Here is a 56,898-nt window from a genome sequence, read left to right as displayed (position 1 = left end):
GTCCCTTGTGCGGCACCATCATCACATCCCGAGAAGCCCGTTCTGCTCCACATGCTTCTGGCCGGGTGGTAGAACCTGCACGGTATCTGCCTTGGCGTCGAAGTGAACCCACGCCTTCTTGTGAAGCTTCTTCAGGACGTCCTTGCGCATCCGTGAACCGTTCGAGTACTTGGACCACCGCAGCAGATCGGCAACGGCAACGGGGCCGGGCTCCGCATACGTCAAGATGAGCACCTTCTCATCCGCCGATTTGCTGAGGTCCAGCACGCGGCGTGTATCGCCGGAGTGCCAGACGATCGGCATGGTGCGCGCCGTTACTGCCTCGACCAGCGCGCGGGATTCATCGACCGGTTTGTTCGAGAAGTAACGAATGAACTCGGCCATGACCCACTTCATGCCCCGAAGGAAGAACTCGGCGTCCACATGGTTCGGGTCAATCTCGCTGCTGACATGGCCGATGGCACGGTTGTTTCGAAGCTCATAAAGCCCGATCAGCACGCGCGGGACTTGGATGCAAGTCGACCGCCCCTTTGTCTTATTGTGCTGTTCGAGTTTCTGGCAGTCGTGAAACATGCTCTTGGGCTTGCTGGGCGCGGAGGCGAAAGTTCCCGTCGCGTGGCCCTCGCATATAGAATAGGCGATCTCGCAGAACTTTCCGGCCTTCATGCCGACTTTCTCCCAGTCTCCTGCGCGATACTCGGCTAGCCCTTCCTCGAACTGCGTGATCCTCTACAACACATACCTCGACAAATCCGCCGAGCGCATCAGCTCGCCGAGGTTCTCTTCGACGAAGGCCGCGTCGACCGTCACGGACTCGCCCGCGCGGTCGGGGGCGGTGAAGGAGAGTTCTTCGAACACCCGTTCCATCACCGTGTAGAGCCGCCGGGCGCCGATGTTCTCGACCGATTGGTTGACCTCCGCCGCGATGCGGGCCAGCGCCGCGATGCCGTCTTCGGTGAAGTCGACCGTCACCTCCTCGGTGCCCATGAGGGCGGTGTATTGGCGGGTGAGGGCGTTGTCGGTCTCGGTCAGGATGCGGACGAAATCGGCCTCGGTCAGGGCGCGCAGTTCGACCCGGATGGGCAGGCGGCCTTGCAGTTCGGGCAGCAGGTCTGACGGTTTGGCGATGTGGAAGGCGCCGGACGCGATGAAGAGGATATGGTCGGTCTTGACCGCGCCGTGCTTGGTGGAGACGGTGGTGCCCTCGATCAGCGGCAGCAGGTCGCGCTGCACGCCCTCGCGGGAGACATCGCCGCCGCGCGCGTCGGATTTGGCGCAGACCTTGTCGATCTCATCGAGAAAAACGATGCCGTTCTGTTCGACCGATTCGAGGGCGGTGCGGGTGACGGCCTCATCATCGAGAAGCTTGTCGGCCTCCTCGCTGACCAGCAGATCGTGGCTGTCGGCGACGGTGATGCGCTTGGTGGTGGTGCGGTTGCCCAAGGCCTTGCCGAAGATATCGCCGAGGTTCATCATCCCCATCTGGCTGCCGGGCTGGCCGGGAATGTCCATCATTCCGAGGGGGCTGGAGCTGTCGGAGACCTCGATCTCGATCTCGGTGTCGTCAAGGAGGCCGTCGCGAAGTTTCTTGCGGAACATCTCGCGGGTGCCCTCGCGGGCGTCTTCCCCGGCGATGGCGGTGATGACGCGTTCCTCGGCGGCGTGCTGGGCGCGGGCGTGCACGTCCTCGCGCATGTAGTCGCGGGTCTGGACGATGGCGCTGTCGACGAGATCGCGGATGATCTGCTCAACGTCGCGGCCGACATAGCCGACCTCGGTGAACTTGGTGGCCTCGACCTTGATGAAGGGGGCGCGGGCGAGTTTGGCGAGGCGGCGGGAGATCTCGGTCTTGCCGACGCCGGTGGGGCCGATCATGAGGATGTTCTTGGGGTAGACCTCGTCGCGCAGGTCATCCGTGAGCTGCTTGCGGCGCCAGCGGTTGCGCAGGGCGACGGCGGTGGCGCGCTTGGCGTCCTTCTGGCCGATGATGAAACGGTCAAGCTCGGAGACGATCTCGCGCGGGGTCAGGTCGGTCATTTTGTAATTTTCTCCACCGTCAGGTTGCCATTGGTGTAGACGCAGATATCGGCGGCGATGGACATGGCCTGGCGGGCGATGTCTTCGGCGGAAAGGTCGGTTTTCTCCGCGAGGCCGCGGGCCGCTGCGAGGGCGAAATTGCCACCGGAGCCGATGGCGGCGATGTCGTGCTCGGGTTCGAGCACGTCGCCTGCGCCCGTGATGACGTAAAGCTGATCGCCGTCGGTGACGATGAGCATGGCTTCGAGCTTTTGCAGGTATTTGTCGGTGCGCCAGTCCTTGGCGAGATCGACGCAGGCGCGCTGCAGCTGGCCAGGGGTGGCCTCGAGCTTGCTTTCGAGCCGTTCCAGCAGGGTGAAGGCATCCGCCGTCGACCCGGCAAACCCCGCCACCACGTCATAGCCGCCGGGGGAGAGCCGGCGCACCTTGCGGGCGCTGCCCTTGATCACGGTCTGGCCGAGGCTGACCTGCCCGTCGCCTGCGACGACGACCTCGCCGCCCCTGCGCACGCCGATGATGGTGGTGCCGTGCCAACCGGGAAAATCGCTCATGTTAAGGCCTCCGTTCTGGTCCGCCCTATATGGAAGGCGGCAGAGATGGGTGCAAGGGTGGGCTTACCCCAGCAGGTCGCGCGCCACGTGGTGAAAGATCTGCGCGCCGGTGGGGATGAGATCGTCGGGGAAGTCGTAATCGGGATTGTGGAGCGCGGCGTGATCGGTGCCCGCGCCAAGGAACAGCATGGCGGATTTTGCGCTGTGGCCGAAGCGGCCGAAATCCTCGGAGGCGCGCATCGGCAGGCCGCTGTCGTCATGCGTGATGCCGAGCGTATCGAGGGCGTTGCGCAGGATTTGGGTCGCATCCGGGTGGTTTTCGCAATGTGCGAAGATGTCGTGATAGGTGAGGGCGAATGTCAGGCCATGAGCGTTGGCCGCCTCCTGCACCGGCGTTTCTGCGGCCTCGCAGAGCGCGGCCATGCGATCATCGGTCAGCGTGCGCAGCGTGACGTAGAGCGTGGCCTCGCCCGGGGCGATGCCGAAGGCGGGCGCGCCCATTTGGGCATGAGTCACCGTGGCGAGGGTGAAATCCGTATCCTGCGGCGTGCCGTGGCTGAGCGCGGTCAGCTGCGGCATGAGGCTGCTGAGCGCCGCCATCGGCGAGGCACCGTTCTCCGGCTCCGAGGCGTGAGCGGATTTGCCGGTGAGGGTGACGGCCATGCCGCGCGAGGCGCAGTTGACCGGGCCGGGGATCAGGCCGACATGGCCAAGGGGCAGGCCGGGCATGTTATGCAGGGAAAAGGCATAATCGGGTGTGATAGTCTCGAATCCTGGGTCGGCCAGCACGGCGGCGGCCCCTGCCCCGGTTTCCTCGGCGGGCTGAAAGAGCAGCACGGCGCGGCCCCGTGCGGGTTGGCGGCGCGACAAGAGACGTGCGAGCCCCATCAGCACCGTCATATGCCCGTCATGGCCACAAAGATGGCCCTTGCCCGGGCGGGTCGAGCGATGTGGCAGATTGCCCAGCTCTTCGATGGGCAGCGCGTCGAGTTCGCAACGGAAAAGCACTGCCGGGCCGCTTTCGGCCCCGGCATAGACCGCCGCAACGCCATGCCCGCCGAGACCGGTCAGCAGGCGATCGGGCGGCGCGGCCTCAAGCGCCGTGGTGATGCGGCGCGCGGTCTCGTCTTCCTCACCCGAAATCTCGGGATGGCGGTGCAGGTCATGCCGCAGCGCGGTCAGCTCGGTGATATCGGAATTGGTCAGGGTCATGCGGCGATCATGCGTGTTTTGCGGGCAAAGAAAAGGGGCCGCGCGCTGCGCGACCCCAATCCACGAGGTGTTCTGAAGGGGTCAGATGCTGTCTTCGATCCAGCTTTGCAGCGCGGCCTTGGGGGCGGCGCCGGCGCGGTTCGAGATCACTTCACCATTCTTGAAGATGAAGAGCGCCGGAATGCCGCGCACGCCCATGGCGACGGCAGAATTCGGGTTGCTGTCGACATCGACCTTGGCGACCTTGATCTTGCCTTCCATCTCGGCCGCCAACTCTTCGAGAGCCGGGCCGATCTGCTTGCAGGGGCCGCACCATTCGGCCCAGAAATCCACCACAACGGGGATATCGGAATTCTTCACCTCGGCATCGAAGGTGTCGTCGGTTACGGCAACGGTGGCCATTTGCATGTCTCCTAGCGGTCAGGGTTTCGACGCTGAACCTATGGAGCCGGACGGGTCGCGTCAAGCGATCCCGGCGGAATCGAGGGCCGCGCTCACGCTCTCGTGCGGGAGGCGCATGAGGGTGGCGGTACGGGTCCAGAGGATCGCCGTCTTAATGCGCCGGTTGGGGTAGAGTTGGCCCAGGGCGTGAGCATAGGCGCCCATCTGCCGAAAGAGGCCGTCGGGACAGTCCGCCACGGTGTCGGGAACCATGGCGTTGGTCTTGAAATCCACGGCCAGGACATGATCGGGGGCGAGGATCAGCCGGTCGATGACGCCATGCAGGCGGGTGGTGCGAAGGTCGGCGGTGATCGCCACCTCGGTCAGGGCATCGGCGGCGAAAAGCGGGGCAAGGCTGGGTCTTGTCAGGACCTTTTCGGCCTCGGCCAAAAGGAGCGCAAGCTCTTCGCCCATTGCCGCATCGGGGCCGTTGGAGAGGAGGCGGGCCGCTGTCGCTGGCCAGTCGGGGGCGGGCACTTGCGGCAGGAATTCGAGCAAGCGGTGGACCTGACGACCCCGGCGCTTGGCGGCGTCCTCATCGAGGCCGCGTTCACCGGGCAGGGCCTTGTCGCCGCCGAGATCAGAGGGGCTGAGCGTCTTGATGCGGTCGGGCGCGGGCGGCGCGGGGCGTTCGAAAACAGGTGCGAGGGGTGGGATGCTGTGCGTTTGATCATCGCTCGATTGTGTCTCTATTCCAGCCCAAACCCCGTGTTGCAGGCGCAGGCCGTGCCCTTGCGCAAAGCTGTGGGCGGCGGCCCCTGCCGTCTGCATTCCGCGCGCGACCTTTTCATACCAGGTGTTGCCCTGCTGCCCCAGATCGCCATGCGCGACGACGATCAGCCATTTCTCGGCCCGGGTCATCGCGACATAGAGCAGGCGGTCGCGCTCGGCCTCTTGCGCGGCGCGGCGCTGATCGACGGCGTCGCGGATCACGCCGGGCATGTCGGGGGCAAGGCCGGTCCAGAGCGGCACGTCACCCGATGCGACGATCTGTGGCGTGGGCGAGGCGCGCCAGGCGCCGGTTTCGGGCAGGATGACCACCGGCGCCTCCAGCCCCTTGGCGCCGTGCACGGTCATCACGCGAATACGGTCGCTGGCGCTGTCCATCTGGCGTTTGATCTCCAGATCGTCGGTCTCCATCCAGACGAGGAAGCCGGTGAGGCTGTCGACGGCGCGCTGCTCATAGGCCATGGCCTGCGACAGGAGCGCGTTGATGCCGTCCTCGGCCTCGGCCCCGAGGCGGGCGAGGAGTTTGCGCCGCCCGTCATGGCGGGTGAGGATGCGCTCGATCAGCTCGTAGGGGCGGAGGAAATCGACGTGGTTCCGGAGATCGCGCAGGATGGCGATGACATCGGGAAATTCAGCTTCGCGCTCGTAGAGTTCGCGCCAGAGATAGCGCTGGGTGCGGCCTTGGGCGAGGCCGTATAACTGCGGCTCTGTCCAACTGAAAAGCGGCGATTTCAGCGCAGTGGCGAGGGACAGATCATCCTCGGGCGTCGAGAGAAAGGAGAGAAGCGCGGCGAGATCGCGGACCGCGAGTTCCGCACCGACCTTGAGGCGATCGGCTCCGGCGATGGGCAGGCCCTGTGCCTTGCACTCGCGGATGATCTCGTGAAAGAGCGTCGAGCGGCGGCGCACGAGGATCAGGAAATCGCCGGGGCGGAGGCGGCGAAAGCCGTCCTTGTCGGGGATCGTCTCGCCCCGGTCGAGCATGGCGCGCATTTCCGCCGCGACCTGCCGGGCCAGGATAATCGCGGGATGGTTGGTGGCCTGCACGTCCACTGGCATGTGCCAGGCGGGGGGCTCCTCGCGCTCAGGCTTTTCGACCAGGGGCCAGAGATCGACACGACCGGGGAGGGCCTCGAAGAATGCATTGTGACCCTCTTCCGGCGTAAAACCGCTATCTTCGCTCTGATCGAAGCAGCAATCGACGGTGGTCAGGATCGCGCGGGACGAGCGGAAGGAATAGGCCAGAACCCGCGATTGCAGCGGTGTGCCGGTGTTTTCCAGCCGCGCGCCGAAGTCGCGCTGCATCCGGTCGAATTCGCGAGGGTCGGCCCCCTGGAAGGAATAGATCGACTGTTTCTTGTCGCCCACGACAAAGATCGTGCGGCGGGTGTCGGGGCGGGCACCCTGCCCGCTGGTGAATTCCTGCGCCAGCCGTTCGATCACCTGCCATTGCACCGGGCTGGTATCCTGCGCCTCGTCGACAAGGATATGGTCGATGCCGCCGTCGAGCCGGTAGAGCACCCAGGCGGCGACGGCGGGATCGGTAAGCAGATCGCGGGCGCGCAGGATGAGGTCGTCGAAATCAAGCCAGCCGCGCAGTTGCTTGGCGTGTTCATAGGCGGGCAGAAAGGCATGGGCGAACGCATGCAATGCGCGGGTTTTCTGGAGCGCGAGGACGGCGAGGCGGGTCTGGCGGGTGTCCTCGACTCGCAGCATCCATTGCTCGATCTGGTCGATCACGGGACTTAGGGCTTCGCGCGTGGCCTTGGTCGGGAAAGAGCCTATCTTGGCGGAAAGCGGCGCTTTTGCGCCGGAACCGGTGAGGAATACATCCTCGAAGATCGGCAAGGCGCGGTGATCGAGCTTTGTGATCCGCGAGAGCTTTGCCGCGGCCTTGATGTCGTTGGTGGAGCCTGCCTGAAGCGCTGGGATGAGGTGATCGAGCAGGGTGGATTCATTGCCAAGGAAAACGCGCGCCTCGAAATCGGCCATGCTCAGCCCTTCGGGCAGATCGAAACTCTCTGCGAGATCAGCCTCGTGGATCGGGCGGGCGAAACCGCTGCGGTGGCGGGTGATCTCTGCGGTCAGATCATCGAGGGTTTCGCCGGAATAGTGCCGTGCAATGGCGTAGAGCGTGTCGGCCTGCGGGCCAGCGGCCAGATCCTCGACGATCTCGGCGCGGAGCAGGCGCGCGGTGCGGTCTTCCATCTCGGTGAACTGGGGTGAGACCCCGGCTTCGAGGGGGAAGCGGCGCAGGAGGGCGGCGCAGAAGGAGTGGATGGTCTGGATACGCAAGCCCCCGGGTGTCTCGATTGCCTGGGCAAAAAGGCGACGGGCGCGGCGCAGGGTCTCGTCGTCGATTGTGCCCTCGTGGCCCAATTCGCGCAGCGCGTCCGACAGATCGGCATTGCCCAGCATCGCCCATGCGCCAAGCCGCCGGAACAGGCGGTTCTGCATCTCGCTGGCGGCGGCCTTGGTATAGGTGAGGCAGAGGATATGCTGCGGATTGACCCCGTCGAGCAGGAGCCGCGCGACACGGTCGGTCAGCACGCGGGTCTTGCCCGATCCAGCATTGGCGGAGAGCCATGTGGAGAGGTCAGGGCGCGCGGCATCGACCTGCGCCTGTGTGGCGGCGTCGCGCGCGGTCATTGGCCCACCCCGCTTTCATCTGGGGGATCGGTCACGTCCCATTCGCCGAAGCGGGCGAGCTGATCGTAATCGCCGCGATCCTCGGAACTGTGCATGGCGCGGCGAGCGACATAACCCTTATGTGGCACTGAATAGGCCGAAATAAGCTCCTTGAACTCTGACCAGATCTGATCGGGTGGCTCTTCATCAAGGGGGGCCGCGACCTCTTTCGGGGAACTGCCCAGCCCGATGAAGGCGGCGCGCATGACCTTGACCGGGCCGATATCGCCAAAGCCGCCGCGTTCGGCCATCGCAGCCTCGAGCAGCAATTGCTTGTCAAAGCTCTTTTGCTCCTTGGCGGTGGGGGGCGTGCCGGTTTTGTAGTCGTAGATATACATCCGGCCATGCGCGTCGAGATCGAGCCGGTCGGCCGTTGCCGAGAGGGCGAAGCCGAGTTCCGGGATCTCGGTGCGGCCACCTTCCTCGAACCGCGCGGGCGTGGCGTGTGTGCGGCGCTCTGCCTCGGTTTCGATGAACCAGTCCGCGACCCGCTCCAGCCGTGCGAGCCAGAGCGCGCGCGCCTCGCCCCAGGGCACGTTTTGGGCCAGAACAGTGTCCGCAATTGCGAGCAACGCCTCGCGCGTGTTCTGGTCCGGGTGGTCGAGGGCTTGTTTGACGAACAACTCCAGAATCTCGTGCAGGACGGTGCCGCGCAGGAGCGCGTCGGGCAGCTTCATCAAGGGATCGAGCGGGCGCAGGCGCAGGACGTGGCGCGCATAGATTGCGTAGGGATCACGAATCAGGCGTTTGATTTCCGTCACGCTGAGGCGATCGGGGCGCGCGGCGACGGGGGGTGCCGGGGCCGGGCGTGGCGCGCGCGGCACCTCGCCGGGCGATTCCAGCGCGGTGACCTGATCGAGCCAGGCCTGCCCGCGGGCGCGCATGGCGGTGAGCGCCTCGGGGCCGCCCTGGGCGGGCAGGCCGGAGAGGAGGTTCTGCACGCGGTTGAGCCAGCGCGACACCACGGTTTCGGCATCGTCGGAACGCACGGAGCGGGTGAGCCAGACCTCTTTCGCGGCGACCGCCTGCTGGAAATCATGTGCCGAGAGGCCGATGCGGCGCTCGGGCAGCAAGAGCCCGGCCTGATGGCGCAGCGCGCGGTTGAGCCACGGGTCGGGCTTGGGGGCCTCGGGCCAGCTGCCTTCGTTGAGACCGGCGAGAATCAGCAGATCGGCGCCCTGCACCCGCGCCTCGAGCGTGCCCCAGATCAGGATATGGGGGTGCGGGTCGGTCGGGTCGCGGACCTCTTCGCCGGAGAGGATGCTGTGAAAGAGGCTGGCGTAGTCGGTGGCGTTGAGGGTGCCCGCGACGCCCGCCTCATCGCGCAGGGAATTGATGAGTTTGAGCGCGTCCTGTCCGGCTTCTTTCTGCCAGAGTGTGCCGGAGCCGTCCCCAACACAGCCCTGCGCGATGCGTTCGGCGAGCCTGACATGCGCCTCGACGCGGGTGCCGAGCGGCGCATCGTCGGGCTGCGCGCGGTCGGTGAAGCAATCGCAGAGCCAATTCACCCAATCGGCCAGGAACGGGTCGGACTTGCCTGCTGTCCATTCCGTCAGGCTATCGCGGGTCGGGTAGGGCGGCCCGTTGCGGCGCAGGTGCAGTTCCAGATCGCGGGTCAGGCGCAAATGGTCGTTGCGCGCGGCCCCCTGATGGGTGAGCGGGTGCTTGAGCAGGGTCAAGAGCGCCTCGGCGCTGAGTGGGTGGCGAAAGAGATCGGCCACATGCCGCAGGAGCCGCCCGGGCGGGGAGAGGTGCAGCGGCTGACCGGCGCTGTCGTCGGGCAGGATGTGCCAGCGGTCGAGCGCGGCGGTTACCTGACGGCTGAGCGTGCGGTCTGGCGTGATGAGGGCGGCGGTCTGGCCGTCCTCGGCGGCCTGCCGCAGGCGCATCGCGATGGCGAGCGCCTCGGTGCGGGTCGATTGCGCCTCGATCAGGGTGACATCGGCCATCGCGGGGGCGAGATCGCGCAGGTTTGGCCCGTCGCGCAGCCATTGATCGGTGACCGGGGCGGGGCGCAGGGCGAGCGAGACAAGCGCATTGCGCGCGGGGTCCGGGGGGGTGTCGTCGGACCATGGCGCGATGTCCTGCGGGGCGATGCCCGCGCCTTGGGCAAACCGGACAAAGCGGTATTGCGGGTGGTCCTCTGAGGTCATCGGGTCGGCGAGCGCGTCCCAGACATGGGCGGGCGCGTCAAAGTCAAACCCAGGCAGCACCACCGCGCCTTGCGGCAGGCGGGCCACCGCCTGCATCAGGAGTTGCGTGGCCCCGCGCGAGCCGGTGGAGCCTGCGACGATGATCGGCGATTGCGGCGGTTTTAGCGCCCAGAGATCGGCCAGCCGCTCGATCACCAGGCGTTGCCGGGTTTCCACGTCGGGGTTTTCGGGATCGGCCTCGAAATAGTGACGAACAATGCCCAAAAACGACTTTATCCGCGCCCAGTGGCCGGATTGATCGGTGACGTCGAGATCCTCGATCACCTGTGGCGGAACGCCTTCGCCGTGCATCTCGTCCATCAGACCGGCAAGGCTGTCGGACAGGTCGAAGATCGCGCTGCGCGGGGCGAGGTCGGGTTGAGTGTCGAGCAGGGTCGAGATCAGTTGCACCAGTTCGAGCCGTCGGCGCAGGCGCGGTACCGGGTCAGGGATATGCGCGAGATCCCACATTTCGCCGAGATCGGTGACCAGGCTGATGCGCGGCAGCAGGCAGGGCGGGCCCTGATCGAAGAGGTCGCGGATGCGGCGGGCCATGCGGCGGGTGTTGACGATGAGGGTAGCGCGGGCGAGCGTCTCGGGCGGCTGACCGGCATGGCGAGCGCGCAGCCCCTCGACCAGCGCGCGCGGGAAATCGACGCCGGGGGCGAGGCCGAAGACGCGGGGGGTGTCGGAGGGTTCAAACATTTCGGTGGCCCAGCATCGCCTCGGCCTGCGCGATGCCGTCGGGGTGGCCGACATCGCACCATTGGCCGGGATAGGGCAGGGCGCTGAGGCGGTTTTCGGCCAGCATGCGATCCCAGAGGAGGTTGAGTGAAAAAGCGGGGTCGTCGATCTCGTGCAGCAGGTCGGGTTTGATGATCTGCACACCGGAATAGATCAGGCCGGGGCCGCGCGTGGCGCCTCCGTCTTCGGCGATCAGGAAATCGCCGGTGCCGGAATGGCCGATGGCCTGAGCCTTGGGGATGCAGATGAGTAGCGCGTCCATCTGCTCAGGGTGCCATGCGTCGGCCAGTAGCGAAAGCGGGTTGGGGCCGTGCCAGACCGCGTCGGTGTTCATGGTAAAGACCGGCCCGGGGCCAAGGAGCGGCAGGGCGGCGCGCAAGCCGCCGCCGGTTTCGAGGATGTCGGGCGTCTCGTGGGAAAAGCGGATGTCACGCCCCGCCAGATGCGCGGTGATCTGATCGGGCAGGTAGTGCAGGTTGACCACCGTGCGGGGCGGTTCGTAGGCGGTGACCAGATCGAGCGCGTGGTCGATGAGCGGTTTGCCCGCCACTTCGATCAGCGGTTTGGGACGGTCCTGGGTCAAAGCCCCCATCCGTGTGCCGAACCCGGCGGCAAAGAGCATGACCGGCAGACTCATGTCGCGCGCTGCTCCTTGAGGCGGGTCAGGATCGCGGGTGTCGGGGCGGGGAGCGTGCTTTGCACCAGTGTGGCAAGCGGGGCGAGCGCCGGATGCGCGAGGTCGCGCTGCAAAAGGCCCCAGACGCGCGGGATGAGATCGATGTAATGCGCCTTGCCGTCGCGCAGGCAGAGCCGGGCGAAGACCCCGAGAATGCGCAGATTTCGCTGTGCGCCAAGCGTGTGATAGGCGATGGTGAACCTGTCGGGATCGGCGTCGGTGGCGGCGATGTAATGGGCAATCATCGCGGATTCGGTGGCGGGGCTGACGTCGCGGCGGGCGTCCTGCAGGACCGAGACCAGATCATAGGCGCGGTGGCCACGCATCGCGTCCTGAAAGTCGAGCAGGCCGACGCGGGCGGTGCCTGTCCGCTCTGGCAGCCAGAGCAGGTTTTCGGCGTGATAGTCGCGTTGGATGAGCACGTCCGTTTCCGGGGCGTGGAGCTGGAGCAGGTCGTGGACCGTGGTGTGGAACTTGGTGCGCGCGGGGCTGTCCTCGCCGGTGGCGCCCTTGAGGTACCAGTCGAAGCTGAGGGATGACATGTCGGCCATGACCTGCGGGGAATAGGGCGGCAGATCAGAGGGTGGGGCGTGGTGGTGCAGCGCGGCGAGGACGTCAGTTGCGGCGATATAGAGCCGCATTTCATCGTCTGGCGCGCGGTCCAGCACGCGGGCGAAGAGCGCATCGCCGAGGTCTTCGAGGATGAGAAAGCCGCGTGCCGTGTCCTCGGCCAGAATGTCGGGGGCGGAGAGGCCAATCCCTGTGAGATAGCGGGCGATGCGGGTGAAGGGACGCACATCCTCGCCCTTTTCCGGGGGGGCGTCCATCAGCACTGCGCGCGCGCCATCGGGGCGGTGCAGGCGCAGGTAGCGACGGTTCGAGGCGTCACCGGCAAGGGGGCGCGCGTCGGCGGCGTGCCAGTCGGTCGAGGCGAGAAAATCGGCCATCGCAGCGGTACGGTCAGTCATCGGTCAGCCCTTGAAGCTTTGCCGCCCAGCGCGGATCGGACCATGTGAGCGTGAGGTGGCGCGTGTCCTCGGCCTCAGCGGGTGTGAAATCGAGGGTGAGGGCACCGGGAGGGGCCAGATCGCCGAGCCGGTCGGGCCATTCCACGAGGGCGATGGCGGTCTCAAACGCCTCGGTGAAGCCGAGTTCGATCACCTCGGTGGGGTCACTGAGCCTGTAGAGATCGGCATGCCAGATCTCGCAAGGGGTGCCGGGATAGGTCTGCACCAGCGTGTAGGTAGGCGAGGGCACGTCTTCGGGTTCGCGCAGGAGCGCGCGGATCAGGCAGCGGGCGAAATGGGTCTTTCCCGCGCCGACCCCGCCGGAGAGGAGCAGGACATCCCCGGCGGACAGCCTATGTCCGAGCGCCTGCGCAAAGGCGCAGGTCGCATCGGGGCTTGCAAGGGTGAGGCTGCGGCGGGGTCCAGACATGGCCCGACACTACACGCGCCACGCCTGCCCGCAAGCCGGATCAGCCGGTGCGTTCTTGCATCAGGGCGGCGTCTTTTGCTGCGTGATGGCAGAGAGACAGCATGGTGTTTCCCCGGCCCAGCGGTATGTGCCGCAGATCGAGTTGCCCGGCCCCCTGCGCCAGTCTAATGCGTTCTGACAGCGGCGCGCCGGTTGCGATTTGACGCTCCAGAATCGGCCAGAGCGTGCTTTGCGGAAAGCGGGCCTGACAGGCGCTGACGATGTCGCGCAATCGCGTGTCGGCAAGGCTGCTGTCGGGGTCGATGCCCAGTAGCGTGCCGAAGCCCGCATTGCAGAACATCAGGCGGTGATCCGGGGACAGCACCGCAATCGCGGCGTCGAGATTGTCGATCACGGCCTGTCTCAGGTCCATTTCGCTGCGGTGATTGCGCGCCTCCGAGACTTCGAGGCTGATATCCTCGAACAGAAAGGCCACTGCCCCGTTGGGATGCGGCCGCCCGGTGATGCGATAGGTCTGCCCGGTCGCAAGGCTCCAGCAGTCTTGATAGAGGCCGCCGCGCGCGGCGCTGACCATATCGTTGATCTGGCTGCGCCAGTTGGCGTAATTCTTGGGCTCCGGCATGACCTGTGCGTCGCGCAGCATGTCGAAAAAGCTCATGACATTGGGACGGGCGCTGAGAAAGCCGGCCGGCAGGCCGGTGAGGTCAATCAGGGCCGGATTGAACAACGCCAGCGATTTTGCGCGATCGAACACCGCCAGCCCGGTCGGCAGATCGGCGAAGGTGCGCCCCAGGGTCTGCACGAAATCGCGCTGTGCGCTTTCGGCGCTGACGAGGGCGGTGACGTCGCAGGCGTAAAACGCGTGTCCCGCCTGCATGCGGGTGACGGTGAGATCGAACCAGCGATCGGGTGCGGTGCCGTCCGCATCGGGGAGGCTGATGCGCTGGGTTCGGGTGTCCGTCGGTTCGGGCAGGGGGCCGAGCGCGGCGCTCATCCGGGCGATGCTGTCGGAGGGGAACGCGCCGGCGGCGTCGTTCTGCCAGATCAGGTGGCCATCCTGGCCCAGAATCCAGACCGGTTGCGGTGCCGCGTGCAGCGCCGCCTTGGGCACATCCAGCACCATCAGGCGGCGTCGTCCCTCATGCAGATGTGCGGGGCAGGACGGCCCGCCCTCGTGCAAAGTGGCGCGCAGGCTACGGGCGCTGGCCTGCAGTTCGAGCCGCGCGGGATCATCTGGCAGTGTGCTGTCGAATGTCAGCGACTGACCGGCCGTGATGCCGTGCGGATCAACCGGCAGATCGCCGAACCGAAACCCGAGCCAGTTTCGAAAGCGCGACCAATCATCATCGGCGGCATCGCTTTCGTCGGGCCAGAGGGCACCGGCGTCATGGTCGATGAGGGTCGCGCCGCGAAACAGGAAATGGCATTGCGGCGCGGCGGGCCGGTCGGGCCGGGGCCGGGCCGGGTTGGGCAGCAGCCCCGCGAGCCAGATCACAGCGAGCGAGACCAACATCGCCCCAGCGAGGAGGGCCGCGATTTCCGTGATCGTCATCGTCGCCATCAGGCACCTCGTCGAGCCGTTTCCGACAAGGGTGGCGCAAACTGGTTAAGACCGTCTTAACGTCGATCCGTCAGCCGCGAATGGGCTGGTTTTCGCCCAGCGCGGGCGTATCGGGCACCTCGAAGGCCTTGCGCGGCCATGTCACCTCGACCAGTGCGCCGCTGCGGGCGGCATCGAGCGGCTCTGCCCCCGTCGCATCGGCCCCGTTGGCGAAGGTCAGGTCGGCGCCAGAGCGTTCCAGCAGGGTCTTGGCGATGAAAAGCCCGAGGCCCATGCCTTCGTATTCCGGGCGGCGCGGCTCGGTTGCGGGGGCGCGGCGGCGGATGAACGGATCGCCGATGCGTCCCAGCATGTCAGCGGGATAGCCACGCCCGTCATCCATGATGCGCAGGGTGATTGTGTCGTCCCCCCAGCGGGTTTCGACCCAGACATTGGCACGGGCGAAATCGACCGCGTTCTGGATGAGGTTGCGCAGCCCGTGGATCACTTCGGGGCGGCGCAGCACGGTGGGCTGGGTCATGATATCCGCGCCGCCCGCGGCATGATCGAAATGAATATGCTTGCCGCGGTCGACATGCGGCTCGGCGGCCTCTTCGACAAGTGCGGTGAGCGGGGTGCGGCGCAGGTGCAGGTCGTCCTTGCCCGCCCGCCCCATGGAGCGCAGGATATCGCGGCAGCGGTCGGCCTGCTCGCGAATGAGCAGGGCATCGTCGCGCAGGTCGGGATGATCTTCGAGTTCTTCGGCCAGTTCCGCGCTGGTGAGCTTGATCGTCGCCAGCGGCGTGCCCAGCTCATGTGCGGCGGCGGCGACGACGCCGCCGAGATCGGTCAGCTTCTGCTCGCGGGACAGGGCCATCTGCGTGGCCTGGAGCGCGTCGGACATGGCGCGCATTTCCTGCACGATCCAGCGGGAATAGACCCCGAGGAACAGCACCGCGATCACGATGGCCACCCAACTGCCGAAGCGGAACACGTCGGGCACGCGCAGCACGAACCCGTCCTCGGTGCGCAGCGGCAGGTAGAATTGCATCAGCAATGTCACGATCACGATGGCCATCATGCCGAGAAACGCGGTCGAGCGCCCGGACAGCGCCGAGGCGGAGACGGTGACGGGGCCGACGATCAGGATGGTGAAGGGATTGTGCATGCCGCCGGTGAGATAGAGCAGCAGCCCAAGCTGGAGCATGTCGAAGAGCACGACGAGGAAGGTGTCCTGCTCCGACAGGCGTTTGTTCTCGGCAAAGACGAAGGCGGCGACGAGGTTTGAGGCGACCGAGACGCCGATGACCAGAAAGCACAGGCCCATTTCGAGATCGAGGTGATAGACCCGGTCGGCGATGATCAGGGCGCTGGCCTGCCCGATGATCGCCCACCAGCGCAACAGCACGAGCGTGCGCAGGCGAATCCAGTTGCCCCTGTTGCGTAGTTTGAAAAGACCGGAGGAGGGATCGGTCATATCCGGGGGCATGTCCATTGCGTGCGGGGTCAGGGATGCTAGATAGAGGGAGGGTTGCACCCCGTCCACCGAAACGCAAGGAAATCCACATGACCCGCCTGATTGCCATTGCCGCCGCCGTTATTGTTGTCCTGGGTTTGGGCGCGACCTATTACATGGTGACCGCTGGGCGTGGTGACGCGGATCAGTTCGCGCAATGCCGGGCGTCGAACGTCGCGGGCGGGGCGGCGCAGATCGGCGGGCCGTTCGAATTGGTGAGCGAGACCGGCGAGACGGTCACTGACAAAGATGTGATCGACCAGCCGACGCTGATCTATTTCGGCTATACGTTCTGCCCGGATGTTTGCCCGATGGATGCCGCGCGCAATGCCGAAGCAGTGGATATCCTCGAAGAGCGGGGCGATATGGTGAAGCCGGTGTTCATTTCCATCGACCCCAAGCGCGACACGCCGGAGGTGATGGCGGAGTTCACCGATTATCTGCATCCGCGCATGCTGGGCCTCACGGGGAGCGAAGAGCAGGTGCGCGAGGCGTCCAAGGCGTACCGCACCTTCTTTCAGGCGCGTGACGAGGGTGATGACGAGTTTTACCTCGTCGATCATTCGACGATGACCTACCTGTCGCTGCCCGAACACGGCTTTGTCGAGTTCTTTCGCCGCGACGCCACGCCGGAGCAGATGGCAGACCGTGTGCAGTGTTTTATCGAAGCCAGCTAAGCGTTTGTTTTGACGGGGGGCTGGGCGCGGGCTAGAACATCTGGCAACGGCGCGTAAACAGGAGGAGCGGCATGGCCGAGGACATGCAGGATATCGGTGACGACAAGACGCTGCTTCTCGTGGACGATGACGAGGCGTTTCTGCGCCGTCTGGCCAAAGCCATGGAGAAACGCGGCTTCGAGGTCGAAATCGCCGGATCGGTGGCCGCGGGGCGCGCTATTGCCACGAACCGGCCCCCTGCCTATGCGGTGTGCGATCTGCGACTTGAGGATGGCAACGGGCTCGACGTGGTCGAGGTGATCCGCGAAAAGCGGCCCGACAGCCGGATCGTGGTGCTGACCGGATACGGCGCGATTGCCACCGCCGTCGCCGCCGTCAAGATCGGGGCGACGGATTACCTGTCGAAACCCGCCGATGCCACGGATATCACCAACGCGCTTTTGGCCAACGGGGCCGATCTGCCGCCGCCGCCGGAAAACCCGATGAGCGCCGACCGGGTGCGCTGGGAGCATATTCAGCGGGTCTATGAGCTGTGCGACCGTAATGTCAGCGAGACGGCGCGGCGGCTGAACATGCACCGGCGCACGCTGCAACGGATCCTGGCGAAACGCTCACCGCGCTGACCGTTGATTCCGGCAACGATTTCGGAATTTAATCGCGATTGTCCTCAAAAAGGTTGTATTAACAGCCGTTAGATAGTCTGTGGCGATCTAAAAAGACGAACGGAGGTCCAATCTCGTGGGGGCATGGCAATCATACCGGATGCGGCTGCGGCGCAAACGGGCCAAGGTGCGTGCCTTTCGCAAGCATTTCTCGATGCGGTCCGTTGTCGACCGCACAGACCGTATTCGTCCCGGTGATGTGCTGCTCTTTTCGACCATGCGGGACGAGCATGTCCGCCTGCCCTATTTCCTGCGCTATTACCGCGATCTGGGGATTTCGCATTTCCTGATCGTGGATAATGACAGCACCGATGGCGGTTCGGATTATCTGGCGCAGCAGGATGATGTGTCGCTGTGGTCCACCAAGGCGAGTTACAAGCGCGCGCGCTTTGGCATCGACTGGCTCAATTGGCTGCAATCGAAATACGGGCATGGGCATTGGACGCTGGTGGTCGATCCCGATGAGTTCTTTGTCTACCCGTTCTGTGACACCCGACCCATTCGGGCGCTGACCGATTGGCTGGATACCTCTCAGGTCAAATCCTTTGGCGCGATGCTGCTGGATATGTATCCCAAGGGGCGGATCGACGCCGTGCCCTACTGCGCCGGGCAGAACCCGCTGGAGATCGCGGCCTGGTTCGATCCCGGCAATTACATGATCGAGAAGAACAAGAAATTTGGCAATCTGTGGATTCAAGGGGGCCCGCGTGCGCGCGTGTTCTTTCCCGATAACCCGAAGAAGGCGCCCGCGCTCAACAAGACGCCGCTGATCAAATGGCATCGGCGCTATGCCTATGAAAGCTCGACCCATATGGTGCTGCCGCGTGGTTTGAACCTGACCTATGATGAGTGGGGTGGCGAAAAGGCGAGCGGTATCCTGCTCCATGCCAAGTTTCTGGATACCTTTACCGCCAAGGCCGCAGAGGAACTGACCCGCCGCCAGCACTATTCCGCGAGCGTCGAATACAAGGCCTATGCCGAGATCGTGCAGCACAATCCCGAACTTTGGTGCAAATGGTCGGAAAAATATATAAACTGGCGGCAACTAGAAATCCTCGGGCTGATGTCCAAGGGGAACTGGGCATGAGCAACAGGGCAGTACACGCATGAGCGTCGGGATTATCATGCTGGTCCACACCGCCTTTGGCCGGGCCGAACAGGTGGCGCGGCATTGGGCGGCGTCGGGCTGTCCGCTGGTGATCCATGTCGACAAGGCGGTGCCGCGCAAGACCTATAATGCCTTTGTAAAAGCCCTGTCGGATATCGAGGATGTCCGTTTTGCGCCCCGGCATCGCTGTGAATGGGGCACCTGGGGGCTGGTCGCGGCCACGCAGGGTGCCGCAGAGATCATGCTGCGCGAGTTCCAGACCGTGCGCCATGTCTATCTGGCCTCGGGGTCCTGCCTGCCGCTGCGCCCGGTGCAGGAGTTGATCGACTATCTTGCTGTGCGCCCGAATACCGATTTCATCGAGAGCGCGACGACGGCGGATGTGCCCTGGACCATCGGGGGTCTGGATCAGGAACGCTTTACCCTGCGGTTTCCGTTCTCATGGCGGAACCATCGCTATCTCTTTGACAAATACGTGGCACTGCAACGCCTTGTCGGGTTCAAGCGGCACATTCCCAACGGCATCGTGCCGCATATGGGCAGCCAGTGGTGGTGTCTGACGCGGCAGACGCTGTCGGCCATTCTCGATGATCCCTACCGGCGGGTCTATGACCGCTATTTCTCCAAGGTGTGGATCCCGGACGAGAGCTATTTCCAGACCCTCGCCCGGCAATATTCGCGCCAGATCGAAAGCCGGCCGCTGACGCTGTCGAAATTCGACTACCAGGGCAAGCCGCATATCTTTTACGACGATCACCTGCAGCTCTTGCGGCGCTCGGATTGTTTTGTGGCGCGCAAGATCTGGCCCTTTGCCGACCGTCTCTACGAGGCGTTTCTGACCGATCCGGCGGGGGCGATGAAGCGCACCGAGCCCAATCCCGGCAAGATCGACCGCATTTTCGCCAAGGCGGTGGAGCGGCGCACGCGCGGGCGGCCCGGTCTATACATGCAGAGCCGCTTTCCGGTGGAGACCCGCGAAAACGGGCTGACCTGCGCGCCCTATTCGGTGTTTCAGGGGTTCAGCGATCTCTTTGAGAATTTCGAGCCGTGGCTGGCGCGGATGACCGGGATGCGGGTACATGGCCATCTTTTCGCGCCGGAGCGAGCCGAGTTCTCGGACGGTCAGACGGTGATGAACGGGGCGCTTTCGGACAGTGCGGCGCTGCGCGATTACAATCCGCGTGCGTTTCTGGCCAGCCTGATCTGGAACACGCGCGGCGAGCGGCAGTGTTTCCAGTTCGGGCCGCGCGACATGATCGAGGATATCGAGTGGTATATCGCCAAGGACCCGAATGCGCAGGTCTCGGTGATTTCGGGGGCCTGGGCAGTGCCGCTCTTCAAGTCGAACGGCAATTTTGCCGATATTCGGCGCGAGGCGGCGCTTTTGCAGCAGGTCGAGAGCCAGCATCTCAAGGTGTTGCGGTCATCCTGGATCAAGGCGCGGGTGAGGATCTGGACCATTGCGGAATTCATCGAGGCCCCGATGGAGCCGTTGCAGACCATTATCGACGAGATCGGGCAACAGAACCTGCGCGGTCTGGCCGAGGTGCCGCGGATGTCCGATCTGACCGGGTTCGGGCAGTTCCTGCAGAACCTCAAGAATCAGGGGATGCATCCCTACCTGATGGGCGATTTCCCGGTCGAGCAGGGCACCCACAGCCCGCAGCAGGATGCGCGCAAACCCTATCTGGTGCGGTAAGAGTGAATGACAGGCCCGTTTGACTATTTCGTCGTGTTCGCGGAAATGCGCACCGGCTCCAATTTTCTGGAAAGCAATCTGAACGCGTTTGACGGGATCGAATGCCATGGCGAGGCGTTCAACCCGCATTTCATTGGCTATCCCAACAAGACCGAGTTGCTGGGGCTGACACAGGCCGAGCGAGACGAGGAACCGACGCGTCTCATTGGTGCGATCAAGGGGCAGTCGCAGGGCATCGGCGGCTTTCGGTTCTTTCACGACCATGATCCGCGCGTTCTGGATCATGCGCTAGACGATCCGCGCTGCGCCAAGATCATCCTGACGCGCAACCCAGTCGACAGCTACGTGTCGTGGAAGATCGCGCAGGCCACCGGGCAGTGGAAGCTGACCAATGTGAAACGCCGCCGCGATGCGCCGATTACCTTTGATCCAGGCGAGTTCGAGACGCATGTGGCGACGTTGCAGGCGTTTCAGGTGTTCCTGCTGAACCGGCTACAGGCAACCGGGCAGACGGCGTTCTATGTGGCCTACGAGGATTTGCAGAGCCTTGAGGTTATGAACGGTCTGGCGCGGTATCTGGGCTGTGAGGCGCGGCTGGAGGCGCTCGACGCCTCGCTCAAGCCGCAGAACCCGGAACCGCTGGAAAACAAGGTGTCGAACTTCAAGGAGATGGAGCACGCGCTGGCCGGGCGCGACCCCTACAACCTGACCCGCACCCCGAATTTCGAGCCGCGACGGGGGGCCGCCGTGCCCGGTTTCGTGAGCGCCGTGCGTGCACCGCTGATCTATATGCCGATCCGGTCGGGGCCGGAGCATGAGGTGCGCGCGTGGCTTGCCGCGCTCGATCAGGTGAGTGAGGAGACGCTGCCCACCAAGCTCAATCAAAAGGCGCTGCGCCAGTGGATGCGGCGCAAGCCGGGGCATCGGCGGTTCACCGTGCTGCGTCATCCGGTGGAGCGCGCGCACGCGGCATTCTGCGACAAGATCCTGATCAAGGGGCCGGGATGTTACCGCGATATCCGCCGCACCCTGCGCAATTTCCACAAGCTGCCGATCCCCGGCAACCTGCCCGACGAGGGTTATGATCTTGCGGCGCACAAGACGGCGTTTTTGGCGTTCCTGGAGTTTCTCAAGGCCAATCTGGCGGGTCAGACGGCGATCCGGGTCGATGCCCATTGGTGCACGCAAGCCGCAGCCGTCGAAGGGATGGCGCAGTTCGGTGCGCCCGACATGATTTTGCGTGAGGACGAGATGCCGGGCTATCTTGCCGCGCTCGCGCGGCAGGTGGGCTATGCGAAACCGCCCGCGCCGCCAGAGGGGGCACCACAAGCGCCGTTTGCCCTTGCCGATATCTATGACGATGGACTCGAGGAGTTGGCGCGGACCGTGTATCAGCGGGATTATGTGCTGTTCGGGTTCGGGGCCTGGCGGTAGGGGGGTCGGGATTGGTCTTTTGCTGTCGTTGCCGCCTCCCGCGCGAAACGCACCGAAGGTGCCGCGCGATCGCCGGGCCGTCCCGCGGCCTGGCGATATGATAGGGAGCGCAACGTGTTGAGTTCAGGATGACTTGGCTGGGATAAAGTGCGGGCAACAACGGTTGCATCGCCAGTCCCCGCCCTGCGATCAAGCAGCACCTTCTGACAAGGTGCGATATCCGCTCTAAGTCAAACGATCTACTTTGACCCGGCGGTGCTCACGCGGCCTGTGCCGCCTGCGCCTCGGTGACGATGGTATAGAGCGTCATCGGATCGGTGTTGGCCCGCAGCTTGGCGCAGAGCGAAGTGTCGCGCAGGGTGCGCGAGACGAGGGCAAGCGCCTTGAGATGCTCGACCCCCGCGTCAATGGGCGCGAAGAGCGCAAAGGCGAGGTCAACCGGCTGGCGATCCACCGCGTCGAAATCAATCGGCTTTTCCAGCAGTGTCAGCACGCCCACGACGTGATCGAGGCCGTCAATTCGGGCATGGGGCAGGGCGACGCCATTTCCCACCCCGGTGGGCCCCAGGCTCTCGCGTTCCAAGAGCGCCTCGACAGCGGTGCCATGCGGCACGCCGTAGGCCGATTCGACAATGAACCCAAGCTCTTGCATCAGGCGTTTCTTGCTGGTGGCACCGGACAGGAAGCGCACGGCCTCTGGCTTGAGGATCATAGGTAAGTCCATTTGTCGAGCCGCACTGACAGGCGCACTGCCGCCCGTCACCTTATATTACGGGTCAATCCAGCCGATATTGCCGTCTTCGCGGCGGTATACGACATTGACCGTCTCTTTTCCCTCTTTGCGGAAGACAAGAACCGGTGCCCCTGCAAGCTCCATCTGCATGACCGCCTCGCCGACCGAAAGAGAGGGGATTTGCGTTTCCATCTCGGCCACGATGATCGGTTGCAGGCTTTCAGGTTCCGATTCTACCTCCTCGCCGTTCGCCGCGAGGATATAAGAGGAAGCCCCGAAGAGTTCAACCGGCTCTGCACGCTCGCGATGGTGGTCTTTCAGGCGGCGCTTGTAACGTCGGAGTTGTTTTTCCATTTTCTCGCAGCAAGCGTCGAAGGCACCGTATATTTCATGCGCCTTGGCGCTGGCCTGCGCGGTCAATCCGGTGGAAAGATGCACGATCGCCTCGCAGGCGAATTCGCTCGCGTTCTTGGAAAAGATGACATGCGCGTCGGTCGGACGTTCGGCGTATTTGGCCACCGCCGCGCCCAGCTCGTCCTTGACATGCGTTTGAAGTGCCTCGCCGATATCGATCTGCTTTCCACTGATTTGATAACGCATCTTCTCTCCTTCACTTGACAGACCCGGTCCGGGCGCGGCGCGCCTGCGCCGCGAACTTTCCTAGCCTCGGATGCTGATAAACGACATGTGTTTCGATTGTCCCGAGACAGGCCCGCGACGCCGGGGCCATTCGGGGAACAGCGCGAGAATACAACATGTCATCCCCCAATTGACGCGCTTTCCCGGCGTCTTGTCAATCGCATTTGCGACAGGGCAGAGCGGATTTGCCGACGCGGGGCCGATCACGAAATGCGGAAGCTGTCACCGAGATAGACGCGGCGGACATTCTCGTTCTCGACCACGTCCCGAGGACTTCCCGACATCAGAACCTTGCCGTCATGCAGGATATAGGCACGGTCGACGATCTCGAGGGTCTCGCGCACGTTGTGGTCGGTGATCAGTACGCCGATGCCGCGTTTCTTGAGATCGGCCACAAGATGCCGGATATCGCCCACCGAAATCGGATCGACCCCGGCAAAGGGTTCGTCGAGAAGCAGGTATTTCGGATTCGCCGCAAGGCAGCGGGCGATTTCCACGCGCCGCCGCTCGCCGCCGGACAGGGCCATTGCTGGGGCACGGCGCAGATGTTCGATCGAGAATTCCGAGAGCAGCTGTTCCAGCCGCTCGCGCCGCCGCTGTCGTTTATTCTCGGCGATGTCGAGGATCGCCATGATGTTGTCCTCGACCGAGAGGCCCCGAAAGATCGACATTTCCTGTGGTAGATAGCCGATGCCCAGCTTGGCGCGGCGATACATCGGCAACGCGCTGACATCGCGCCCGTCGATATAGATATGGCCGCCCTCGGGATAGATCAGCCCGGCAATGGCGTAGAAGGTGGTGGTCTTGCCCGAGCCGTTGGGGCCCAGCAGCGCCACCACTTCGCCCTGGCCAAGCGAGAGCGACACATCGCGAATCACCACCCGTTTCTTGTAGCTCTTGCGCAGATGTTCGACCCGCAGGCCGCCACCATCGCTTTCATGCGCAAGGACAAGGTCGGGCTTGGTCATTGATCGTCATTGCCCGGTTGCAGCACGGTCTTGACCCGGCCCTGGACTCGCGCAGTGCCGGCCCCGGTATCGACCAGCATCGTCTCGCCGGTGATCGCGCTCTGGCCCTGCACGAGCAGGACATCTCCGCGCAATTCGATCATCCCGGTGGAGATGTTGTAATCCGCACGGGCGGCCTCGGCCGCATCCTCGCCGCTGACCAGCGTGACACCGCCGGTGGCCTCGAGCCGTTCGATCCCGGTCTGATCCGCGAGGTAGACCACGAGGACCCGAGGCGCCGCGAGACGCATTGCGCCCTGTGCGATGACCACGTTGCCGGTGAAAATCGCGGTGCTGTCGTTCTGGTTGACGTTCAGGTTGTCCGACGTCACCTCGACCGGAAGGCTGCGATCCTGCTGGGTGTTGCCGAAGGCCACCTGCGCGCCCTGCGCCAGAGCCAGGCCCGGCATGCAGCCCATCACGACCGCCGCGGCGAAAAGTTTGATCTTACCCACTGGCCTCAGTCCCCCACATCTGGCGGTTGGTATATCAGCTTCACCCCCTCGGTGAAAAGCAATTCCGCCGCCCCGTTCCCGTTCGCGTTTCGCAGCACCATCTGCCCCGCCGTCAGATCGCCCAGCGGTCCGGTCGCGGTGACGGTGTCGGGGGTCGTCGCGTCCAGCGCGTCGAGATTCATGTCGAGGCGGTCGGTGTCGATCACGTAGCCTGTCGAGGTGGTGATCTGCACATCGCCGCGCAGTTGCGTCTTCATCGCGCGCTGATCGAATTCGGCGGCGCGGGCGGTGATATCGACAGTGGTGCCCGCCGCGAGCCGGATTTGCGCGGTGACGGCATCTGCCGTGATCGGGCCGTCGACATCGCGGCCGGGCCGCGCGATACCGGCGCTGAAGAGGATTTCGTCGCCGGTATCGGTGACCCCGGCAAAGCTCGGGTTGGAGGCCCCCATGTCCTGCGCGCGTTTTTTCACGTCGGCCTGTGCCACCGGCACCGATTTCGAGGGATCGACGGTGCGCGAGATCAGGAACAGCGTCGATAACAGGCCCAGCGCGATCAGCGGCAGCAGGACCTTCATCCCCGCCACGACCCGCGAATAGGTGTTATCCGCGCGCGCCATGCTCAATGGGCGAAAATGTCGATTTCGGGCCAGCCGGCCAGATCGAGCCGCGCGCGCATCGGCAGGAACTCGAAACAGGCCTGCGCCATGTCGGTGCGCCCCTCGCGGGCCAGCCGCTTGTCGAGTTCCTTGCGCAGGCGGTGCAGGTAGAGCACATCCGAGGCGGCATACTCGAGCTGCGCCTCGGTGAGGGCCTCTGCCCCCCAGTCGGAGGTCTGCTGCTGCTTGGAGATATCGACGCCCAGCAGTTCCTGAAGCAGGTATTTCAGCCCGTGCCGGTCGGTATAGGTGCGGATGAGTTTCGAGGCGATCTTGGTGCAATAGACCGGTTCGGCCAGCGCGCCGAAGGCGTTGTACATCGCCGCGATGTCGAACCGCCCGAAGTGAAAGAGCTTGAGCACATCGGGGTTGCGCAGCAGCCTCTCGAGGTTGGGCGCGCTGGTCTGCCCCTGGGCCACCTGCACCAGATGCGCGTTGCCATCCCCGTCCGACAATTGCACGACACACAGCCGGTCACGATGCGGGTTGAGGCCCATCGTCTCACAGTCGATCGCCACGACAGGGCCAAGTTCCAGCCCGTCGGGCAGGTCGTTCTGATAAAGGTGGTTCGCCATCGGATATCCTTGTGTCCCGGGCGGTGCGCGGGCTGACTGTCATACGGGATCGAAATCCCGATTTGCTTAGGCCGTTTCGACGCTTGCCTCAACCCGGATTTAAGCCGCCCATAGGGGGAATTCCAGCCCGGGCCGCCCGCGAGAGGGGCAAAGCGGCTTGCGGTTGGCCCGGTGCTCGGCCACAAAGTGCCGCAAGAGGAGACAGAACCCATGCCCGTGACCACCCCCGACCAGACCGAAAATCGCGCCGCCGATTACCTTGCCCGCAGGCTATATGGGGCGGGCTGCCGCCACGCATTCGGCATGCCGGGGGGTGAGGTTCTGACGGTGATGGACGCGCTGGCGCGGGCCGGAATAGAGGTGACGCTGGCGCGGCACGAAAACGCCGCCGCCTTCATGGCCGAGGGGGTCTGGCACCGCACCGGCGCGCCGGGCATTCTGATTGCCACGCTGGGGCCGGGGGTTTTGAACGGCGTCAATGCCATCGCCAACGCGCATCAGGACCGGGTGCCGCTAATCGTCATCTCGGGTTGTGTCGATGCCGATGAGGCGCTGACCTACAGCCATCAGATCCTCGATCACGAGGCGGTGCTGGCACCGATCACCAAGGCGACGTTTCGGCTGACGGCTCAGGGGGCAGACGTCATCGCCGACAAGGCCGTGGGCATCGCCACCGAGGGGCGGCCCGGGCCGGTGCATATCGACGTGCCGATTTCCGTGGCCGACATGCGCGTGACCCTGCCACGTCTGCGCCGCCGCCCGGATGCGGTGCCGATGGTGCCTGCGGCGCCGGAGGAGGCGCGCGATTGGCTGGCCGGGGCGGAGCGGCCGGTGATGATCGTGGGGCTCGATGCGGTGAACGAGGCGGCGGGAGCGGCGATTCTGGAGGTCGCGGAACGCCTGAATATTCCGGTGATCACCAGCTACAAGGCAAAGGGCATCATCCCTGAGACGCATGAGTTGTGCCTTGGGGGAGCGGGGCTCTCGCCTTTGGCGGATGGCCTCCTTGTGCCGCTCGTGGAGCGGGCCGACCTGATCCTCTGCGTCGGCTATGACCCGATCGAGATGCGGCCCGGCTGGCGCGAGATCTGGGACCCGGCGCAGGTCAGGGTGATCGACATCGCCGCCGTGCCCAATGATCAATACATGCATCAGGCGACGATGAATATCGTGGGGGCTTGTGGGCCGTCGCTGGCGGCGATTGCCGAGGGGATCGCGCCCCGCACCACATGGGCCGGTGGTGAGGTGACGGCGGCGCGTGACGCGCTGGCGCGGGCCTTTCCGACGGATGATGACTGGGGCGCTGCGGCCGTCATCGCCGAGGCGCGCGCCGTGCTGCCCGAGGATACTATCGCAACCGTCGATAGTGGCGCGCATCGCATCCTGCTGTCGCAGATGTGGGTGACGCATCACCCCCGCTCGGTGCTGCAATCCACGGCCCTATGCACCATGGGCTGCGCCGTGCCGCTGGCGATGGGGGCCAAGATTGCCACGCCCGAGGCCACCGTTGTCAGTTTCTCGGGCGATGCCGGGTTCCTGATGGTGGCGGGAGAGTTGTCGACCGTGGTGGAGCTGAACCTGCCGGTGATTTTCGTCGTCTTTGTCGATGCGAGCCTTGCGCTGATCGAGAAGAAGCAGCGCGAGCGGCAGATGGTCAATCTCGCCGTCGATTTCGGTCATCACGATTTTGCGGCCATCGGCCAGGCCTTTGGTGGCAATGGCGTGCGCGTCACCAACCGTGCCGAATTGCGCGCGGCATTGGAGGCGGCGCAACAGGCCGACACGTTTACCGTCATCGCCGCCGAGATCGACCGCGGCTCTTATGACAACCGTATCTGAGGAGATGCCCATGCCCGGCCCGCTCGATGGTCTCGTTGTTCTCGACCTCAGCCGTATTCTGGCGGGGCCGACCTGCACGCAGCTCTTGGGCGATCTGGGGGCCGAGGTGATCAAGATGGAGAGCCTTGGCGGGGATGATACGCGGCAATGGGGGCCGCCCTTTGCGGTGGATGCCGAGGGGCAGGCGACGGACCTGTCGGCCTATTTCATGTCCTCCAATCGCAACAAGCAATCGGTGGCGGTGGACCTGACCGACCGCCAAGTGCAGCGCATGCTGCACGATCTGGCCGGGCGCGCCGATGTGGTGATCGAGAATTTCAAACCCGGAGGCCTGCGTAAGTATGGTCTCGATCACGAGACGCTCTGTGCCGCTTATCCGGGCCTTGTCTATTGCTCGATCTCTGGCTTTGGCCAGACCGGGCCGAACCGCGACAAGCCGGGGTATGACCTGATGGCGCAGGGGTTCGGTGGCATCATGTCGATCACCGGCGAGGCGGGGGAAGAGCCGATGAAGGTCGGGGTCGGCGTGGCTGACGTGGTTTGTGGGCTTTATGCGGCGACCGGGATTCTGGCGGCGTTGCGGCACCGCGATGCGACCGGTGAGGGGCAGCATATTGATCTGGCACTTGTGGATACGACGATGTCCTGGCTGGTCAATCAGGGGCTGAATTACCTGACCTCGGGCACCGCGCCCACCCGTGCGGGCAATGCGCATCCCAATATCGTGCCCTATCAGGTCTTTGCCACCTCGGATGGGTATGTGATCGTCGCGGTGGGCAATGACAGCCAATATGCCCGGTTTTGTGACTATCTGGGGCAGCCCGACTGGGCCATTGATCCGCGTTTCGTCACTAACACGGCGCGATTGGCGCATCGCGACACGCTTGTGCCGATGATCGCCGAAGCGCTAGTGGGCCGGACAATGCAGGATGTGATCGACGGGCTGGAGGCGCGCAAGGTGCCGGTGGGGCCGGTCAACACGATCGAGCAGGCGCTGGAAAGCGATCAAGCGCAGGCGAGGGGGATGACCATCACCCTACCCGCGCCACAGACCGCGACCGGCGAGGTGCGGCTGATCGGCAATCCGCTCAAATTCTCGCGCACGCCGGTCAACTATCGATCTGCGCCGCCTGCGACGGGGGCGGATACCGACGCCGTGCTGAAGCGGTTAAGGGACGATCTGTAACCTCGGCTCGCGGGCACGTGATTTGCTGCGGCGTGTGGTTACGCGTAGCCCTCCGGGTATCAACCCGGAGGTGTATTCATGCAACGATTTCTGAAACTTCTCGCAGTTCTCACTGTCCTTGCCGCGCCCGCGCAGGCGCTGGAGCCGCGTGAGGGTTGGGTGATCCACGATACGGCCAAGAGTTTTGCCGATCTGGTGCAGGCGGTGCGTGACGCGGTGAGCGATGCCCCCATTGCCATCGTGACGCAGGCGAGTGCGTCTGATGGGGCGAAGATGCAGGGGCACAGCATCGCCGGCAACCGGGTCTTTGGCCTCTACCGCAACGATTACGCGCGCCGCATGCTGGAGGCGAGCATCGCCGCCGGGATCGAGGCCCCGATTCGGATGTATGTGACCGAAGACGCCGACGGCACCGCGAGCCTGAGCTATAAGTCGCCGACGGCGGTTTTCTCTCCCTATTTCGACGAGGGCGGCGAAAAATTGCGCGATCTTGCGTCGGAACTGGACGGGGTTTTCGAAACTGTCGCGAAATCGGCCATAGCCGAGTGATCCTTGGGCGACGGGCGGCGGCCCGTTCCGCCTTTGGGCAGAAAGACGCCGATATCGTTCGCCTTATGCGGCAGCAACCCTGCCCTGTTCTCATCATATGAGTTAAACTCGGGATAACGTGTTGGTGAGGTCCGTCCCGCTTTTGTTGCGGGTGTCATACATAGCGGGCTAGCTGGAGTGTGAATGATTGCCGAAAAGGATGCCGGGCTATGCGTAATGATCAATTCGGGTACGAGACTTCCGTATCATCGCCTGTGGCCCTTGCGGCATGGGACCAGATGGTGCTGGCGTTTCTTGCCCATGCCGCGACAACGCCCGATCATCTTGGCACGGTGCTGAGCGAGGCGCCGGAATTCGCGATGGCGCATGCCACCAAGGGGCTGTTTTGCCTGATGCTGGGCAAGTCCGAGATGACCGAGACCGCGCAGCAGGCCTATCAGGCGGCGCTTGCCTGTGCGCGCGAGGGCAATCCGACGGCGCGCGAGATGGGCTATGTGCGCGGCCTTGGTGCATGGCTCGACGGGCGCCCGTCCGAGACGGTGCGCGAGATGGAAGCGGTGCTGGCGCGCTGGCCTGAGGATGCGCTGGCGATGAAGATCGGTCATGCCACCCGGTTCATCCTTGGCGACCGGCATGGCATGCGCGCCTCGCTCGAGGCGCTGTTGCCAGCCTATGACGCGCAGAACCCGGCGCGCGGTTACCTGTTCGGCTGTCACGCCTTTTCGCTTGAGGAAACCGGCGATTACGCCCGCGCCGAGACCGCCGGGCGCATGGGGCTGAGCGTCTCGCCCGATGATGCCTGGGGGCTGCACGCGGTGGCGCATGTCTTTGACATGACCTGTAATGCGCGTGCCGGGCTCGACTGGCTGGAGGGGCGCGAAGGGGCCTGGGCGCATTGCAACAACTTTCGCTACCACGTCTGGTGGCACAAGGCGCTGATGCATCTCGATCAGGGCGAGATAGACTCTGTTTTTGCCCTTTATGACCACGAGATTCGCCAAGACAAGACCGACGATTTCCGCGATATCTCCAACGGCACCTCGCTGCTGATGCGGCTGGAGCTGGAAGGCCATAACGTGGGCGACCGCTGGGAGGAACTGGCCGATATCTCAGAGCGGCGCTCTGAGGATGCCTGCCTCATTTTCGCCGATCTGCATTACATGCTGGCGCTGGTGGGCGACAATCGCGAGACGGCGATCAAGCAGATGATGGCGCGCATGCATCGTGACGCGAAGAAGACCAATGCAGGGGACCTGATGACGCGCATGGCCAATCCGGGGCTGTCGGCTGCGACGGGGCTTGAGGCCTTTGGGGAAGGCGATTACAAGACCGCGTTCCTCAACCTTGGAAGGGCGAGACGTTCCATGCAACTGGCCGGGGGCAGCCATGCCCAACGTGATGTCTTTGAGCGGCTCACCATTGATTGCGCGATCCGGGCTGGCTTTCTCGACGAGGCCGAAACCATCCTTCAGGAACGCGCAACGCAGCGCGCCGGGCGTCTCGACAGCTATGCAAGCGCGCGTCTCGACCTGATTAACGCTTCGCGCGGGGATTGGGACGAGGCCGATCGCCTGCCCGCCGAGTAACTCCGGTACGACATTTCAAAAGGAGCCGACACCGCGATGACGAGTGTTGCCGATCCGGCCATGCTACAGAGCCGCGCCAAAGAGACGGCGGCCCCGGCTGCCACGACCCGCGATATCCGGCTGGATTTCTTTCGCGGGCTGGCGATGTTCATCATCCTCTGCGCCCATACCCCGAGCAATTTCTTTACCAGCTGGATTCCGGCACGCTGGGGCTTTTCGGATGCGACCGAGATCTTCGTGTTCTGCTCCGGCATGGCCTCGGCCATCGCGTTTGGCCGCACGTTTGACCGGGCGGGATGGGCGCTGGGCACCGGGCGCGTGGGTTATCGCGTCTGGCAGGTTTACTGGGCGCATATCGGCATGTTCTTTGCCATCGCCACGCTGCTGGCGGCGTTCGATCATTTCGGCGATTTCGACAAGACCTATATCGGCACGCTGAACCTGTGGAAGTTCTTTGCCGATCCGGGGCCGCAGCTGGTGGGGCTGTTCAGCCTGACCTATGTGCCCAACTATTTCGACATCCTGCCGATGTATATGGTCATCCTCGTGATGATGCCGCTGATGATGGCGCTGAGCCGGATCAGTGTCTGGGCGACGTTCGCGGCGATGGCGCTGATCTGGCTGTTCGCGCAACGCGCGGTGCTCGATACGCTGGGCCTTACGCACCTGCATCTCGGTTTCCCGGCAGAGCCGTGGTCGGACCGCAAATGGTACTTCAACCCGTTCGGCTGGCAGTTGGTGTTCTTTACCGGCTTTGCCCTGATGCGCGGCTGGATTCCGAAACCGCCGGTGAACAAGGTCTTGATCGGGCTGGCGCTGGTGATCGTGATCGCCAATGTGCCGCTGTCGCATATCGGGATGCGGGAGTTCGGCTTTGACTGGGCGCGCGGCTGGCGCATCGACAACACCGGCCTGTTCAACAAGTCTGATTTCGGCATTCTGCGCTACGTGCATTTCCTGAGCCTCGCCTATCTGTGCTGGGTGGCGGCGGGCGACGGTGGTGCGCGGCTGAAAACCGTCGGCACGGGGCTTTTGTCGCGCGCCTGGGGTGGGCTGCTCAAGATGATCCTCAAGGTCGGGCAGCAATCCCTCGCGGTGTTCGTCTTTTCGATGGTCTTTGCCCGGCTCTCGGGGTTCGTGATGGACCAGATCGGGCGCACGACATGGAACATGGTGCTGGCCAACTGCGTTGGCTTCGCATCGTTGATCCTCGTGGCCTATTCGGTGGCGTGGTTCAAATCACATCCCTGGCGAGGCGCAAAATGATCCGGCGTGACGTTCTGAAATCGCTGAGTGCCTTTGCGCTCTTTCCTGGCCTAGCCCAAGCGCAGGCGGCGCAGCCGTTTTCCGAGGCGATGCTGCTTGATCTCGCGCGTGAAGTGGCAGCAAAGCCCTATGCCAAGCGTCCGACCGTGCCGCAGGCGTGGCAGGACATGAGCTATGACGAATACCGCTCGATCTGGTTTCGCAGCAAGGATGCGATCTGGTCCGAGGCCGATAGCACGCTTGAACTCGATCTTTTTCTGCCGGGGCTCTATTTCCCGCATACCGTCGAGGTGAACCTTGTCGAAGATGGCATGACGCGCACACTGCCGTTCGATTTTTCGCTGTTCGACAAGACCGACAAGGCCCCCGAGTTGCCGCTTGACGGGCATCTGGGCTATTCCGGCCTGCGCCTGCGGGCGGAACTGGAAAAGCCGGGGATTTTTCAGGAATACGCGGTGTTTCAGGGGGCCAGCTATTTCCGCGTGATCGCGCGCGATCTGGTTTATGGCCTGTCGGCGCGAGGCCTTGCGGTAGATACCGGCGGGCCGGAGGGTGAGGAGTTTCCCGATTTCACCCGGTTCTGGATCGAAAAACCCGCCCCCGGTGTCAGCACGCACACGGTGCATGCGCTGATGGAGAGCCCTTCGGTGACCGGGATTTACCATTTCACGATGCGTCCAGAGGGGGCGGAGACCGAGGTGGAGGTGCGCTGCACGCTGATGCCGCGCGTGGCGCTGGAGAATGTGGGCATCGCACCGCTGACCTCGATGTTCTATTTCGACGCCACCAACCGGCATCGGTTCGACGATTTCCGTGCCGCTGTGCATGACAGCGACGGGCTGAGCATTCTCAACGGCAATGGCGAAATGCTGTGGCGGCCCTTGGGCAATCCGCGTGATCTGCAAATTTCGAGCTTCGTGGATACCAACCCGCAGGGCTTTGGCCTGTCGCAGCGGTCGCGCGCCTATTCGGATTTCCACGATCTTGAGGCGCATTACCATGAGCGCCCGAGCCTGTGGATCACCCCGGGCGAGGGGTGGGGGCGCGGCGCGGTCACGCTGGTGGAGATCCCGACTGACAAGGAAATCTACGACAATATCGTGGCATATTGGCGCCCGCGCGAGCCGTTGGCCGAGGGGGCCGAGCACAGTTTCAGCTATGGCATGACGTGGACCGGCGGCATCGAGGAGAAAAAGCCGGTGGCGCGGGTGATCGAGACCCGGGCCGGGCGCGGCTTTCCCAATGACATGCGTCAGGTGGTGACGGTCGATTTTGCCCCGCATGACGCGCTGCCCGAGGCGTATGACGATCTGGTGCTCTACGTCTATTCCAACCGGCTGGAAACCTCGGAAGGGCAGGTGCAGCGCAACCCGGAAACCGGCGGCCCGCGCCTTGCGTTTTCGTTTGACCCCGGCGAGGTGACGGCGGCGGAAATCCGGGCGCAGCTGTTCCACGAGGGGCGCGGCGTGTCAGAAGTGTGGCTCTACCGATGGACCGCCTGACCCCCTTTCCCGGCGCGGCGCATATGCCGCCGCCTGCCCCTCTGGATCACCCGATTCAGAGCCTGAACCGGGTGCATCACGACCCCAACGCGCCCGCCTGGCGGCCAAATCTGAATTACTGGTGGCGGCGGGCGGCCACCTTTCTGCCTGCCACACTGACCACTGGCGCGCTGGGCCTTGCCTTTGGCGACTGGCTGTCTGTCGGGGGCATGTGGTGGCTGGAATGGGTGCTGCTGGCGCTGGTGATGGTCACGTTCTTCTGGATTGCGCTGGCGGTGGGCACGGCGACGCTGGGGCTGGCCTGTCACATGATGCATAAGCGCGCGCAGGCGCGTGCCACGCCCGCGCCGCTGAACGTGGCGTTGTTGGTGCCGATCTATAACGAGGACACGTCTGAGGTGTTCGGCAACGCCTGTGCCATGATGTCGGCGCTGCGCGCGGCAGGGGCCGCGCACCGCTTTGAGCTGTTCATCCTGTCGGACACGCAGGATGCCGCCGTCGCCATGGCCGAACAGCGCGCCTTTGCCACGCTGCGCGCGGCGCTGCCGCCTGATTGCGCGGTCTGGTATCGCCGCCGGGTGCAGAATACCGGGCGCAAAGTGGGTAATATCGGGCAATGGCTGGAAAACTGGGGCGCGGCGCATGACGCGATGCTGGTGCTCGATGCCGATAGCCTGATGAGTGCCGAGGCGATTGTCGCGCTGTCGGACGAGATGTCGGCCGACCCTACGGCGGGGCTGATTCAATCTGCCCCGATGGTGGTGGGGTCGGACACGCTCTTTGGGCGGATGCAGCAGTTTTCTGCCGCCGTTTACGGCACGCTGCTGTCCGAGGGGCTGGCCGGTTGGACCGGCTCCGAGGGAAATTACTGGGGACATAATGCTATCCTGCGCACCCGCGCCTTTGCCGATTGCGCGGGGCTGCCGGAAATGCCGTCGCTGACAGGGAAGGGCGGGCTGATCCTGAGCCATGATTTCGTCGAGGCGGGGCTGTTGCGCAGGGCCGGGTGGGCCGTGCGCTTCATGCCCTCGGTCAAGGGCAGTTACGAGGAGCCGCCTGCCACCCTGATCGACTATGCGCTGCGCGACCGGCGCTGGTGCCATGGCAACCTGCAACATCTGAGCCTGCTGGCGACGCGTGGCTTTCACGCCGTGTCGCGCTTTCACCTGTTTCACGGCGCGATGAGTTATCTTCTGTCGCCTGCGTGGTTCGGATTGCTGGTGATCTGGGCGCTACTGGGAAACGGGCATAACAGCGTGATCACCTATTTCTCGCTGGAGAACCCGCTCTACCCGGTCTGGCCGGAAATGACCCGGGTGAGTTCGGTTCTGATTCTGCTGTTCATGTATGGCATGTTGCTGGCCCCCAAGCTGATGGGCGCGGTGGCGCTTGGGCTGGCGGATGTGCCGATCCGCAGCTTTGGCGGGGCGGTGCGGTTCACCGTGTCGCTGGTGGTGGAGATTTTGCTGTCGATCCTGTTCGCGCCGATCATGATGGTGCAACAGCTTGTGGCGGTGTTGCGCTCGGTCATCGGCATGCGCCCGATCTGGTCACCGCAGGCGCGAAAGGGTGGGGATTACAGCCCCGGCACGGTCCTGAAATTCCACCTGCTGGAGACGGTGAGCGGGGCGCTGCTTGTCATCGGCATGGCGGCGGGCACGGTATCGCTCTGGCTGTTGCCGATCGCGATCAGCCTGATTGCCGCCGTGCCGCTGTCGATGCTGTCGGGGCTGAGTCTGGGCGAGTGGCGCGGACTGCGTCATGTCATGGCCACGCCCGAGATGATCGACACGCCGCCGATCCTGCAGGATGCCCGCGCGCACCGGGCGCTATTTCGCGCGGCAGACACGACGCCGATTGCGGCGGAATAGGGACTGTTTCATCGTCCGATGGCGGGCGGTGTGGCCTGTCGGGTTAGTGCGAGATCATCCAGGGCCGCGCCGCCGGAAAGCTCTTGGAGCCATCGGGGCGGTGCAGTGTGCGACTGGGCAATTTCTTTGACGCCGACCCGCAGCACGAGCAGCCGGGACCGTGGGATTTCGTTGATTTCGGGGCATGTTGCGCACGTTCATTGGTGGCGATGGCCGTGCGCCGTGTGCCGTCCATGTTGGCGAAGGCCGGGGCGCGCAGCAGCACGCGGGGTGAGGATGCGGCGCAGGTCGGGCAGGCGCAGGGCTGATCGAAATCCGACATGGCGGCAAAGCCGGTGAACGGACCGCAATCGGGGCAGCTATAGTCATAATAGGGCATGTCTGTCTCCGGGTTTGGAGGCCGGGCGGATCATGTGTGACCCGCCCGAACGCGTGATCAGAGATCCGGGGCGAGCGGAATATCGACTGAGCCGTCGAGATGTTTGGTCGGCCCGTCAGAGCCTGGCATGATGTCGAACTCGAAAATCTCGTTCGGAAGCCAGAGCGTCGCGCAGGCGTTGGGAATATCCACCACGCCCGAGATATGGCCCTGCACCGGGGCGGTGCCGAGGATGGCGTAGGCCTGCGCGCCGGTATAGCCGAACTTCTTGAGATACTCGATCGCGTTCAGGCAGGCCTGGCGATAGGCAACATGCACGTCGAGATAGTGCTGATGCCCGCTCTCATCGACGGAGATGCCCTCGAAGATCAGGTAATCGTCGTATTTCGGCGTGATCGGGGAGGGTTTGAAGATCGGGTTCTTGATACCGTATTTCTCCATCCCGCCCTTGACCAGTTCAACCTGGATATGCAGCCAGCCGGCCATCTCGATGGCACCGCAGAAGGTGATCTCGCCGTCGCCCTGGCTAAAGTGCAGGTCGCCCATCGAAAGCCCCGCCCCGTCCACGTAGACCGGGAAATAGCAGGTCGCTCCGCGCGACAGATCCTTGATGTCGCAATTGCCGCCATGTTCGCGGGGCGGCACGGTGCGCGCGGCCTCGGACGCGGCTTTCATCTTTTCGTCGCCGGTGAGTTTGCCCATATGCGCGGACTGCGTGTCGGGCAGGGCGGCCAAGGGGGGCACGCGCCCGGGATCGGTGTCGACCAGTGCCTTTTCGCGGCTGTTCCACATGTCCAGCATCTTGCGGTCCGGCAGGCAGCCGATCAGGCCCGGGTGAATGAGCCCTGCGTATTTCACCCCCGGCACGTGACGTGACGAGGTGAACATGCCATGAAAATCCCAGATGGATTTCTGCGCCTCGGGGAAATGATCGGTCAGGAAGCCGCCGCCGTTCTGCTTGGAGAAAAAGCCGTTGAAACCCCAGTTCATCTCTTCCTTGGCGCCGATATCGAGGATGTGAACCTTGAGCAGATCGCCCGGTTCGGCCCCTTTCACGCCGATCGGGCCGGAGAGGTAATGCACCTGTTCCAATTCAACGTCGCGCACGTCGGCGGCATCGTCGTCATTCTTGATCTGGCCGCCGGTCCAGTCATAGGTTTCGATCTTGAAATCGTCACCCGGCTCAACCCAGACGGCAATTGGGATATCGGGATGCCAGCGGTTGTGCACCGCCTCGTTGGTGTGCGGGCTTTCGGAAAGATCGACCGAAATAAGCGTATCTGCCATGTTGTCCTCTCTTTGCTTTGGTCAAACGGATAGGAATTTCGAGACTTTCGCCTCGTCGATGCCCTCGCGCGGGCTGTCATGGACGAAGGTGCCGTTTTCCAGAACGACCACCCGGTCGGCGACGTCGAGCGCGAAGGTCAGGACCTGTTCGGAGACCACGATGGACAGGCCCTTTTCATCGCGGATCCGGCGCAGGGTGCGCGCCATCTCGCGGATGATCGACGGCTGGATGCCCTCGGTCGGTTCATCCAGAAGCAGCACCTTGGGGCGCGAGGCGAGCGCGCGGGCGATGGCCAGCTGTTGTTGCTGGCCACCCGACAGGTTGCCGCCGCGTCGTGATTTCATGTCGAGCAGCACGGGGAAGAGTTCGTAGATATCCGGGGGCACGGTGCTTTCGCCGGTCACGGTCAGCCCGGTTTCGACATTTTCCTGCACCGTCATGGAGGAAAAGATCATCCGGCCCTGTGGCACATAGGCGATGCCGCTGGCCACGCGCTGATGCGGCTTGAGGTCGGTGACAGTCTTGCCCTCGACGGTGACGGTGCCGGATCTGGTCGGCATGATGCCCATCAGCGTCTTCATCAGCGTGGTCTTGCCCATGCCGTTGCGCCCCATGATCGCGATGATCTCGCCCGGGGCGACGTCGAGATCGAGCCCGTGCAGCACCTCGCTCTCGCCGTAGGCCGAGCGGAGTTCCTTGACGTTTAACATGGTGCTCTCCTTTTCAGTGTCCGAGGTAGACTTCGACGACCTTGGGGTCGTTTTGCACATGCTCCATCGACCCTTCCGACAGGACCTGCCCCTGGTGCAGGACGGTCACGCGGGTGGCGATATCGGCGACAAAGCCCATGTCGTGCTCGATCACGATCACCGACCGGTCGGCGATGATGCGGTTGAGCAGATCGGCCGTCTTGCGGCGCTCGGCCACGGACATGCCTGCGACCGGCTCGTCGAGCATCAGGAGTTCGGGGTCCTGGATCAGCAGCATGCCGATTTCGAGCCATTGTTTCTGGCCGTGGCTGAGGAAGGCCGCCTTCTGGCCGAGATGTTCGGTAAGAAAGACCATCTCGGCGATTTCCGTGATCCGCTCGCGCACGGCGGCGTCGCGCCGGAAGAACAGGGCACCGAAGACCCCGTGCCCCTTTGGATAGCTGATTTCGAGATTGGCGAAGACGCTCAGGTCTTCGTAGACCGAGGGGGTCTGGAACTTGCGGCCCACCCCGGCATGCACGATCTGGTCCTCGCGCATTTTCAAGAGGTTCTGGCCCTTGAATGCGATCGAGCCCGAGGTGGCGCGGGTGCGCCCGCAGATCAGGTCGAGCACCGTGGTCTTGCCCGCGCCGTTGGGCCCGATGATGACCCGGCATTCATTGGGTTCGACATAGAAGCTGAGGTCGTTGACCGCCTTGAACCCGTCGAAGGACACGGTGAGGTCTTCGACCATCAGAACGAAGTTCTTGTTGTTGTAGTCCAGCATGGCTCACCTCATTCCGCGGGGGTTTTTTCGGCCGTGGATGCGGCGGTGTCATTCGCCGCACCGGGCCAGAGGCGCATCAGGCGCGGCTCGATATGCTCGGACCAGAGGCCGGCCAGACCGTTGGGAAAGGCCATGACCACGGCGATGAAGAGCGCGCCCAGGCCGAACAGCCACAATTCCGGAAAGCTCTCGGAAAAGCTGGTCTTGGCGTAGTTCACCAGAAGCGTGCCGTAGACCGCCCCGAGGATCGACAGCCGCCCGCCGACGGCGGCATAGATCACCATCTCGATCGAGGGCACGATGCCCACGAAGCTGGGCGACATGAAACCCACCTGAAGCGTGAACATCGCCCCGCCGATGGCGGCGAAGGCCCCGCCGAGGCAGAAGATGAAGATCTTGAAATTGGCCACGTCATAGCCCGAGAACCGCACCCGGTCCTCTTGATCGCGCATTGCGATCAGAAGGCGGCCCAGCTTGGATTTGCGGACGAATTGCGCGATCAGCAGAACCACGAACAGCAACCCGCCATTGACGAAGTAGAGCAGGGTCTTGGCCTCGTCGGTGCGGATGTCCCAGCCGTTGAGGGTGCGCAGGTCGGTGATGCCGTTGACGCCGCCGGTAAAGCCCTGCTGCCCGATGATCAGGATCGTCAGGATCGCCGCGATAGCCTGGGTGATGATCGCGAAATAGACCCCGCCGACCCGGCGGCGGAACATCGCGACACCGATGATGAAGGAAAACACGACCGGCACCACGATCACCGCCACGAGTGTGAAGGCCAGCGAGTTGAACGGCTCCCACCACCAGGGCAGGGCGGTGATCTGGTTCCAGTCCATGAAATCCGGAATGCCGGGGGTGGACTGGATCGCGGTGTTTTCGGGCGAGGAGGCCTCGAGCTTGAGGAACATCGCCATACAGTAGCCGCCAAGCCCGAAGAAGACGCCCTGACCAAGGCTGAGAATGCCGCCCACGCCCCAGCACAGCACGAGGCCGATGGCGACGAAGGCGTAGGTCAGATACTTGCCGAAGAGGTTCAGGCGGAAGGGTTCGAGCAGTGCGGGAAACACGATGAAGATGATCGCCGCGAGGATGGCATAGCCGACAAGATCGCGCCGGGTCATGAAGGAGTGTTTGATCGGCATGGGGTGCATCGTTGCCTCCGGCTTACTTGCGCAGTTTCAGGGAGAAGAGGCCCTGCGGGCGCAGCATCAGGATGCCGACCACGGTCAGCAGGGTGAGAACCTTGGCCATCGAGCCGGACAGGAAGAATTCCATGATCGACTGGGCCTGGCTGATCGAGAATGCGCTGGCGATGGTGCCCAGAAGGCTGCCCGCGCCGCCGAAGACCACCACGAGGAAGGTGTCGACGATGTAAAGCTGGCCGGAAGTCGGCCCGGTGGAGCCGATCATCGTGAAGGCTGAACCCGCCACGCCCGCCACGCCGCATCCGATGGCGAAGGTCATCCGGTCAGTCCAGGCGGTGTTGATGCCCACGGCATCGGCCATCTGGCGGTTGTTGTTGATTGCGCGCACCTGCTTGCCCCAGCCCGAGCGATACATCATCACGTAGACGCCGACGGAAATGCTGATGGCGAGCACCATCACGAAAATGCCGTTGATCGGCACCTCGATCAGGTCGGTGATCGGCAGCGAGCCCATCATCCAGTCGGGGATCGACACCCCCACCTCGCGCGCGCCGAAGACTGTGCGGTAGGTCTGTTGCAGGATCAGGCTGAGCCCCCATGTGGCCAGCAGCGTGTCGAGCGGGCGTTTGTAGAGATGCCGGATCAGGGCCCATTCCACCAGCATCCCGAGCGCGCCCGCCGCGACAAAGGCGACCGCCATCGCGACGAAGAAATACATGCTGAAGAGGGCGGGCATGTAAGCGGAGAAGAGGTTCGACATTAGGTAGGTGACATAGGCACCGAGAATCATGAATTCGCCATGCGCCATGTTGATCACGCCCATCTGGCCAAAGATGATCGCGAGACCGAGCGCCATCAGCACGAAGACCGAGAACAGGATGAGACCGGCAAAGCCCTGCATGGCAAAGATCGCGATCAGGTCGCTGGTGGAATAGTCTGCAAACATGGCATGTCTTCCGTTTCTGATGGCAGCGGGAGAAAGGTCAGGGGGCTGCGCCGCGTGGGACCAACGCGGCGCAGGAGGGGCGCGCTATCCGGCCCAGGTCTGGTGCGGGCGGATAGCGGACAGCCCTTACTGGTAGCCTTCGGGGAACGGATCGGGCTCGACCAGATCGGCGGTCTCGAACACGACTTCGTATTGACCATCCGCCTTGGCGCGGCCGACACGTGTCTTGGACCACAGGTGATGGTTTTCATGCACCTTGACGTAACCCTCGGGCGCGGAAGTAAGCTCGATGCCGGGGCTGGCCTCGCGGACCTTGTCGACGTCGAAGGAGCCTGCCTGTTCCACGGCGGCCTTCCACAGCCAGGGCCCGAGATAGGCCGCCTGCGTGACGTCACCGATGACGATCTCGTCGCCCCACATGTCCTTGAACGCCTTGACGAATGCCTGGTTGTTCTCGTTTTCGAGGCTCTGGAAATACTTCATGCAGGCATAGGCCCCGTCGATGTTCTCGCCGCCGATGCCGCGGATTTCGTCCTCGGTCACGGAGATGGTCAGAACGATCGGGCTTTCCTCGGTCGGGTCGATGCCCGCTGCGGTCAGCTGCTTGTAGAAGGCCACGTTCGAGCCACCCACGACGATGGCGTAGATCACGTCGGGCTTGCGCAGGCGGATCTTGTTGATCACCGAGTTGAACTGCGTGTGGCCGAGCGGGTAATACTCTTCGCCTACGACCTTGCAGCCGTCCATGAAGTTTTCGATATGCTTGCGCGCGATCTTGTTCGAGGTGCGCGGCCAGATGTAATCCGACCCCAGCAAGTAGAAGGTCTTGGCCCCCTTGGTCTTGTTGACCCAGTCGAGACCGGCGATGATCTGCTGGGTCGCTTCCTGCCCGGTGTAGATGACGTTGGGGCTCTGCTCGAGACCCTCGTAGAAGGTGGGATAGTAGAGAAAGCCGTTATACTGCTCGAATACCGGCAGAACCGCCTTGCGGCTGGCCGATGTCCAGCAGCCCATGACCGATGCGACCTTGTCCTGCACCAAGAGTTTCTTGGCCTTTTCGGCAAAGGTGGGCCAGTCGGATGCGCCGTCTTCCTGGATGAACTCGATCTTGCGTCCGAGGATGCCGCCCTGGGCGTTGATCTGTTCGATGGCCAGCTTTTCGGCCTGAACCGAGCCGGTTTCCGAGATCGCCATGGTGCCGGTGATCGAGTGCAGGATACCGCAGGTCACGGTCGTGTCGGTGACCGCAAGCCCGGTGGTGTTGACCACATCGGTGGGGAAATCTTGCGCGCGCAGCATCTTGGGTGTGAACAGCGATGCCGAAAGAGCAGCCCCGCCCGCCAACACGGTGCGACGGCTCAGGTTGCTGATTTCGGGTGATTTTTTCGTATCGGTCATAGTGCCTCCTTATCAGTGCAACTGTCGTTGAGACGGCACGATTGTGCCTCTGACAAGCAAGCTGGCAGGAAATGCTGCAATGCAGTATACGTTGAATGACGTATATGGTTGGGCGTTTTTACCCTGCACAATGGCCCTTGTTTCCGGCGCTGTGCCGATGCGGCTGTTTGCGTAGTCGCGCCGTGTTCGTGCTCTTTGAACGGTGCGGTTCGCGCCACAAGATTTCCGCGGCCTCGCAGCCGCTCTTCAGGACCCTGGAGGCCCATGGCCATATCATTCAGTGCCACGGGCGGCCGACGGAAATACAATCGTTGGGTCGCCAATGAAACGATGGAGGATTTCGCCCTCCGTTACACCGCGCGGCGCGCGCGGCGCTGGAGTTACGCGCGCGTGGCCAATACCGCGCTCGGCTCGATCTCGTTTCTGGCGCTCGAGGCGATCGGCGGTGCGCTGACGCTGATCTACGGGTTCGATGCCGCGATTCTCGCGATCATGCTGGCGGGGCTGATCCTGTTCCTGACCTGCCTGCCGATCAGCTATTACGGGGCGCGCTACGGAGTGGATATCGACCTTTTGACGCGTGGCGCGGGGTTTGGCTATATCGGCTCGACGATCACCTCGCTGATCTATGCCACCTTCACCTTCATCTTTTTCGCACTCGAGGCCGCGATCCTCGCCTTTGCGCTGGAGTTCTGTTTCGGTGTGCCGCTCGGGCTTGGCTATCTGCTGTCGGCGGTGGTGGTGATTCCGCTGGTGATCAACGGATTTTCCAAGATCTCGGCGTTTCAGACCGTGACGCAGCCGTTCTGGATCATCCTTCATATCCTGCCCTTCGCGCTATTGGCCTATTCCGGCGTCGATCTTGAAAGCTGGACCGGGTTCACCGGTGAACGCGGCGCCGAAGGGCCGACACTGATGATGATCGGGGCCGCGATGGGGGTGGTTCTGTCGCTGATCGCACAGATCGGCGAGCAGGTGGATTTCCTGCGCTTTCTGCGTGAACCCAAGACCAAAGCCGAGCGGCGGCGCTGGTGGATCGCGCTATTGGCGGCGGGGCCGGGATGGACCGTTCTGGGCGTGATCAAGATGCTTCTGGGGTCTTTCCTGCTGACGTTGGCCATTGGTGCGGCGGTGCCGCCGCGCGATGCCACCGACCCGACCAAGATGTATTTCACCGCCTTCGATCAGGTGATCACCGTGCCGTTTCTCGCGCTCGTCCTGACCGGGGCGTTCGTCATCCTGTCGCAGCTCAAGATCAATGTGACCAATGCCTATGCAGGCTCTATCGCGTGGTCCAATTTCTTTTCGCGGCTGACGCATTCGCATCCCGGGCGGGTGATCTGGCTGGTGTTCAACGTGTCCATCGCCCTGATGCTGATGGAACTGGGGGTGTTTCATGTGATCGAATCGATCCTCGGGCTTTACTCTCACGTGGCGCTTGCATGGATCGGGGCGCTGACGGCGGATCTGGTGGTGAACAAACCTCTTGGGCTCAGTCCCAAGGGGATCGAGTTCCGTCGGGCGCATCTTTATGACATCAACCCGGTCGGCACAGGGGCGATGCTGATCGCGGTGCTGGTGTCGATCCTTGTTCTGGCGGGCGGCACGGGCGAGACGCTTCAGCCGTTTTCGTCACTGATCGCGCTGGCCACAGCATTTGTCGTGGCACCGGTCATCGCATGGGGGACGGGGGGCAAGTACTATATCGCCCGCCCGGTCACCGCGCCCGGGCCGACAACGCCCGAAGGCACCCAGACCTGTTGCGTGTGCGAGTACCGTTTCGACCCGGAGGACATGACCGACTGTCCGTTCTACGCGGGGCCGATCTGTTCGCTGTGCTGCACGCTCGATGCGTCGTGCCGGGACAGTTGCAAACCGCACGCGACCTACGCGGTGATGTGGGTGTCGACCCTGCGGCGCATCCTGCCGCGCCGGGTCTTTTCGGTTCTGATCTCGCGGCTGTCGGTGTTCTTCATCGCCACCGCCGTGCCGAGTTCGGTCTTTGCCGGGGTGCTGTTGCTGATCCGGTCGAAGGCGGAGACAGCGCAGCTTGATGCGGTGCTGACCGTGATTTTCTGCACGGTGCTGGTGGTCAACGGCATCATCGTCTGGACCTTCATCCTGATCCGCGAAAGCCATAACAAGGCCCGGGACGAGGCCGAGGTGCAGACGCAGCGGCTGTTGCAGGAAATCCGCGCGCATGAACGCACCGACGCGGAATTGCAGTCAGCCAAGGAAAAGGCCGAGGCCGCCAACCTGGCCAAGACGCGCTACATGGCCGGGATCAGTCACGAGTTGCGCACGCCGCTGAACGCGATTTACGGCTATGCGCAGCTGATGGAGCAGGACCGTGATATTCCGGCCGGTCGGCGCGAGGCGGTGCTGGCGATCCGGCGCGGATCAGAGCATCTGGCGGCGCTGATCGAGAATCTGCTCGATATCTCCAAGATCGAGGCGGGCCGGCTGGAGATTTACCGTGACCGGATCAACCTGCCCTCGCTCTTGCGTCAGATCGCGGCGGTGTTTCAGCGACAGGCGCGCGAAAAGGGCCTCGATTTCGCGATCCAGACCTCCGGCAACCCGCCGGAATGGATCGAGTTCGACGAAAAGCGGCTGCGTCAGATCATCATCAATCTGCTGTCCAACGCCATCAACTATACGCCGTCGGGCACGGTCACGCTGCATCTGCACTATCGCAACGAGGTCGCGCTTCTCGAGGTGAGCGATACCGGCATCGGGATCGAAGAGGAAAACATCGACCGGATCTGGAAGCCGTTCGAGAGGTTCGCGCAAAAGACCTCGGCGGGGTCGGGTTTGGGGCTGACGATCACGCGGCTGCTGGTCGAGATTCTGGGCGGTGAGATCACCGTGAAAAGCGAGCCGGGCGCGGGCACGACCTTTTCCGTGCGCCTGATGCTGCCCTCGCTGCGCGAGAGCGCCATTCCGAGCGCGGCCTGGACCATGAAAGAGCGGATCATGGCGGCGGGCTATGTCGGACCGCTCAAGACGGTGATGGTGGTGGATGACGATCACGACCATCTGCGTCTGCTGGAAACCACGCTGCGGCCTTTGGGGTTTCTCGTGCAGGCGCTGCCCGATGCCGAATCCGCGCTGTCCGCGCTGGAGGACGTGACGCCGGACCTCTTCATTCTCGACATCGACATGCCGGGCATGACCGGCTGGGATCTGGCCCAGGCCCTGCGCGACCGGAGCGCGCATCTGTCAACGCCGATCATGATGGTGACGGGGCATGCGCTGGAGGCGCGGCAATCCATCGACCGCAGCCAGCTTTATGATGCGTTCATCGTCAAACCCTATTCGCTGAGCGATTTTCTGGTTCGCATGGCCGGGCTGATGAAGGTCGACCTGACCACCGACGACGCAGAGGAGACCGCAAGGGCCAGTGGCATTCCGGGGGACGCGCTAGAGCGGATGATCCGGCTGGCCGAGATCGGTCATGCCGCCGGACTCAATCGGGAACTCGATACGGCGACGGGCGGGCACAAGGCCGAGACCGGGCAGGTCGCGCGCCTGCGCCGCCATCTCGATGCGTTTGATCTGCCGGGGGCGGCCCGCCTGTTGAAGGAGATGATGCAAGATGCACGCTGACACCCTGTCCAATCCCGTCTCGGCCAGCCGTTTCATCGCGCTGGTGATCGACGATGCGCCGGAAACGCTCGGGCTGGTGTCCCGCGCGCTGGAGGAGAACGGCATGACCGTTCTGGTCGCCCGCTCTGGCGAGGATGGCATTGATCTGGCCCAGAGGGTGCAGCCCGATGTCATCCTGCTGGATGCGATGATGCCCGGTCTGGACGGGTTCGAGACCTGTCGCAGGCTCAAGATCGCACCGGATGCGATGGCGGCGCCGGTGATCTTCATGACCGGCATGTCGGAGTCAGAGCATATTCTGAAGGGGCTTCAGGCCGGGGGCGTGGACTATATCACCAAGCCGGTCGTGGTCGAGGAATTGCTGGCACGGATCACCACGCATGTCCTGAACGCGCGCGCGATTCAATCGGCGCGGGCGGCGTTGCATTATGCCGGTCAGACGGTGGTGACCTTTGCCATGGACGGCCGGATCAGTTGGGGCACGCCCAAGGCGGTGGAGCGGCTCTCGGAGACGCCGCTGGCGGCAGGCGGGGTTGCGTCCGTGCCGGTTCAGGCCTGGCTGGAGCGGCTTGGCTCGCAGCCCATGTCGACCGCGAAACCCTATGTCGAGGGGCGGCTGAAACTGGTTTATCTGGGCCAGTTTCAGGGTGAGATCGTGGTGCGCCTCAAGGAAGACGAGCCGGAGATCAGCGAGGATGAGCGTCTGGCCAAGGTGTTCGCCCTGACCGCGCGCGAGGCGCAGGTGCTGTTGTGGCTGTCGCATGGCAAGACCAATCGCGACATCGCCGAAATCCTGTCGCTGAGCGCACGCACGGTGAACAAGCATCTCGAACAGGTCTTTCACAAGATGGGGGTCGACAACCGCACCTCTGCCGCCGTTATGGCGGACCGGGCGCTGCACGGCGTGTGAGCCTCTCGGACGCTTGAAGGCCCTCTCAGAACATGCCCATCTCAAGACCGGCGGCGAGCGCCTGACCGATGTCGCGGCATTGCGCCAGATCCGCCTCGGGGATCGTCTTGGTGGCAAGGATCGCCTCGGGGCTCTGGGCATGGGTGCAGATGATCAGCGGGTCCTGAACCGCGCGCAGCCGCCAGCCTTGGGCGATGCGGGCGGTCTGGCGGGCGGCGTTTTCGCCATCTGATCCGGCGCAGATCATCTGCGCATAGGCGCGCCCCTCGATGCGGCCCAGCACCGGGTAATAGCACCGGTCGAAGAAATCCTTCATCACGCCAGACAGCGCGGCGAGGTTTTCCGGGGCGCAGAAGAGATAGCCATCCGCCGCCAGCAGATCCTCCGGCCCGGCCTGATCGGCGGGCAGGAGCGAGGTCTCGGCCTCGGCCCTGGCGGCGTGATACGCGGCCTCTGCCATTTGCTGGCTGCCGCCGGTGCGCGAGTGATAGACGATGAGCAGCTTTGCCATAAGCGCAAGGTAACGGCGATGCAGGCGCTTGACCACAGGCCTCGGCGTGCGGGGTCAGGGCAGCGGGCTGACCCCGAACAGATGCGGGTGCAGCCAGATCAGCGTGGCATAGAGCAAAAGCCCCAGCACGGCGCGTATTGCAGTCGCCAGCCATGATGCGGGGCGCGGTGGCGCGGCCTGCGTTGCCGCGATCAGCCGGTCCCAGTCGGCGCCCATGTCGCGGCGCTTGCGTCGGTCGATGATCCGGCCCCCGAGCGTGGCGAAGGTGGCGAAGGTGCCAAAGAGAAGCGCATGAGCGAGATCGCCATTGGGTACGAGATGCGCCCCGGCCCAGAGCGCGAGTGCCACGAGCAGGGGGTGGCGTGTCAGCCGAACGATGCCGGGCCGGGCCGGATCGAAGCGCGCATTGCCCGCGTCGCCGAACGAGAACGGGTTTGGCCGTGCGAGTGCCGTGGCCAGCAAAAGACAGACCAGCAGCATGAGCGCCAGCGTCACGTGGTTCTGCCAGGGGGACCATCCCCAGAGCGGCAAAAACGGCGCACGGCCCGCCGCGCCGATAAGCCAGACCAGAACGGCGAGCGACAGGAATGAATAGAATAGCGTGAACCCGACCCGCCCCAGCCGCGCCTGCAACCACGGCTTCAGCGGCGGGCGTACCGGCAGTGAATGCGACAGGAAGAATACGAAGAACGCCGCCACGAATTCAAGCCAGCCCGTCAACATGGTCAGCCTGCCTTGGCCGCTGGGGCGCGCAGCAGGGCCGGGCCATAGAGCAGCGCAAAGCCACCAAAGGCCGCGATCCAGGCCAGCCCCGAGGCGGCGTAGAGCAACGGGGCCGCGTCAGGCCAGAGCCCGGCGGCAAGCCGCAGCAGAACCGATGCAACGAGGGCGATATAGAGCGCGACCGTGCCCGGCCCGGCGGTCAGGGGCTGTCCGGTATGGCCCAGCGTTGCACGGGTCATCACCGCCAGCGTCATCAGGCCAAGCGCGCCTGCCATCCAGAGATGCTGCGCCGCCGTACCGCCCAGACTGCCGGGCCAGATCGCCTCGACCCCCAGCGCGAGCGCGCCGAAAGGCAGAAAGGCATAGGCGACATGCAGCACGAGCACGAGCGGTTCGCGCGCGGTGCGGTCGCCCGCCCAGCGCGCCAGCCGCCAGATCTGCAGCGCCCCGGCGGCCAGCAGGGCCACGCCGGTCGGCACGCCAAGCGGCAGTGCGACCCAAAGCAGAATGGTGGCCAGCAGGGCCAGAAGGGCGAGTTTGTCAAACCGTTGCATCGGTGGGGCAGGCAGCCGCCCCGCGCCGCGTTTGACCAGCCAGTTGCGGGTAAAGGAGGGCACGATCCGCCCGCCGATCACGGCGATCATCAGGATCGCGGCCCCAAGGCCCAGCCGCAGCCCGTAGCCTTGTGCCGCGTAAGTGCCCTGCGCGGCCTCCCAGTGGAAGAGGGCGTTGCCGGTGGTAAAGCCCGCGAGCATCATCAGCACCAGCAGGTTACGCCAGTTCTTGCCTGCCACGATCTCGCGCAGGATGGCGAGGCCCAGAACGACGGGAAAGGCCAGATCGACCCCGGCCACAAGCCCCGGGGGCACGTCTGCCGAGAGGGCGACCGCCAGTCGCCCGCCGCCCCAGACCAGAGCCAGCGCCCCGAGACGCCAGCCCACGATCGGCAGACGGCCGGTCCAGTTCGGCACCGCGGTCAGGAGAAATCCGGCGATCACCGCGCCGAGATAGCCGAACAGGAATTCATGGGCGTGCCAGCTGACCGGATCGAGTGCAGTGGGCAGCACCAGATGCCCCGACAGCATCGGCACCCAAAGGGCCATGGCCAGCGCCGCCCAGACCGCCGCCCCGAAGAAGAACGGACGGAACCCATAGGTCAGGATGGCCGGACCGGTCCAGGCCCGCATCTGCGAGGAGGTTGTTGCGGTCATTGCGACGCTGTCCTTTCGGTTGCAATACCGGCCTCGGTCAGGATGAGATCGAGCGGGATGTCATGGGGTTGTGGGTGGATCGTGGTCAGCCGTGCCGCCTGATACCCGATGCCGATGGTGAACGGACGCGGCGACACTGCGGCCAGCGTGCGGTCGAAATAGCCGCCGCCATATCCGAGGCGATAGCCATCGTCATCCCAACCGACCAGCGGGGCGAGCGTGATCGCGGGCGTCAGCCGGTCGGCCTCGGGGGGCGGCACCGGGATGTTCCAGTCGCCGCGCTGCATGCGTGTCTCGGGCGTCCAGTGACGAAAGACCAGTGGCGTGGCCTTTTGCTCGACCAGCGGCAGCGCGATCACCGCGCCCTCTTGGTGCAGGGTTGCCATCAACGGGCGCAGGTCCGGCTCTGCCTTGATCGGCCAGTAGAACGAGATGATGCGGCCCCGAACGCTGCCGAAACGCTGGGTCAGCAGGGTGCGCAGATGTGCTTGCAGCGCGTGGGATATGGTATCCCGCTCGGTTACGCGCAGGGCGTCGCGGGCCGTGCGCAGCTGCGCACGCGTGTCACGGCGCCAGCGGGCCACATCGTCCGCTGCATCCGCACTCGGGTCTGAGTAGGCGGGGTCCACCTCGGCGGCGAGGCAGGGGGGCGAGGCATATGTCCGGTCGGTGCTCATGCGCTGGGCCACGTGGGGGTTGGGGTACGGGTTGTCATGGCGGCGAGGCCTTTTGCATGAATAAGTATTTCAAATACCGATTATACTGCTATACTCGGATTTGCAAACACAATCAGGGAACGCGACCTTGCGCCTCACCTCTTTCACCGATTACGGGCTGCGCGTGCTGATGCGCCTTGCGGGCGCGCCGGAGCGCGCCTTTTCCACCACCGATCTTGCGGCGGAATTCGGGGTGTCGCGGCATCATCTGGCCAAGGTCGTCTCGGTGCTGGCCGCCGCTGGACTGCTGGAGACACGGCGTGGTGGCGGCGGTGGCGCGATGCTGGCACGGCCCGCCGAGACGATCCGTATCGGCGATGTCGTGGCCCTGCTCGAATCGGATCAGGCCGTTGTCGAGTGTTTCGCGCCGGGCGGACATGGCTGCACCCTGATGCCGGGCTGTCGGCTCAAATCCCGGCTTGCCCATGCCGAGGCCGCGTTCATCGCCGATCTCAACCGGAGCACGCTGGCCGATTGCACCTATCGCCCCGACACCGTCTGAGGCGCGGCGTGCCGGTCACGCCATGATCCGACGCCCGGGCGTGAGGGCGGCGACCCGGTCGGCGATGGCACGCGCGTCGATCCCGTGATGGCGATAAAGATCTCCGATGGTGCCGGTCTGGCCGAAATGCTCTACCCCGAGCGGGATCGTCCGATGCCCCGCGACCGAGCCGAGCCAGCCGAGCGTGGCCGGATGCCCGTCGATCACGGTGACAAGCGTGCAATGCGGCGGCAGCGTCGCAAATAGCTGTTCGACATGGCTCTGGGCCTTGGCGTTGCCGCGCGTGCGCTCGCGCTGCGCGGCGGTCCACCCGGCGTTGAGCCGGTCAGCGGAGGTGACGGCGAGCACGGCGACGTCTCGGCGATGCCCGGCGATCATCCCGGCGGCGGCAATCGCCTCATCCGCGACGGCCCCCTGATAGGCGATCACCACATCGCAACCCGGCCCCGGTGGGCGCAGCCAATAGGCCCCGTCGATGGCGCCCTGACGAAACGCGTCATCGGCGCGCTTGCCGGGCTGTTCCAGCGGCTTGGTGGTCAGCCGCAGATAGACCGAGCCGCCGGTTTCATCGCGCAGCCATGTGCGCTCGTCCGGGTCGCCCTCGCCCTCGCGTTGCATGTAGTCGAAGGCCCATTCCATGATCACCGCCAATTCGTCGGCAAAGGCGGGCTCGAACGCGGCAAGCCCGTCCTGGCTCATCCCGATGAGGGGGGTGGCCAATGATTGATGCGCGCCGCCTTCAGGGGCCAGCGTGACACCCGAGGGCGTGCCCACCAGCAAGAACCGCGCATCCTGATAACAGGCATAGTTGAGCGCATCGAGACCACGGCTGACGAAGGGATCGTAGAGGGTGCCGATGGGGATGAGCCGCTTGCCCCAGAGACTGTGCGCCAGACCTGCCGCCCCAAGAAGCAGCATCAGGTTCATCTCGGCGATGCCCAGTTCGATATGCTGGCCCTCGGGTGAGAAGTTCCATTTCGCGGTCGAGGCGATGCGATGCTCGATGAACGCGTCCTTCTGCTCGGTCCGCGAGAAGAGATTGCGCCGGTTCACCCATGGCCCGAGGCCGGTGGTGCCGGTGACATCCGGTGAAGTGGTGAGGATGCGGGCGGCAAGATCGCTGTCGCCGCGTGCCAGATCGTCGAGGATCTTGCCGAATGCCATCTGGGTCGAGATGTCCCGGCTGGTGTCGAGCGCGATGGCGGGCACTGGCAGGCGCGCATCGGCATGGCGGCGCGGCCCCTGGGCAAAGAACGGCACCTGCGCGAGGAATGTCTTGAAGCCGTCCACGTCCTCGATGGTCGCCAGCGGCTCCCATTCCTGCCCCTCGGGCACGCTCATATGGGCCTGCCAGTCGGCCATCTGGGCCTTGGTCATCAGCCCGCCGTGATTGTCCTTGTGCCCGGCAATGGGGGTGCCCCAGCCCTTGATCGTGTAGGCGAGAAAGCAGGTCGGGCGGTCGTGGTCGATGGCGGCAAAGGTCTCGGCCATGGTTTCCACGCAGTTGCCGCCGAGATTTTCCATGAGGTCGGCCAGTTCGCGGTCGCTGCGCCGCTCGATCAGCGAGGTCACGTCGCCCTGATCGCCCAGATCGTTCATCAGCCGTTCGCGCCAGACCGCGCCGCCCATATAGGTCAGCGCGGAATATTCGGCATTGGGGCAGGCGTTGATCCATGCGCGTAGCGCCTCGCCGCCCGGCTCGGCAAAGGCGGCGCGTTGCAGGGTGCCGTATTTCACCCGCACCACATCCCATCCGAAGGCGTCGAAGATCTTTTCGATCCGTCCGAACAGCCCCTCGCGCACGATCCCGTCGAGAGACTGGCGATTGTAATCGATGATCCACCACGTGTTGCGCAGGTTGTTCTTCCAGCCTTCCTGCAACACCTCGTAGACATTGCCCTCGTCCATCTCGGCATCGCCGACGAGGGCCACCATGCGGCCGGCAGGGGCATCGGTGCCCCAGTCCTTGGCGGTGATGTAATCCTGAACCATCGCAGCAAGCGCGGTGACCCCCACGCCAAGGCCCACCGATCCGGTGGAGAAGTCCACGTCATCCACATCCTTGGTCCGGCTGGGATAGCTCTGCACGCCGCCATAGCCGCGAAAGTTCTCCATCTTGTCGCGGGTCTGATTGCCCAACAGGTATTGCATCGCGTGAAAGATCGGCGAGGCATGCGGCTTGACCGCGACGCGGTCTTCGGGGCGCAGGGCCGAGAAATAGAGCGCCGTCATGATCGACACCATCGAGGCGGAACTTGCCTGATGTCCGCCCACCTTGATCCCGTCTACCTTGGGGCGGATGTGGTTGGCGTGGTGGATCATCCAGTGCGAGAGCCACAGCAGGCGCTGTTCGACGGTCTTGAGATGGGTGGTTGTCATGCAGGTCCTCCGGTTGGGTCTGTCCTACATGATAGTCGGGACGGGTAATCCGCGAATGCGTTGTCAAAACGCACTTGTTGCGCTGGATTCCAGCGCATAATGTGAACTCTATGGCGAATTCCACTAATATTGACGACTTCGATAAACGAATCCTGCGCATCATCACGAAAAATGGGCGGATATCGGTTCAGGCGCTTGGCGATGCCGTGGGGCTGAGCCCGACACCGGTCGCGCGCCGCCTGAGGCGTCTGGAAGAGCGCGAGATCGTCACCGGCTACAGCGCCATGATCGACGAGACCGCGCTCGGCTTCGATGTGTCGGTGTTTGTCTCGGTCAAGCTCGACCGGCAGATCGACGACGCGTTGCAGGCCTTTGAGAAAGCCATCCTCGCCTTCCCCGAGGTCGTCGATTGCTGGCTGATGACCGGCAGCCGCGATTATCTGCTGCGAGTGGTCACGCGGTCGATGTCCGAATTCGAACAGTTCCTTGTCGGCAGCCTGACTCGGGTCAAGGGGGTCGCCGAGATCGAAAGCTCGATCCCGTTGCGCCGGGTCAAGCAGACCGGATCACGAACGCCTTGACCGCAGAGCGGTGGATTTTTGTGCAGATGCCATGGTGCATGGCCCTGTTTCGCCGTTCCGGCCAGTTTTTCTGCGACTGCATTGTCCCTGTTACATAAAGCTGCGAGGCAAGGACGCCGAAAGAAATGTGAGGGCTACTATGACCGCAGGGCAACCATCTCCGGATGACCATACCGATTACCATGATTTCGCCGACCGCATGTCGCGCATGATGATCGCGCAGATGACCGGCGGCATGGCACCGTCGGCGCTGTGGCAGGCGATGGCGGATTGGTCGGTGCATCTGGGCACCGCACCGGGAAAGCAGGCCAAGCTGGCGGAAAAGGCCATGCAAGCCCCCGCGATCCTCGCAAAGCGCGCGCTCAACGCCGAGACGGCGGACCCAATGCCGCAGGATCGCCGGTTCGCGTCTGATCACTGGAACAATCCGCCGTTTTCGACGCTGCGCGACGGGTTCCTGCTGACCGAGGAGTGGTGGCAGACCGCGACCACCGATGTGCGCGGCATGACCCCCGCCAACGAGGCGGCGCTGAGTTTTGCCGTGCGGCAGGCGCTCGATACGATGGCACCTAGCAATTTTCCCCATCTCAACCCCGAGGTGCTGGCCCGCGCGCGTGACACGCAGGGCGGCAGCGTCATGCAGGGGCTGATGAACACGGTTGCCGATGTCGGGGCCCCCAAGGAGATGCCGTCCGATCTGAGGCTGGGCAAAGAGATTGCCGCGACGCCCGGAAAGGTGGTGGCGCGCAGCCATCTGGCGGAACTGATCCAATACAGCCCGACCACCGACACGGTGCATCCCGAGCCGATCCTGATCGTGCCTGCATGGATCATGAAATACTACATTCTCGATCTCTCGCCGCATAATTCGCTGGTGCGCTGGCTGGTGGCGCAGGGGCATACGGTGTTCGTCATCTCATGGCGCAATCCGGGGGCCGAGGATCGCGATCTGGGGATGCAGGATTATCTGGATCAGGGGCCGCGCATGGCGCTTGACGCCATTGACGCGATCACCGGGGCGGAGCGTATACACGCTGCGGGCTATTGTCTGGGCGGCACGCTGCTGTCGATACAGGCCGCGGCGATGGCGCGGGCAGGCGATACGCGGCTGGCCTCGATGACGCTGCTGGCGGCGCAGGTGGATTTCTCGGAGGCCGGAGAACTGGCACTTTTCGTGTCGGAGGCACAGGTGGCCCTGCTGGAGGATTTGATGTGGCATCAGGGCTATCTGACCGGCGATCAGATGGCAGGGGCCTTTACCATGCTGCGCTCCAACGATCTGGTGTGGTCGCGGATGATCCATGAAAAGCTGATGGGCGAGCAGACCGAGCCGAATGACATGATGACATGGAATGCCGATTCCACGCGCATGCCCTACCGGATGCATTCGGAATACCTGCGCGGGCTGTTTCTGGAAAACCGGCTGTCGCACGGCAAATACCGGATCGACGGCAAGGCCTTGTCGCTGACCGATCTCGACCTGCCGATCTTTGCCGTGGGCACCGAGACCGATCACGTGGCCCCGTGGAAATCGGTCTACAAGATCCATCACCTGACCGACGCCGATGTCACCTTTGCGCTGACCAGCGGCGGGCATAATGCCGGGATCATCTCGGAGCCGGGGCACCGCCACCGCCATTACCGCATCGCCACCCACCCGCATGCCGACCGCTATCAGGACCCCGAGGCATGGGTTGCCGCCGTGGCCCCGCAAGAAGGGTCGTGGTGGGACGGCTGGGCCGAATGGCTTCGGGCGCGGTCTGGCGACCCTGTCGCGCCGCCGCCGATGGGACGGCCCAAGGCGGGGTATGAGGCGATTTGCGATGCGCCCGGCAGCTATGTGTTTCAGAGGTAAGGACAGGCCATGATGCTCAAGGACAAGGTCGGTCTCGTGGTCGGGGTCGCCAATGATCACTCCATCGCGGCGGGCTGTGCCACGGCCTTCGCGCGCGAGGGGGCACGGCTGGCGCTGACCTATATGAACGACCGCGCGCTGCCGCATGTGGAGCCGGTGGCGAAGGCGGTCGGGGCCGAGGCGCTCATTCCGCTCGACCTCACGCAGCCCGCGCAGCTTGATGCGGTGTTCGATCAGATCACCGCGCTTTGGGGGCGGCTTGATTTCCTGCTGCATTCCGTGGCCTTCTGCCCCAGGGACGATCTGCACGGGCGGGTGGTGGATTGCTCGGCGGCAGGCTTCGGGCAGGCGATGGATATTTCGTGCCACTCCTTCCTGCGCCTCGTGCGAAAGGCCGAGCCTTTGATGCAGGGCGGTGGTAGCCTGCTGACGGTCAGTTATTACGGGGCCGAGAAAGTGGTCGATCATTACAACATCATGGGCCCGGTCAAGGCCGCGCTGGAGGCCGTGACCTGCAATGTCGCGGCGGAACTGGGGCCGCAGGCGATCCGGGCCAACGTGCTCTCGCCCGGCCCGATTGCGACCCGCGCCGCCTCGGGGATCGAGGATTTCGATGAGCTGATGGAAGACGCCCGCAGCCGGGCCCCCGAAACGGCGTCTGGTGACGATAGACGAGGTCGGCTCGGTCGCGGCCTTTCTCGCCTCGGAGGGTGCATCGGGCGTGACCGGCACCACCACCCATATAGATGGAGGACGCCATGTCCGGATGTGACACCATGCCCGAGATGATCGAGAACCGCACGCTGGACGAGTTGCGCATCGGCGAGAGCGCCGAGATGGTGCGCGTGCTGGCTCAGGAGGATATCGAGCTGTTCGCGGTGATGTCGGGCGATGTGAACCCCGCGCATCTCGATGCCGCCTATGCCGACGGCACGCCGTTTCACCATGTCATCGCGCATGGCATGTGGGGCGGCGCGCTGATCTCGGCGGTGCTGGGCACGCGCCTGCCGGGGCCGGGCACGATCTACACCGACCAATCGCTGCATTTCCGGCGGCCCGTCGCAATTGGGGACAGCATTACAGTCCGGGTAAGCGTGGCGCAGATCGACCCTGAGAGCGGCCATGTGACGCTCGATTGCCAGTGCCGCAATCAGCATGGGCAGGTGGTGATCGAGGGTCAGGCCGAGGTGCTTGCCCCCCGCCAAAAGGTCAGCCGCGCGGTCACCGCCCTGCCGATGGTGCGCCTGCACAATCCCGGCGCGCGGTTCCGGGCGCTGGTGGATCGGGCGCGCGCCCTGCCGCCCCTGCCCACGGCGGTGGTGCATCCCTGCGATGCGCTGAGCCTGACCGGCGCGTTACAGGCCGAGGCGGCGGGGCTGATCGCACCGCTCTGGGTTGGACCGAGTGCGAAGATCCTCGCCACAGCTGCGGAGGCGGGTGTCACGCTGGATGCTGAAACGATCATCGACGCGCCGCACAGCCATGCCGCCGCCGAGGCCGCCGTGGCGCTGGTGCATGAGGGTCGCGCCAAGGCGTTGATGAAGGGCAAGCTGCATACCGACGAGTTGCTGGAGGCGGTCCTGGATCATGCCCAGGGGCTGCGGACAGAGCGCCGTCTCAGCCATGTCTTTGCCCTCGATGTGCCGGATCACGAGCGCATGCTGTTCATCACCGACGCGGCGATCAATATCGCCCCCGATCTGCCCGCGCTCGCCGATATCGTGCAGAACGCACTTGATCTGGCCATCGCGCTCGGCATCGAGGTGCCGCGCGCCGCGCTTTTGTCGGCGGTCGAGACGGTGACGGCGAAACTGCCCTCGACCCTGCTGGCTGCGTCGATCTGCAAGATGCATGACCGGGGCCAGATCACCGGCGGGCTGGTTGACGGGCCATTGGCCTTTGACAACGCCATCTCGCCCGAGGCGGTGGCGGCCAAGGGGATCGAATCGGACGTGGCGGGGCGCGCCGATATCCTCGTGGCACCCAATCTCGAAAGCGGCAACATGATCGCCAAGCAATTGATCCATCTGGCGGGGGCCGAGGCAGCGGGCGTGGCGCT

General features: G+C 64.2%; 48 protein-coding genes and 1 pseudogene (1 of these 49 only partly in view). 19 read left to right on the top strand and 30 right to left on the bottom strand.

The features are described from left to right. Positions 1–21: 21 nt before the first annotated feature. From PVU19_RS00745 to regB, 12 genes are all read right to left on the bottom strand, one after another. Positions 22–666, bottom strand: a complete 645-nt coding sequence (locus PVU19_RS00745) for a hypothetical protein (RefSeq protein WP_050663642.1) — start codon at positions 664–666, stop codon at positions 22–24. 63 nt (positions 667–729) lie between these two features. Next, positions 730–2,037, bottom strand: coding sequence for an ATP-dependent protease ATPase subunit HslU (hslU, locus tag PVU19_RS00740; protein ID WP_050663643.1), 1,308 nt, complete (start codon positions 2,035–2,037; stop codon positions 730–732). Further along, positions 2,034–2,588, bottom strand: coding sequence for an ATP-dependent protease subunit HslV (hslV, locus tag PVU19_RS00735; RefSeq protein ID WP_050663644.1), 555 nt, complete (start codon positions 2,586–2,588; stop codon positions 2,034–2,036). The genes hslU and hslV overlap by 4 nt, the downstream gene beginning before the upstream one ends. A gap of 63 nt (positions 2,589–2,651) precedes the next feature. After that, positions 2,652–3,800, bottom strand: a complete 1,149-nt coding sequence (locus PVU19_RS00730) for an amidohydrolase (protein ID WP_050663645.1) — start codon at positions 3,798–3,800, stop codon at positions 2,652–2,654. Positions 3,801–3,881: 81 nt separating this feature from the next. Further along, entirely contained in the window at positions 3,882–4,202 is a 321-nt protein-coding gene (trxA, locus tag PVU19_RS00725) for a thioredoxin (protein WP_050663646.1), read from the bottom strand. Between the two features lie 60 nt (positions 4,203–4,262). Next, complete coding sequence (gene addA / locus PVU19_RS00720; RefSeq protein ID WP_050663647.1) at positions 4,263–7,619, bottom strand: double-strand break repair helicase AddA; 3,357 nt, start codon at positions 7,617–7,619, stop codon at positions 4,263–4,265. Beyond that, positions 7,616–10,555 carry a double-strand break repair protein AddB gene (gene addB, locus PVU19_RS00715; RefSeq protein WP_050663648.1) on the bottom strand — a complete coding sequence of 980 codons (2,940 nt, stop codon included), beginning with the start codon at positions 10,553–10,555 and terminating at the stop codon, positions 7,616–7,618. Before addB ends, addA begins: the two co-directional genes overlap by 4 nt. Continuing rightward, positions 10,548–11,231 (bottom strand): nucleotidyltransferase family protein, encoded by a 684-nt coding sequence (locus PVU19_RS00710; RefSeq protein WP_050663649.1) that lies wholly within the window; start codon positions 11,229–11,231, stop codon positions 10,548–10,550. Before PVU19_RS00710 ends, addB begins: the two co-directional genes overlap by 8 nt. Next, a complete protein-coding gene (locus tag PVU19_RS00705) occupies positions 11,228–12,238 on the bottom strand; it encodes an aminoglycoside phosphotransferase family protein (RefSeq protein ID WP_050663650.1) in 1,011 nt (336 codons plus the stop codon). Before PVU19_RS00705 ends, PVU19_RS00710 begins: the two co-directional genes overlap by 4 nt. Next, positions 12,231–12,707, bottom strand: a complete 477-nt coding sequence (gene tsaE / locus PVU19_RS00700) for a tRNA (adenosine(37)-N6)-threonylcarbamoyltransferase complex ATPase subunit type 1 TsaE (RefSeq protein ID WP_050663651.1) — start codon at positions 12,705–12,707, stop codon at positions 12,231–12,233. Before tsaE ends, PVU19_RS00705 begins: the two co-directional genes overlap by 8 nt. Before the next feature lie 40 nt (positions 12,708–12,747). Then, a complete protein-coding gene (locus tag PVU19_RS00695; RefSeq protein WP_050663652.1) occupies positions 12,748–14,268 on the bottom strand; it encodes a PAS-domain containing protein in 1,521 nt (506 codons plus the stop codon). 70 nt (positions 14,269–14,338) lie between these two features. Further along, positions 14,339–15,724, bottom strand: coding sequence for a sensor histidine kinase RegB (gene regB, locus PVU19_RS00690; protein WP_050663658.1), 1,386 nt, complete (start codon positions 15,722–15,724; stop codon positions 14,339–14,341). Positions 15,725–15,813: 89 nt separating this feature from the next. Between regB and PVU19_RS00685 the strand changes: the two genes are divergently transcribed. The 5 genes from PVU19_RS00685 (at position 15,814) to PVU19_RS00665 (ending at position 21,343) form a co-directional block, all read left to right on the top strand. Beyond that, the gene (locus PVU19_RS00685) at positions 15,814–16,440 is read left to right on the top strand and encodes an SCO family protein (RefSeq protein ID WP_050663653.1); all 627 of its coding nucleotides are present in this window, start codon (positions 15,814–15,816) and stop codon (positions 16,438–16,440) included. 71 nt (positions 16,441–16,511) lie between these two features. Then, positions 16,512–17,063, top strand: coding sequence for an ActR/PrrA/RegA family redox response regulator transcription factor (locus PVU19_RS00680; protein WP_050663654.1), 552 nt, complete (start codon positions 16,512–16,514; stop codon positions 17,061–17,063). 139 nt (positions 17,064–17,202) lie between these two features. Next, a complete protein-coding gene (locus tag PVU19_RS00675) occupies positions 17,203–18,189 on the top strand; it encodes a glycosyltransferase family 2 protein (RefSeq protein ID WP_050663655.1) in 987 nt (328 codons plus the stop codon). A gap of 19 nt (positions 18,190–18,208) precedes the next feature. Further along, entirely contained in the window at positions 18,209–19,909 is a 1,701-nt protein-coding gene (locus PVU19_RS00670; protein WP_050663656.1) for a DUF5927 domain-containing protein, read from the top strand. 6 nt (positions 19,910–19,915) lie between these two features. Beyond that, positions 19,916–21,343 carry a sulfotransferase family 2 domain-containing protein gene (locus PVU19_RS00665; protein WP_050663657.1) on the top strand — a complete coding sequence of 476 codons (1,428 nt, stop codon included), beginning with the start codon at positions 19,916–19,918 and terminating at the stop codon, positions 21,341–21,343. Positions 21,344–21,602: 259 nt separating this feature from the next. Here the strand turns inward: PVU19_RS00665 and PVU19_RS00660 are convergent, their stop codons facing one another. The 6 genes from PVU19_RS00660 to PVU19_RS00635 all read right to left on the bottom strand — a co-directional run bounded on the left by PVU19_RS00660 (position 21,603) and on the right by PVU19_RS00635 (position 25,411). Continuing rightward, positions 21,603–22,067, bottom strand: coding sequence for a PTS sugar transporter subunit IIA (locus PVU19_RS00660; protein ID WP_050663890.1), 465 nt, complete (start codon positions 22,065–22,067; stop codon positions 21,603–21,605). Positions 22,068–22,112: 45 nt separating this feature from the next. After that, positions 22,113–22,676, bottom strand: coding sequence for a ribosome hibernation-promoting factor, HPF/YfiA family (hpf, locus tag PVU19_RS00655; protein WP_050663889.1), 564 nt, complete (start codon positions 22,674–22,676; stop codon positions 22,113–22,115). Between the two features lie 242 nt (positions 22,677–22,918). Continuing rightward, positions 22,919–23,683, bottom strand: a complete 765-nt coding sequence (gene lptB, locus PVU19_RS00650) for an LPS export ABC transporter ATP-binding protein (RefSeq protein WP_050663888.1) — start codon at positions 23,681–23,683, stop codon at positions 22,919–22,921. Then, positions 23,680–24,141, bottom strand: coding sequence for a lipopolysaccharide transport periplasmic protein LptA (lptA, locus tag PVU19_RS00645; protein WP_050663894.1), 462 nt, complete (start codon positions 24,139–24,141; stop codon positions 23,680–23,682). Before lptA ends, lptB begins: the two co-directional genes overlap by 4 nt. A gap of 41 nt (positions 24,142–24,182) precedes the next feature. After that, positions 24,183–24,797, bottom strand: a complete 615-nt coding sequence (lptC, locus tag PVU19_RS00640; RefSeq protein ID WP_050663887.1) for an LPS export ABC transporter periplasmic protein LptC — start codon at positions 24,795–24,797, stop codon at positions 24,183–24,185. A gap of 2 nt (positions 24,798–24,799) precedes the next feature. Continuing rightward, positions 24,800–25,411, bottom strand: coding sequence for a ribonuclease D (locus PVU19_RS00635; RefSeq protein WP_050663886.1), 612 nt, complete (start codon positions 25,409–25,411; stop codon positions 24,800–24,802). Positions 25,412–25,621: 210 nt separating this feature from the next. On the opposite strand from PVU19_RS00635, the gene PVU19_RS00630 reads away from it, so the two are divergent. From PVU19_RS00630 to mdoH, 7 genes are all read left to right on the top strand, one after another. After that, positions 25,622–27,250 (top strand): thiamine pyrophosphate-binding protein, encoded by a 1,629-nt coding sequence (locus tag PVU19_RS00630; protein ID WP_050663893.1) that lies wholly within the window; start codon positions 25,622–25,624, stop codon positions 27,248–27,250. A gap of 10 nt (positions 27,251–27,260) precedes the next feature. Next, complete coding sequence (locus tag PVU19_RS00625) at positions 27,261–28,436, top strand: CaiB/BaiF CoA transferase family protein (RefSeq protein WP_050663892.1); 1,176 nt, start codon at positions 27,261–27,263, stop codon at positions 28,434–28,436. A 78-nt stretch (positions 28,437–28,514) separates the two neighbouring features. After that, a complete protein-coding gene (locus PVU19_RS00620; protein ID WP_050663885.1) occupies positions 28,515–28,985 on the top strand; it encodes a DUF302 domain-containing protein in 471 nt (156 codons plus the stop codon). A gap of 209 nt (positions 28,986–29,194) precedes the next feature. Then, positions 29,195–30,571 carry a tetratricopeptide repeat protein gene (locus PVU19_RS00615; RefSeq protein ID WP_050663884.1) on the top strand — a complete coding sequence of 459 codons (1,377 nt, stop codon included), beginning with the start codon at positions 29,195–29,197 and terminating at the stop codon, positions 30,569–30,571. 36 nt (positions 30,572–30,607) lie between these two features. Further along, positions 30,608–31,837, top strand: a complete 1,230-nt coding sequence (locus tag PVU19_RS00610) for an OpgC family protein (protein ID WP_050663883.1) — start codon at positions 30,608–30,610, stop codon at positions 31,835–31,837. Further along, positions 31,834–33,339: an OpgD/OpgG family glucan biosynthesis protein gene (locus PVU19_RS00605; RefSeq protein WP_050663882.1), complete on the top strand. Its 1,506-nt coding sequence runs from the start codon at positions 31,834–31,836 to the stop codon at positions 33,337–33,339. The genes PVU19_RS00610 and PVU19_RS00605 overlap by 4 nt, the downstream gene beginning before the upstream one ends. After that, a complete protein-coding gene (gene mdoH, locus PVU19_RS00600; protein WP_050663881.1) occupies positions 33,327–35,210 on the top strand; it encodes a glucans biosynthesis glucosyltransferase MdoH in 1,884 nt (627 codons plus the stop codon). Before PVU19_RS00605 ends, mdoH begins: the two co-directional genes overlap by 13 nt. Positions 35,211–35,253: 43 nt before the next feature. Here the strand turns inward: mdoH and PVU19_RS00595 are convergent, their stop codons facing one another. The 7 genes from PVU19_RS00595 to urtA all read right to left on the bottom strand — a co-directional run bounded on the left by PVU19_RS00595 (position 35,254) and on the right by urtA (position 41,842). Then, the gene (locus tag PVU19_RS00595; protein WP_050663880.1) at positions 35,254–35,589 is read right to left on the bottom strand and encodes an FmdB family zinc ribbon protein; all 336 of its coding nucleotides are present in this window, start codon (positions 35,587–35,589) and stop codon (positions 35,254–35,256) included. A gap of 57 nt (positions 35,590–35,646) precedes the next feature. Next, entirely contained in the window at positions 35,647–36,876 is a 1,230-nt protein-coding gene (fmdA, locus tag PVU19_RS00590; protein ID WP_050663879.1) for a formamidase, read from the bottom strand. A 21-nt stretch (positions 36,877–36,897) separates the two neighbouring features. Then, the gene (gene urtE, locus PVU19_RS00585; RefSeq protein ID WP_082237854.1) at positions 36,898–37,587 is read right to left on the bottom strand and encodes an urea ABC transporter ATP-binding subunit UrtE; all 690 of its coding nucleotides are present in this window, start codon (positions 37,585–37,587) and stop codon (positions 36,898–36,900) included. 13 nt (positions 37,588–37,600) lie between these two features. Next, positions 37,601–38,353, bottom strand: coding sequence for an urea ABC transporter ATP-binding protein UrtD (urtD, locus tag PVU19_RS00580; RefSeq protein ID WP_050663877.1), 753 nt, complete (start codon positions 38,351–38,353; stop codon positions 37,601–37,603). 8 nt (positions 38,354–38,361) lie between these two features. Beyond that, on the bottom strand, positions 38,362–39,495 hold the full coding sequence (gene urtC / locus PVU19_RS00575) for an urea ABC transporter permease subunit UrtC (protein WP_200901877.1): 1,134 nt from the start codon (positions 39,493–39,495) through the stop codon (positions 38,362–38,364). A gap of 22 nt (positions 39,496–39,517) precedes the next feature. Continuing rightward, on the bottom strand, positions 39,518–40,444 hold the full coding sequence (gene urtB, locus PVU19_RS00570) for an urea ABC transporter permease subunit UrtB (protein ID WP_050663875.1): 927 nt from the start codon (positions 40,442–40,444) through the stop codon (positions 39,518–39,520). Between the two features lie 126 nt (positions 40,445–40,570). Then, positions 40,571–41,842, bottom strand: coding sequence for an urea ABC transporter substrate-binding protein (gene urtA / locus PVU19_RS00565; protein ID WP_050663874.1), 1,272 nt, complete (start codon positions 41,840–41,842; stop codon positions 40,571–40,573). Positions 41,843–42,106: 264 nt separating this feature from the next. Here urtA and PVU19_RS00560 point away from each other — a divergent pair, with 264 nt between their 5' ends. Then, on the top strand, positions 42,107–45,451 hold the full coding sequence (locus PVU19_RS00560; protein ID WP_050663873.1) for a hybrid sensor histidine kinase/response regulator: 3,345 nt from the start codon (positions 42,107–42,109) through the stop codon (positions 45,449–45,451). Beyond that, positions 45,441–46,361, top strand: a complete 921-nt coding sequence (locus PVU19_RS00555) for a response regulator transcription factor (RefSeq protein ID WP_050663872.1) — start codon at positions 45,441–45,443, stop codon at positions 46,359–46,361. Before PVU19_RS00560 ends, PVU19_RS00555 begins: the two co-directional genes overlap by 11 nt. A gap of 25 nt (positions 46,362–46,386) precedes the next feature. Here the strand turns inward: PVU19_RS00555 and PVU19_RS00550 are convergent, their stop codons facing one another. From PVU19_RS00550 to PVU19_RS00535, 4 genes are read right to left on the bottom strand one after another with little or no spacing between them, the layout of a single operon-like run. Next, positions 46,387–46,872, bottom strand: coding sequence for a flavodoxin family protein (locus PVU19_RS00550; protein ID WP_050663891.1), 486 nt, complete (start codon positions 46,870–46,872; stop codon positions 46,387–46,389). 54 nt (positions 46,873–46,926) lie between these two features. Next, the gene (locus PVU19_RS00545) at positions 46,927–47,595 is read right to left on the bottom strand and encodes an NnrU family protein (protein ID WP_050663871.1); all 669 of its coding nucleotides are present in this window, start codon (positions 47,593–47,595) and stop codon (positions 46,927–46,929) included. A 2-nt stretch (positions 47,596–47,597) separates the two neighbouring features. Beyond that, positions 47,598–48,806: an NnrS family protein gene (locus PVU19_RS00540; RefSeq protein ID WP_274789855.1), complete on the bottom strand. Its 1,209-nt coding sequence runs from the start codon at positions 48,804–48,806 to the stop codon at positions 47,598–47,600. Next, positions 48,803–49,483: a 5-formyltetrahydrofolate cyclo-ligase gene (locus tag PVU19_RS00535; RefSeq protein WP_050664205.1), complete on the bottom strand. Its 681-nt coding sequence runs from the start codon at positions 49,481–49,483 to the stop codon at positions 48,803–48,805. The genes PVU19_RS00540 and PVU19_RS00535 overlap by 4 nt, the downstream gene beginning before the upstream one ends. 127 nt (positions 49,484–49,610) lie before the next feature. Between PVU19_RS00535 and PVU19_RS00530 the strand changes: the two genes are divergently transcribed. Then, positions 49,611–50,024 carry an RrF2 family transcriptional regulator gene (locus PVU19_RS00530; protein ID WP_050664204.1) on the top strand — a complete coding sequence of 138 codons (414 nt, stop codon included), beginning with the start codon at positions 49,611–49,613 and terminating at the stop codon, positions 50,022–50,024. 15 nt (positions 50,025–50,039) lie between these two features. On the opposite strand, the gene PVU19_RS00525 is transcribed toward PVU19_RS00530, so the two are convergent. Then, complete coding sequence (locus PVU19_RS00525) at positions 50,040–52,403, bottom strand: 1-deoxy-D-xylulose-5-phosphate synthase N-terminal domain-containing protein (protein ID WP_050664203.1); 2,364 nt, start codon at positions 52,401–52,403, stop codon at positions 50,040–50,042. Between the two features lie 110 nt (positions 52,404–52,513). Here PVU19_RS00525 and PVU19_RS00520 point away from each other — a divergent pair, with 110 nt between their 5' ends. The 4 genes and pseudogenes from PVU19_RS00520 to PVU19_RS00505 form a co-directional block, all read left to right on the top strand. Beyond that, the gene (locus tag PVU19_RS00520) at positions 52,514–52,984 is read left to right on the top strand and encodes an Lrp/AsnC family transcriptional regulator (protein WP_050664202.1); all 471 of its coding nucleotides are present in this window, start codon (positions 52,514–52,516) and stop codon (positions 52,982–52,984) included. A gap of 139 nt (positions 52,985–53,123) precedes the next feature. Further along, a complete protein-coding gene (locus PVU19_RS00515) occupies positions 53,124–54,839 on the top strand; it encodes a PHA/PHB synthase family protein (RefSeq protein ID WP_050664201.1) in 1,716 nt (571 codons plus the stop codon). Between the two features lie 12 nt (positions 54,840–54,851). Further along, a pseudogene (gene fabI / locus PVU19_RS00510) lies at positions 54,852–55,611 on the top strand (enoyl-ACP reductase FabI). Next, positions 55,598–56,898, top strand: the 5' portion of a protein-coding gene (locus PVU19_RS00505; RefSeq protein WP_050664207.1) for a bifunctional enoyl-CoA hydratase/phosphate acetyltransferase. The gene runs 118 nt beyond the window's last position; 1,301 of the gene's 1,419 nt are visible here — the first part of the coding sequence; the start codon lies at positions 55,598–55,600; its stop codon lies off the right edge, out of view. Before fabI ends, PVU19_RS00505 begins: the two are co-directional and overlap by 14 nt.

Origin of the sequence: Roseovarius tolerans, from assembly GCF_028885395.1 — a bacterium.
Lineage (GTDB): Bacteria > Pseudomonadota > Alphaproteobacteria > Rhodobacterales > Rhodobacteraceae > Roseovarius > Roseovarius tolerans.
Note: the sequence above shows the minus strand (reverse complement) of the source record. Positions and strands in the feature narration are given on the sequence as shown.

What these genes read in the sequence shown, in the direction of transcription:
- urtD (WP_050663877.1), bottom strand. Translation starts at nt 38,353, where the DNA reads ATGCTGGACTACAACAACAAGAACTTCGTTCTGATGGTCGAAGACCTC.
- PVU19_RS00665 (WP_050663657.1), top strand. Translation starts at nt 19,916, where the DNA reads ATGACAGGCCCGTTTGACTATTTCGTCGTGTTCGCGGAAATGCGCACC.
- PVU19_RS00705 (WP_050663650.1), bottom strand. Translation starts at nt 12,238, where the DNA reads ATGACTGACCGTACCGCTGCGATGGCCGATTTTCTCGCCTCGACCGAC.
- urtB (WP_050663875.1), bottom strand. Translation starts at nt 40,444, where the DNA reads ATGTTTGCAGACTATTCCACCAGCGACCTGATCGCGATCTTTGCCATG.
- PVU19_RS00515 (WP_050664201.1), top strand. Translation starts at nt 53,124, where the DNA reads ATGACCGCAGGGCAACCATCTCCGGATGACCATACCGATTACCATGAT.
- PVU19_RS00675 (WP_050663655.1), top strand. Translation starts at nt 17,203, where the DNA reads ATGCGGCTGCGGCGCAAACGGGCCAAGGTGCGTGCCTTTCGCAAGCAT.
- mdoH (WP_050663881.1), top strand. Translation starts at nt 33,327, where the DNA reads ATGGACCGCCTGACCCCCTTTCCCGGCGCGGCGCATATGCCGCCGCCT.
- urtC (WP_200901877.1), bottom strand. Translation starts at nt 39,495, where the DNA reads ATGCCGATCAAACACTCCTTCATGACCCGGCGCGATCTTGTCGGCTAT.
- PVU19_RS00550 (WP_050663891.1), bottom strand. Translation starts at nt 46,872, where the DNA reads ATGGCAAAGCTGCTCATCGTCTATCACTCGCGCACCGGCGGCAGCCAG.
- PVU19_RS00535 (WP_050664205.1), bottom strand. Translation starts at nt 49,483, where the DNA reads ATGAGCACCGACCGGACATATGCCTCGCCCCCCTGCCTCGCCGCCGAG.
- PVU19_RS00555 (WP_050663872.1), top strand. Translation starts at nt 45,441, where the DNA reads ATGCACGCTGACACCCTGTCCAATCCCGTCTCGGCCAGCCGTTTCATC.
- PVU19_RS00615 (WP_050663884.1), top strand. Translation starts at nt 29,195, where the DNA reads ATGCGTAATGATCAATTCGGGTACGAGACTTCCGTATCATCGCCTGTG.
- PVU19_RS00560 (WP_050663873.1), top strand. Translation starts at nt 42,107, where the DNA reads ATGGCCATATCATTCAGTGCCACGGGCGGCCGACGGAAATACAATCGT.
- PVU19_RS00605 (WP_050663882.1), top strand. Translation starts at nt 31,834, where the DNA reads ATGATCCGGCGTGACGTTCTGAAATCGCTGAGTGCCTTTGCGCTCTTT.
- PVU19_RS00685 (WP_050663653.1), top strand. Translation starts at nt 15,814, where the DNA reads ATGACCCGCCTGATTGCCATTGCCGCCGCCGTTATTGTTGTCCTGGGT.
- PVU19_RS00710 (WP_050663649.1), bottom strand. Translation starts at nt 11,231, where the DNA reads ATGAGTCTGCCGGTCATGCTCTTTGCCGCCGGGTTCGGCACACGGATG.
- urtE (WP_082237854.1), bottom strand. Translation starts at nt 37,587, where the DNA reads ATGTTAAACGTCAAGGAACTCCGCTCGGCCTACGGCGAGAGCGAGGTG.
- PVU19_RS00520 (WP_050664202.1), top strand. Translation starts at nt 52,514, where the DNA reads ATGGCGAATTCCACTAATATTGACGACTTCGATAAACGAATCCTGCGC.
- PVU19_RS00525 (WP_050664203.1), bottom strand. Translation starts at nt 52,403, where the DNA reads ATGACAACCACCCATCTCAAGACCGTCGAACAGCGCCTGCTGTGGCTC.
- trxA (WP_050663646.1), bottom strand. Translation starts at nt 4,202, where the DNA reads ATGGCCACCGTTGCCGTAACCGACGACACCTTCGATGCCGAGGTGAAG.
- PVU19_RS00620 (WP_050663885.1), top strand. Translation starts at nt 28,515, where the DNA reads ATGCAACGATTTCTGAAACTTCTCGCAGTTCTCACTGTCCTTGCCGCG.
- PVU19_RS00540 (WP_274789855.1), bottom strand. Translation starts at nt 48,806, where the DNA reads ATGACCGCAACAACCTCCTCGCAGATGCGGGCCTGGACCGGTCCGGCC.
- lptA (WP_050663894.1), bottom strand. Translation starts at nt 24,141, where the DNA reads ATGGGCTGCATGCCGGGCCTGGCTCTGGCGCAGGGCGCGCAGGTGGCC.
- PVU19_RS00595 (WP_050663880.1), bottom strand. Translation starts at nt 35,589, where the DNA reads ATGCCCTATTATGACTATAGCTGCCCCGATTGCGGTCCGTTCACCGGC.
- addB (WP_050663648.1), bottom strand. Translation starts at nt 10,555, where the DNA reads ATGTTTGAACCCTCCGACACCCCCCGCGTCTTCGGCCTCGCCCCCGGC.
- PVU19_RS00730 (WP_050663645.1), bottom strand. Translation starts at nt 3,800, where the DNA reads ATGACCCTGACCAATTCCGATATCACCGAGCTGACCGCGCTGCGGCAT.
- hslU (WP_050663643.1), bottom strand. Translation starts at nt 2,037, where the DNA reads ATGACCGACCTGACCCCGCGCGAGATCGTCTCCGAGCTTGACCGTTTC.
- PVU19_RS00680 (WP_050663654.1), top strand. Translation starts at nt 16,512, where the DNA reads ATGGCCGAGGACATGCAGGATATCGGTGACGACAAGACGCTGCTTCTC.
- urtA (WP_050663874.1), bottom strand. Translation starts at nt 41,842, where the DNA reads ATGACCGATACGAAAAAATCACCCGAAATCAGCAACCTGAGCCGTCGC.
- PVU19_RS00545 (WP_050663871.1), bottom strand. Translation starts at nt 47,595, where the DNA reads ATGTTGACGGGCTGGCTTGAATTCGTGGCGGCGTTCTTCGTATTCTTC.
- PVU19_RS00695 (WP_050663652.1), bottom strand. Translation starts at nt 14,268, where the DNA reads ATGGCGACGATGACGATCACGGAAATCGCGGCCCTCCTCGCTGGGGCG.
- PVU19_RS00610 (WP_050663883.1), top strand. Translation starts at nt 30,608, where the DNA reads ATGACGAGTGTTGCCGATCCGGCCATGCTACAGAGCCGCGCCAAAGAG.
- fmdA (WP_050663879.1), bottom strand. Translation starts at nt 36,876, where the DNA reads ATGGCAGATACGCTTATTTCGGTCGATCTTTCCGAAAGCCCGCACACC.
- PVU19_RS00670 (WP_050663656.1), top strand. Translation starts at nt 18,209, where the DNA reads ATGAGCGTCGGGATTATCATGCTGGTCCACACCGCCTTTGGCCGGGCC.
- lptB (WP_050663888.1), bottom strand. Translation starts at nt 23,683, where the DNA reads ATGACCAAGCCCGACCTTGTCCTTGCGCATGAAAGCGATGGTGGCGGC.
- PVU19_RS00660 (WP_050663890.1), bottom strand. Translation starts at nt 22,067, where the DNA reads ATGGACTTACCTATGATCCTCAAGCCAGAGGCCGTGCGCTTCCTGTCC.
- lptC (WP_050663887.1), bottom strand. Translation starts at nt 24,797, where the DNA reads ATGGCGCGCGCGGATAACACCTATTCGCGGGTCGTGGCGGGGATGAAG.
- regB (WP_050663658.1), bottom strand. Translation starts at nt 15,724, where the DNA reads ATGACCGATCCCTCCTCCGGTCTTTTCAAACTACGCAACAGGGGCAAC.
- tsaE (WP_050663651.1), bottom strand. Translation starts at nt 12,707, where the DNA reads ATGTCTGGACCCCGCCGCAGCCTCACCCTTGCAAGCCCCGATGCGACC.
- hpf (WP_050663889.1), bottom strand. Translation starts at nt 22,676, where the DNA reads ATGCGTTATCAAATCAGTGGAAAGCAGATCGATATCGGCGAGGCACTT.
- addA (WP_050663647.1), bottom strand. Translation starts at nt 7,619, where the DNA reads ATGACCGCGCGCGACGCCGCCACACAGGCGCAGGTCGATGCCGCGCGC.
- PVU19_RS00745 (WP_050663642.1), bottom strand. Translation starts at nt 666, where the DNA reads ATGAAGGCCGGAAAGTTCTGCGAGATCGCCTATTCTATATGCGAGGGC.
- PVU19_RS00625 (WP_050663892.1), top strand. Translation starts at nt 27,261, where the DNA reads ATGCCCGGCCCGCTCGATGGTCTCGTTGTTCTCGACCTCAGCCGTATT.
- hslV (WP_050663644.1), bottom strand. Translation starts at nt 2,588, where the DNA reads ATGAGCGATTTTCCCGGTTGGCACGGCACCACCATCATCGGCGTGCGC.
- PVU19_RS00630 (WP_050663893.1), top strand. Translation starts at nt 25,622, where the DNA reads ATGCCCGTGACCACCCCCGACCAGACCGAAAATCGCGCCGCCGATTAC.
- PVU19_RS00635 (WP_050663886.1), bottom strand. Translation starts at nt 25,411, where the DNA reads ATGGCGAACCACCTTTATCAGAACGACCTGCCCGACGGGCTGGAACTT.